General features: G+C 40.8%; 48 protein-coding genes and 1 tRNA gene. 28 read left to right on the top strand and 21 right to left on the bottom strand.

Translation table 11 applies throughout. From position 1 onward, the window contains the following. Positions 1-235: 235 nt before the first annotated feature. Entirely contained in the window at positions 236-931 is a 696-nt protein-coding gene (locus L8106_RS06730; RefSeq protein ID WP_009783489.1) for a Uma2 family endonuclease, read from the top strand. 179 nt (positions 932-1,110) lie between these two features. Continuing rightward, positions 1,111-1,356 carry a type II toxin-antitoxin system HicB family antitoxin gene (locus L8106_RS06735; RefSeq protein ID WP_039895655.1) on the top strand — a complete coding sequence of 82 codons (246 nt, stop codon included), beginning with the start codon at positions 1,111-1,113 and terminating at the stop codon, positions 1,354-1,356. 241 nt (positions 1,357-1,597) lie between these two features. Here the strand turns inward: L8106_RS06735 and L8106_RS06740 are convergent, their stop codons facing one another. Next, positions 1,598-2,041, bottom strand: a complete 444-nt coding sequence (locus L8106_RS06740; RefSeq protein WP_009783491.1) for a DUF1036 domain-containing protein — start codon at positions 2,039-2,041, stop codon at positions 1,598-1,600. Between the two features lie 278 nt (positions 2,042-2,319). On the opposite strand from L8106_RS06740, the gene L8106_RS06745 reads away from it, so the two are divergent. Beyond that, positions 2,320-3,882, top strand: a complete 1,563-nt coding sequence (locus L8106_RS06745) for an NB-ARC domain-containing protein (protein ID WP_009783492.1) — start codon at positions 2,320-2,322, stop codon at positions 3,880-3,882. 175 nt (positions 3,883-4,057) lie between these two features. Next, positions 4,058-6,481: a zinc metalloprotease HtpX gene (locus L8106_RS06750; protein WP_009783493.1), complete on the top strand. Its 2,424-nt coding sequence runs from the start codon at positions 4,058-4,060 to the stop codon at positions 6,479-6,481. 528 nt (positions 6,482-7,009) lie between these two features. Here L8106_RS06750 and L8106_RS32005 read toward each other — a convergent pair. Continuing rightward, positions 7,010-7,210 carry a hypothetical protein gene (locus L8106_RS32005; protein WP_156803605.1) on the bottom strand — a complete coding sequence of 67 codons (201 nt, stop codon included), beginning with the start codon at positions 7,208-7,210 and terminating at the stop codon, positions 7,010-7,012. Between the two features lie 55 nt (positions 7,211-7,265). Here L8106_RS32005 and L8106_RS06755 point away from each other — a divergent pair, with 55 nt between their 5' ends. Beyond that, positions 7,266-7,739: an RNA-binding protein gene (locus tag L8106_RS06755; RefSeq protein ID WP_009783494.1), complete on the top strand. Its 474-nt coding sequence runs from the start codon at positions 7,266-7,268 to the stop codon at positions 7,737-7,739. A 98-nt stretch (positions 7,740-7,837) separates the two neighbouring features. On the opposite strand, the gene crtB is transcribed toward L8106_RS06755, so the two are convergent. Both crtB and pds read right to left on the bottom strand, forming a co-directional pair. Continuing rightward, a complete protein-coding gene (crtB, locus tag L8106_RS06760; RefSeq protein ID WP_039895632.1) occupies positions 7,838-8,767 on the bottom strand; it encodes a 15-cis-phytoene synthase CrtB in 930 nt (309 codons plus the stop codon). Between the two features lie 44 nt (positions 8,768-8,811). Beyond that, a complete protein-coding gene (pds, locus tag L8106_RS06765; RefSeq protein ID WP_009783496.1) occupies positions 8,812-10,266 on the bottom strand; it encodes a 15-cis-phytoene desaturase in 1,455 nt (484 codons plus the stop codon). A gap of 117 nt (positions 10,267-10,383) precedes the next feature. On the opposite strand from pds, the gene L8106_RS32010 reads away from it, so the two are divergent. The 3 genes from L8106_RS32010 (at position 10,384) to L8106_RS06790 (ending at position 14,076) form a co-directional block, all read left to right on the top strand. Next, complete coding sequence (locus tag L8106_RS32010; RefSeq protein WP_009783497.1) at positions 10,384-10,956, top strand: hypothetical protein; 573 nt, start codon at positions 10,384-10,386, stop codon at positions 10,954-10,956. A 50-nt stretch (positions 10,957-11,006) separates the two neighbouring features. After that, entirely contained in the window at positions 11,007-13,007 is a 2,001-nt protein-coding gene (gene dnaK, locus L8106_RS06785; RefSeq protein WP_009783498.1) for a molecular chaperone DnaK, read from the top strand. Between the two features lie 67 nt (positions 13,008-13,074). Further along, positions 13,075-14,076, top strand: a complete 1,002-nt coding sequence (locus L8106_RS06790; RefSeq protein ID WP_039895664.1) for a DnaJ C-terminal domain-containing protein — start codon at positions 13,075-13,077, stop codon at positions 14,074-14,076. Positions 14,077-14,154: 78 nt separating this feature from the next. Here L8106_RS06790 and tal read toward each other — a convergent pair whose 3' ends face one another. After that, positions 14,155-15,306: a transaldolase gene (tal, locus tag L8106_RS06795; RefSeq protein WP_009783500.1), complete on the bottom strand. Its 1,152-nt coding sequence runs from the start codon at positions 15,304-15,306 to the stop codon at positions 14,155-14,157. Positions 15,307-15,376: 70 nt separating this feature from the next. Then, on the bottom strand, positions 15,377-15,895 hold the full coding sequence (locus L8106_RS06800; protein WP_009783501.1) for a universal stress protein: 519 nt from the start codon (positions 15,893-15,895) through the stop codon (positions 15,377-15,379). Between the two features lie 468 nt (positions 15,896-16,363). On the opposite strand from L8106_RS06800, the gene L8106_RS06805 reads away from it, so the two are divergent. From L8106_RS06805 to L8106_RS32015, 3 genes are read left to right on the top strand one after another with little or no spacing between them, the layout of a single operon-like run. Further along, a complete protein-coding gene (locus L8106_RS06805; RefSeq protein WP_039895633.1) occupies positions 16,364-16,588 on the top strand; it encodes a hypothetical protein in 225 nt (74 codons plus the stop codon). Between the two features lie 46 nt (positions 16,589-16,634). Then, complete coding sequence (locus L8106_RS06810) at positions 16,635-19,358, top strand: cation-transporting P-type ATPase (RefSeq protein ID WP_009783502.1); 2,724 nt, start codon at positions 16,635-16,637, stop codon at positions 19,356-19,358. A gap of 51 nt (positions 19,359-19,409) precedes the next feature. Continuing rightward, entirely contained in the window at positions 19,410-19,571 is a 162-nt protein-coding gene (locus tag L8106_RS32015; RefSeq protein ID WP_009783503.1) for a hypothetical protein, read from the top strand. Between the two features lie 35 nt (positions 19,572-19,606). On the opposite strand, the gene L8106_RS06815 is transcribed toward L8106_RS32015, so the two are convergent. Then, a complete protein-coding gene (locus L8106_RS06815; protein WP_009783504.1) occupies positions 19,607-19,822 on the bottom strand; it encodes a hypothetical protein in 216 nt (71 codons plus the stop codon). 229 nt (positions 19,823-20,051) lie between these two features. Between L8106_RS06815 and L8106_RS31310 the strand changes: the two genes are divergently transcribed. The 7 genes from L8106_RS31310 (at position 20,052) to L8106_RS06845 (ending at position 26,544) form a co-directional block, all read left to right on the top strand. Then, positions 20,052-20,255 carry a glyceraldehyde 3-phosphate dehydrogenase NAD-binding domain-containing protein gene (locus tag L8106_RS31310; protein WP_009783505.1) on the top strand — a complete coding sequence of 68 codons (204 nt, stop codon included), beginning with the start codon at positions 20,052-20,054 and terminating at the stop codon, positions 20,253-20,255. A gap of 237 nt (positions 20,256-20,492) precedes the next feature. After that, the gene (locus tag L8106_RS06825) at positions 20,493-20,990 is read left to right on the top strand and encodes a BON domain-containing protein (protein WP_009783506.1); all 498 of its coding nucleotides are present in this window, start codon (positions 20,493-20,495) and stop codon (positions 20,988-20,990) included. A gap of 138 nt (positions 20,991-21,128) precedes the next feature. Further along, positions 21,129-21,476, top strand: a complete 348-nt coding sequence (locus L8106_RS06830; protein WP_009783507.1) for a 4a-hydroxytetrahydrobiopterin dehydratase — start codon at positions 21,129-21,131, stop codon at positions 21,474-21,476. A 559-nt stretch (positions 21,477-22,035) separates the two neighbouring features. Then, complete coding sequence (locus L8106_RS06835; RefSeq protein ID WP_009783508.1) at positions 22,036-22,740, top strand: ImmA/IrrE family metallo-endopeptidase; 705 nt, start codon at positions 22,036-22,038, stop codon at positions 22,738-22,740. A gap of 198 nt (positions 22,741-22,938) precedes the next feature. Then, positions 22,939-23,331, top strand: a complete 393-nt coding sequence (locus L8106_RS06840; RefSeq protein ID WP_009783509.1) for a hypothetical protein — start codon at positions 22,939-22,941, stop codon at positions 23,329-23,331. A 141-nt stretch (positions 23,332-23,472) separates the two neighbouring features. Next, positions 23,473-24,186 carry a hypothetical protein gene (locus L8106_RS33485; RefSeq protein WP_009783510.1) on the top strand — a complete coding sequence of 238 codons (714 nt, stop codon included), beginning with the start codon at positions 23,473-23,475 and terminating at the stop codon, positions 24,184-24,186. Positions 24,187-24,264: 78 nt separating this feature from the next. Further along, a complete protein-coding gene (locus L8106_RS06845; RefSeq protein ID WP_009783511.1) occupies positions 24,265-26,544 on the top strand; it encodes a type ISP restriction/modification enzyme in 2,280 nt (759 codons plus the stop codon). 29 nt (positions 26,545-26,573) lie between these two features. Here the strand turns inward: L8106_RS06845 and L8106_RS06850 are convergent, their stop codons facing one another. From L8106_RS06850 to L8106_RS06860, 3 genes are all read right to left on the bottom strand, one after another. After that, a complete protein-coding gene (locus L8106_RS06850) occupies positions 26,574-27,830 on the bottom strand; it encodes a lipid-A-disaccharide synthase (protein ID WP_009783512.1) in 1,257 nt (418 codons plus the stop codon). A 33-nt stretch (positions 27,831-27,863) separates the two neighbouring features. Beyond that, positions 27,864-28,457 (bottom strand): DJ-1/PfpI family protein, encoded by a 594-nt coding sequence (locus L8106_RS06855; protein WP_009783513.1) that lies wholly within the window; start codon positions 28,455-28,457, stop codon positions 27,864-27,866. A gap of 147 nt (positions 28,458-28,604) precedes the next feature. Further along, a complete protein-coding gene (locus L8106_RS06860; RefSeq protein WP_083798376.1) occupies positions 28,605-29,120 on the bottom strand; it encodes an extracellular solute-binding protein in 516 nt (171 codons plus the stop codon). A gap of 216 nt (positions 29,121-29,336) precedes the next feature. On the opposite strand from L8106_RS06860, the gene L8106_RS06865 reads away from it, so the two are divergent. Further along, on the top strand, positions 29,337-29,945 hold the full coding sequence (locus L8106_RS06865; protein WP_009783515.1) for a bifunctional 2-polyprenyl-6-hydroxyphenol methylase/3-demethylubiquinol 3-O-methyltransferase UbiG: 609 nt from the start codon (positions 29,337-29,339) through the stop codon (positions 29,943-29,945). A gap of 39 nt (positions 29,946-29,984) precedes the next feature. Here L8106_RS06865 and L8106_RS06870 read toward each other — a convergent pair whose 3' ends face one another. Continuing rightward, positions 29,985-30,596 carry a cupin gene (locus L8106_RS06870; protein WP_009783516.1) on the bottom strand — a complete coding sequence of 204 codons (612 nt, stop codon included), beginning with the start codon at positions 30,594-30,596 and terminating at the stop codon, positions 29,985-29,987. A 292-nt stretch (positions 30,597-30,888) separates the two neighbouring features. Here L8106_RS06870 and L8106_RS06875 point away from each other — a divergent pair, with 292 nt between their 5' ends. The 3 genes from L8106_RS06875 to L8106_RS06885 all read left to right on the top strand — a co-directional run bounded on the left by L8106_RS06875 (position 30,889) and on the right by L8106_RS06885 (position 33,111). Beyond that, positions 30,889-31,428: a thioredoxin domain-containing protein gene (locus tag L8106_RS06875; RefSeq protein WP_009783517.1), complete on the top strand. Its 540-nt coding sequence runs from the start codon at positions 30,889-30,891 to the stop codon at positions 31,426-31,428. Positions 31,429-31,477: 49 nt separating this feature from the next. Then, positions 31,478-32,329 (top strand): cytochrome c biogenesis protein CcdA, encoded by an 852-nt coding sequence (locus tag L8106_RS06880; RefSeq protein WP_009783518.1) that lies wholly within the window; start codon positions 31,478-31,480, stop codon positions 32,327-32,329. Positions 32,330-32,403: 74 nt separating this feature from the next. After that, positions 32,404-33,111 (top strand): calcium-binding protein, encoded by a 708-nt coding sequence (locus L8106_RS06885; RefSeq protein ID WP_009783519.1) that lies wholly within the window; start codon positions 32,404-32,406, stop codon positions 33,109-33,111. A 282-nt stretch (positions 33,112-33,393) separates the two neighbouring features. Here L8106_RS06885 and L8106_RS06890 read toward each other — a convergent pair whose 3' ends face one another. The 9 genes from L8106_RS06890 to L8106_RS06930 form a co-directional block, all read right to left on the bottom strand. Continuing rightward, a complete protein-coding gene (locus L8106_RS06890; RefSeq protein ID WP_009783520.1) occupies positions 33,394-34,284 on the bottom strand; it encodes an all3515 family Zur-repressed PEP-CTERM protein in 891 nt (296 codons plus the stop codon). 197 nt (positions 34,285-34,481) lie between these two features. Beyond that, a complete protein-coding gene (locus L8106_RS06895) occupies positions 34,482-35,258 on the bottom strand; it encodes an HAD family hydrolase (protein WP_009783521.1) in 777 nt (258 codons plus the stop codon). A 32-nt stretch (positions 35,259-35,290) separates the two neighbouring features. After that, positions 35,291-37,123: an ATP-binding protein gene (locus L8106_RS06900; protein WP_009783522.1), complete on the bottom strand. Its 1,833-nt coding sequence runs from the start codon at positions 37,121-37,123 to the stop codon at positions 35,291-35,293. A gap of 141 nt (positions 37,124-37,264) precedes the next feature. Beyond that, positions 37,265-37,355 (bottom strand) — tRNA-Ser (locus tag L8106_RS06905). A 49-nt stretch (positions 37,356-37,404) separates the two neighbouring features. Further along, the gene (locus L8106_RS06910; protein ID WP_009783524.1) at positions 37,405-39,903 is read right to left on the bottom strand and encodes a ComEC/Rec2 family competence protein; all 2,499 of its coding nucleotides are present in this window, start codon (positions 39,901-39,903) and stop codon (positions 37,405-37,407) included. A gap of 25 nt (positions 39,904-39,928) precedes the next feature. Continuing rightward, positions 39,929-40,405, bottom strand: coding sequence for a DUF4079 domain-containing protein (locus L8106_RS06915; RefSeq protein ID WP_009783525.1), 477 nt, complete (start codon positions 40,403-40,405; stop codon positions 39,929-39,931). Positions 40,406-40,543: 138 nt separating this feature from the next. Next, positions 40,544-41,422 (bottom strand): YihY/virulence factor BrkB family protein, encoded by an 879-nt coding sequence (locus L8106_RS06920; protein ID WP_009783526.1) that lies wholly within the window; start codon positions 41,420-41,422, stop codon positions 40,544-40,546. 53 nt (positions 41,423-41,475) lie between these two features. Then, positions 41,476-42,798 (bottom strand): response regulator, encoded by a 1,323-nt coding sequence (locus L8106_RS06925; protein WP_009783527.1) that lies wholly within the window; start codon positions 42,796-42,798, stop codon positions 41,476-41,478. A gap of 58 nt (positions 42,799-42,856) precedes the next feature. Next, on the bottom strand, positions 42,857-44,662 hold the full coding sequence (locus L8106_RS06930) for a GGDEF domain-containing response regulator (RefSeq protein ID WP_009783528.1): 1,806 nt from the start codon (positions 44,660-44,662) through the stop codon (positions 42,857-42,859). 645 nt (positions 44,663-45,307) lie between these two features. Here L8106_RS06930 and L8106_RS06935 point away from each other — a divergent pair. From L8106_RS06935 to L8106_RS06960, 6 genes are all read left to right on the top strand, one after another. Then, positions 45,308-46,468: a response regulator gene (locus L8106_RS06935; RefSeq protein WP_009783529.1), complete on the top strand. Its 1,161-nt coding sequence runs from the start codon at positions 45,308-45,310 to the stop codon at positions 46,466-46,468. Positions 46,469-46,554: 86 nt separating this feature from the next. Further along, positions 46,555-46,941 (top strand): response regulator transcription factor, encoded by a 387-nt coding sequence (locus L8106_RS06940; protein ID WP_009783530.1) that lies wholly within the window; start codon positions 46,555-46,557, stop codon positions 46,939-46,941. 518 nt (positions 46,942-47,459) lie between these two features. Continuing rightward, the gene (locus L8106_RS06945; protein ID WP_009783531.1) at positions 47,460-48,701 is read left to right on the top strand and encodes a two-component system response regulator; all 1,242 of its coding nucleotides are present in this window, start codon (positions 47,460-47,462) and stop codon (positions 48,699-48,701) included. Positions 48,702-48,898: 197 nt separating this feature from the next. Next, positions 48,899-49,429, top strand: coding sequence for a chemotaxis protein CheW (locus L8106_RS06950; RefSeq protein ID WP_009783532.1), 531 nt, complete (start codon positions 48,899-48,901; stop codon positions 49,427-49,429). Between the two features lie 82 nt (positions 49,430-49,511). Then, entirely contained in the window at positions 49,512-53,447 is a 3,936-nt protein-coding gene (locus L8106_RS06955; protein WP_009783533.1) for a GAF domain-containing protein, read from the top strand. A 105-nt stretch (positions 53,448-53,552) separates the two neighbouring features. After that, on the top strand, positions 53,553-56,480 hold the full coding sequence (locus tag L8106_RS06960; RefSeq protein ID WP_009783534.1) for a hybrid sensor histidine kinase/response regulator: 2,928 nt from the start codon (positions 53,553-53,555) through the stop codon (positions 56,478-56,480). A 478-nt stretch (positions 56,481-56,958) separates the two neighbouring features. On the opposite strand, the gene L8106_RS06965 is transcribed toward L8106_RS06960, so the two are convergent. Further along, positions 56,959-57,426: a DUF2141 domain-containing protein gene (locus tag L8106_RS06965; protein ID WP_009783535.1), complete on the bottom strand. Its 468-nt coding sequence runs from the start codon at positions 57,424-57,426 to the stop codon at positions 56,959-56,961. Between the last annotated feature and the right edge of the window lie 245 nt (positions 57,427-57,671).

Here is a 57,671-nt window from a genome sequence, read left to right on the forward strand (position 1 = left end):
TTATAGGATTTAGGTTAATTTTGCCTAAAAAATTTTGGTTCTCAAAAATTATCTCTTGCTTAACCCCTTCTCCACCCAAATTTTAATCCTTTGGCGATCGCACTCAATAACCCGAAAGAATTGTAACACTATCAGTTCAAGCTAAAAATGGGTTATACTATTTTTAATTGACCACTTTTTAAAACAATAAAATAGAAAGAAAAAACATCAATAAATTCAGCAAATAGGAACTATCATGGTACAACAATTTACGCCGGAAACTGAAACTCCAATTCTCTATCCAGAAAGTGACGGTCAACTGATGGCAGACAATACCCAACAATTTCGCTGGATTGTTACGATTAAAGAAAATCTAGAAATCCTATTTGCATCGGTTGCAGATGTCTTTGTTGCGGGTGATTTGCTTTGGTATCCAGTTGAAGGAAATAACAAAATTCGTCAAGCCCCCGATGTAATGGTTGTTTTTGGTCGCCCGAAAGGGGACAGAGGTTCCTATCAACAATGGCAAGAAAACAATATTGCACCCCAGGTTGTGTTTGAGATTATTTCTCCCGGAAATCGGGCTAAACAAATGGCAGAAAAATTATTATTTTATCAACGATATGGCGTTGAGGAATATTATCTTTACGATCCAAATCTACAAGAATTAACCGGGTTGCAGCGCCGAGATAATTGGTTAGAACCCATCGAACAGATGAACGGTTGGGTGAGTCCTCGCCTAGAAATTCGGTTTGAATTAACAGAAACCGGACTGGAAATTTATCGACCGGATGGAGAGAAGTTTTTGACTCCCGTAGAACTCGATCAATTGCGACAACAAGAACGCCAACGTGCAGAACAAGCCGAACAGGAGTTAGAACAAGAACGACAACGTGCAGAAAGATTCGCAGAACGGTTGCGGGAATTGGGAGTAAATCCCGACGAATTGTAAAGAGATTAGTTTAAGGATAAGATGGGTTATATAGCAATTCTTTAATCATTTGAAAATTGTTTAGCCCCCAAACCCCCAATAATGGGGGCTGTAAATGGGTAGAATTTTTCCGAATTATTTCACACTGCTATATTATCGTTAACCCATCAATTGTTCAACCAAGAAATGAAACTCGAAAAATGATTCAAGAATATCTTCAAAATGCAATGCAGACAGCGCAGTATGAAATACTCGAAGATAATGAAGGTTTTTATGGTTCAATTCCGGGCGCTACAGGAGTCTGGGCAACTGGAAACACTTTAGAAGAATGCCGTAATGAACTATTAGAAGTTCTAGAAGAATGGATATTAATTGGTGTTGCTCAGGGTCACAAATTGCCAGACAACAATAAGTTTAAGCTCTATCCGTCAGCTTTGCAAGGGTAAGCTTTTAAACGAACACAATCGCGATCGCATTTTTAACTCTATAAAATTAAAGATTGAGTTGGACTTCGGTTCAATTCCACCGACTTTGAACAACAAAAAAGGATAGAGAATACTCTACCCTTTGCTTTTATATTTTAGGTTTTGTGCGGTTGCAAATTATAATGTTAACTGGTATGAGTTGAGTAGCCAGCTCTAAGTTTCATAGGATTCAACCTAATCTACTACTCATATACTCTATTACCTACCTCAAATTCATAACATAATCCTTTGTTTTATGAGTATCAACTTCCTGCATCCGAATTATTTTTTGCCCTCTGCTACATTGACTAGCATTTATTGGAGTACTAACTGTTGTTTTCTTGCCGTAATCGCTATTTACACAAAAGCTCATGTCACCTGTCCAATAATATCCACCACTAAGAGCTTCTGCATAAAAGTAGTAGTAACGGTTCCATAACTCGGGATGGTAGACAACCTGACAAGTGCCATCATTAATGTAGAACCACGATCTATTTCTCCAAATACCTTGCTCTCCATAGGCAAAAGCCGCCCGAACTGTACTTCCAGTTCGATTACACACTTTCATGTAAGCTTGGGCTGGTTCTGAATGGAAAGCTACAGATCCTACAAGACTTAATACCGCTATTATTCCAAATTTAAAAATGTTCTGCATATTTTTTTCCATCAATTCAGTTCTTAAATTAAGAATAAACTAACTCTCATTTTGATGTCACCTAACAACTATTAGGAGTTTTCGATAAATTTTGTTAGGTAAACTAGACAAGGTGTTAGGTAACGTGTTAGGTTTGTTAGGTACGGTAAAAACTATCCGGTGAAGCTTAAGTATTTTTACGGAGTATTTAGGGGTGGTTACATTAGCTTCTCCGTAATTTCACGCTCGTTCTGAGAAGAATAGAAATAAGCTTTACAGGGTGATCAAAACCCTTTATCCTATAAAATGTAATGGCAACTTCAACCAGTCAATCGAACCGTTCACTGGGCCAGAAGTTTCTCGAAGCGGAGGACAACTGGAACCTTGAACAACTCTACTCAGACCTCACCACCGCCAAACAATTCCATAAAAATAGTGAGAAACAAAAACTCACCAAAACAGAAAAAACTGTCCTGCGGGGGTTGCTGTGTGGTTCGAGTCCCTCGGAAATTGCCACTGCACTTCATCGAAATTGTTCGGGTTTAAGGGTGGATTTATCAAGGGGATTGTATCGTTATGTGGAAGTCATAACCAAGAAATCTCTACGACATTGGAAAGATGTTTCTGTATTTCTCGAAGCGGCAGGATATCAACTTGAAATCTATCTGAATAACGAAGAAATTCCGACTGATCAAGCCGTAAAGATTGCCCAAAAAATAGCCGAAGATTCTTCACAACAACCCCTGACAACCTCGACTCCCCTCACAACCCCTTCACCTGTTAAACCCCAAAAAATTGACTCGATAGAAGCGATTGATGTTTCTACATTTTACGGACGGGAGACTGAACTGACAACACTCAAACAATGGATAATCGATGATCGCTGTCGGGTTATAGCAATTTCAGGAATACAAGGGGTTGGAAAAACTTCGCTGGCTTCTAAATTGGCGGGACAAATACAAGAAGATTTTGAATATATTATTTGGCGAAATCTCGATCATGCTCCGCCTTTTACTCATCTTCTCACAGATTTGATTCAATTTTTCAGTGAATCTCAAACTTCAGAACACCCAGAGGAATATTTAATCAGTCAATTATTTCAGAAATTAGTTCAATCTAGAGTCTCGACCTCAAACTTTAACCAATCTGTTATTATTGCTGACGGAATACGAACCCTCATTAAGTTTCTCGAAAAACATCGCTGCTTAATAATTTTAGATAATTGGGAATCCCTATTTCAACCCAATACGTTAGTGGGTCAGTATAAAGAAGGATATCAACCCTACGGAGAATTTCTCAACAAAATGGGTCAACTTCTCCATCAAAGCTGTTTGCTACTAACCAGCAGTGAAACCCCGAGAACAATTAGTAGATTAACGGGAAAAAATCAAGCCGTTTGTTGCTTAAAAGTTAAGGGTTTAAAACCTGAAAATGCACAACAACTCCTCAAACATGAAGGAATAGTCGAAGAAGAAAATCTGGAACAGCTAGTCAGTGAATATCACGGAAATCCCCTCGCTTTACAAACCGTTGGAAAAACAATTCAAACCGTATTTGCTGGTAATACAACCGAGTTTCTAAAATATCCGCCTTTCTTTGGGGAGTTTGGCGATCGCCTCACTCATCAGTTCCAGCGACTCTCTAAAACTGAAAAAAAGCTTCTCTATAAGATAGCAGGTTCAACAGATTGTATAACTTTAACTCAACTCTGCGACCCTTCTCAATCCTGCGATTGTTCAGAACTGATCAAAATATTGGATTCATTAGAAAAGCGATCAATGATTTCAATGAAAATTGAAGCAGGTCAATATTACTACTCGATTAATCCTCTAATTAACTTCTATTTGCAAGAGGTTTTATCCTCGGCTTCATAACGAATTAACTCAATTGAATTAATTAAACTTAAGCTAACTTCTATCTCTACAAACTGATTTAAAAATCTCCACAAAGCCGCCAAAAGTTAGAAAAATCTTGTAATAATCTGATAAAATACTCTAAACACCCCCACACTAAGCTATCTTAAAAAGAAGTCCAAGTGGAGGAAACATCATGTCATCTACTCCTCGTCCTCCTGCGTCGGGTTCAGAAAACTCACCAGAAGAAAATCCTTCTCTCGAAACGGGGTTAGCAGCGCTGAAACAGAAACAGTATCAAAAAGCGATCACCCATCTCGAAGCGATCGCCGAGTCTCAACCGCACAGAAGCGCCGGAATGCGGGCGAAAATGGCGTTAGTTGTCGCCTATGAACGCACTCGCAACCTTCAAAAAGCGATCGCCCTTTGTCAAAACTTAACACAACATCCCAAAGCAAAAGTTAAAAGTTGGGCGGAAAAAACCTTAAAAGAATTAACAAACCGTTATTCGTTAGAAACCGAAGCACAAGCTAATCATAAAAATACCACTCCCTCATCAAAAGATGCGGGTTTTGTTCCCTTTGAACCTCCTCAAAAACAGCCTTCTGTTGACGTAGAACTTAATCAGTTTCGTTCCGAAGTCCCAAAAAATCATCAAACTTCTATCAACTCATCTAATTCTAATTTACCTAAACTTCCAGAAGAAAATCCTGATTATTCCCAACCCCAAAAAACAATAATCAAAACCGAAGAAATCATCGAAGAAGAACCCCCCTCAACAGAAGTTCATCAATTCACGTGGAAACAAGCTGAACGCGCGACTCAATGGCGACGTTTAAAACCTTTAAAATTAAACCGATTTTATATAGAACAAGCTTTAACGGTTTTTGCGTTTATTTGGTTTGTACCCAAGTTAATCGAATTTTTGATGGATACGGCAAATAATTTGTTATTGTGGTTGCCGTTTGTTAACCCGATACAACTGTTTTATCGCGATCCAACTCAATTTGTTTATATTAGTTTTGCGGTATTATTTGTGTTGTCGCCTTGGCTATTAGATGGGTTGTTAAAACTGGCTTATGGGATGAAACCTTTACCGATGACGACGTTATTTAAGCACAGCCAAGAAGCCAATCGGATTTTAAGAAGTTATTGTCAACAACGCAATTGGAAAGTGCCGACACTCAGAGTATTACCCACCGATGCACCCATCGCCATGAGTTACGGGTGTTGGCCGAGATTTGCGAGAATTGTGGTCAGTCAGGGATTACTTAATCAACTTTCAGAAGATGAAATTGCCGTCATTTATGCCCGAGAAATCGCTTCAATAGGTCAGTGGGATTTTCTCGTGATGACTTTAGTAACAATGATTATTCAAGTTCCCTATCAGCTTTATTGGCAGTCTGCAAACTGGGTTGAAAACTCATTTGATTTAGTCAATAGACTTCCCCAGTTTATCCCAAATTTTGTGAAATCAAGCTTATCATTTCTGAGCAAGATTATCAACCCAGTTTTTACCATTGTTTCACCTTTGAGTTATGGGTTATATCGAATTTTGCGTTTACCTACATTCTGGATTTCTCGCCGACGAGTCTATTATAGTGATCGGATCGCTTGCAACCTGACTGGAAATCCCAATGGACTGACTCGTGCTATTGTGAAGATAGCGATGGGAATGGCAACCGAGATACAGCAGCAAGGTACAAGCAGCTTATTAGAAGGATTTGATCTATTGATGCCCGTTAGCTACAAACAAGCAATGATCTTCAGCAATGTAGCAGCCTATGGTAAGATTGAGTCTCTGCTCAGTTGGGATTTAACAAATCCTGATCGCAAATGGTTGTCCGTCAATAACACGCATCCAGTAATTGGCGATCGCTTGTTGATACTCTCTCACTATGCAAGTTTTTGGAAATTGAACACCGAGTTTGATTTATCTGCGGAAAATTCTGCTTCTCTCTCCCCTCTGTCGAAGCAACACAGTCGTTTGCTGCTGCAAGGGGCGCCTTATTTTGGAATTCCGGCGGGTTTGATGCTAGGAAGTCTATTGTGGTTATTGGGCGGAATTTTTTCAACTGTGGGGGTATGGCAGTTAGAATGGCTACTTGGGGATTTTTGGATTTTGGCAGGTTGCATTCCCCTCGCTTGCAGTTTAGGGATTTTCATTCGCATCAATTCATTCTTTCCAGACATTAAACCCGCAACACTATTGCCCAATCCCAATTTGGTGAATCTATTGACTAATCCTAATGCCTTGCCGATTGATAGTCAACCGCTGCGTCTGGAGGGGAAACTCTTAGGGAGAAAGGGGTTGAGTAATTTAATGGGACAGGATTTGATTTTACAAACCTCGACAGGGGCGATCAAGCTGCATTACATTCCAGTGTTGACTCCTTTAGCAAACTTTGGCAAGTCAACTCATCCGGTTGATCTAATTGGCAAGTCGATGAATGTAACCGGATGGTGGCGACGAGGGGCGACTGCTTGGATAGATGTTGAGACAATCGAAACTCAAGATCGTCAAGTAATCTTGACAGCAGGGCATCCCATTTGGTCTACAATCTTAGCTTGCGCTCTCACTTTTTGGGGAGCTTATATGATTTCTCAGGGAGGATTCTAAGTTTTTGTAAGTTTTAAGAATGTTAGATTTGCATTTTGCTCAACTCAGTGTTACATTTGTTTACAAACCTTTAATAGTGGATTCACCTGTTGGGTATGTCAAAGGAAGGCTTCAATCAATTGGAAGAAAGATCCGTGAAGACATTCCTGTTACAATCAGAAAAATTTGAACAACTTACTAGAAATATGCTCGCAGCTATGATATCTTAGAAAATGGCTTGAAATTATCCGGTTAGGAATAATAGAGAGCAGAGTTTTATAACTGTGTTGCTGTTTTTTAGTGAACAGGTATCTGATCAAACGACTTTTTCTCCAAATGTTCTATTTTGTACCATTGGGTGTACTAAACTTGAATAGGCGTTACATCAACAGGAAGCTGAAATCCATTGATATTAGTTTTATAGTCTGGGTTCCAAGTGTTTTCATCGACACCCAAAGGAATAGAAAGTGTATACGGTAGTAAGTTATTGAGAAATGACCGGAAGTTTACAAAGCAGCCTAACAAATTATAGTTTTCTGCATCAGCAAATCAAGGTGGAGAAGAAGTTACAAAGTCACCCGGTGAGTTGGCGTAGACAAAGAAAAAGTTGTCAATTTTTTTGCGACTCAGAGCAAAAAGACTCTCCCCTTCGAGAGTATTGTTCAATACCAGATGTTTTTTATTTAGAAAAGAGCAGTCGTAGATTTCTCCGGCGTCAATTGACGGAGGCGGTACACGACCGTTTTTCATGCAATGCTAAGTTTTCTAGCTAGCTCATTTTAGTTAATAATTGGAGGCTTTACTCATGCCAGTTCGTCTTTATGTCGGAAATCTTCCCAAAGAACTCGAGCGCAAAGAATTGCAGGACGTTTTTGTCGAGGAAGGAGATAGTGTCTCAGCCAAAGTCATTACAGATCGTAAGACTGGAAAATGTCGAGGCTTTGGTTTTGTGACAGTACAAACCGATGAAATAGCCGATCAAATTGTTGAAAAATACAACGGCTTCATGTTCAAGGAAAATCCCCTCAAAATCGAAAAAGCCTTACCCCGTAAAAAAGGCAAAAGTGACAAACCCGAAGGTGCATCCGAAGAAGAATCTCGTCCTGCGGCTAAAACTTCCGGTGCTGGGAAGAAGAAAAAATCAAATCGAGGAGGGAATACATCTTCGAGTTCTTCAAGCAGTTCATCAGGTTCTAGCGACTCTGTTCAACCCGATCCGCGTTGGGCCGATCAGCTAGAGAAACTCAAAGAAATGCTCAACGCTCAAACCACCAATTAAAATCCCGAGTTTTTATTTTCTGATAAGACAAAACCCGCCAGAATTAATTTTCGGCGGGTTATTTAATTCAATTCGGAGTGGGATCAACCGGTTCAAAATTACAAGACCTTCGATCTCAAAAGCGCAACAGGTAAACAAAGCAACTTACGCCGAGTCGGAACATAGGCTCGTTTGCTAAAAACATCGTACTGGTTGCGCTCAATTTCATTCAGAATCTTGCTGTAGAGAAGCAATGCTGACCAAACCGGCCAGCGAATATCAGGACTCAAGGCACGAATTCCGCACTCGGCTAGAGTGTAATATTTACGCGCTCGCTGAATTTGAAAGCGCATTAGTTCTCGCCAGCGATCATCGACAACTCCGTTCAATAAATCGTCTTGGGTGTAGTTGAACAAGGCTAACTCTTCTAGAGGAAGATAAATACGACCTCGGCGAGCATCCTCACCCACATCTCGGAGAATGTTCGTCAGTTGATTTGCAATTCCAAGAGCGATCGCTTTATCTGTCGGGATATCAAAACCTTGTTCTTGATCCCAGGGAGCCTTTTGGCCAGATTGGGCAACACCCATCACAGCCATAGACATCAACCCAACTGTACCCGCCACCCGATAGCAGTACAGTTTCAACTCTTCAAAGGTTTCATATCGACTGCGGTACAGATCCATACGTTGACCCGCAATCATATCTCGAAACGGCTGAATATCTAGAGGAAACTGGCTGAGAGTATCCACTAGAGCCACGTCTTCATCATCAATGGGATCTCCTGCAAAAATAGATTCGAGGTGTTTTTCCCAATGATCCAAAGTTTCAGCCGTTGTTGAACTCGCTAATGGCCCATCAACCCATTCATCGGTACGGCGACACCAGACATAAATTGCCCAGATCGCCCGACGTTTGGCGAATGGCATAAGCTGAGTTCCCATATAGAAAGTTTTGGAATACTCCGCAGTAATCTGACGACAGAGTTCGTAGGAGTCTTCCAAGGAAGCCAGAGTTCTCATCCGGAGGGACTTAGACAGTTGTAGCATTCGTCGTTTTTCTGCTCTGTCGCTATCAGCCGTAAATCGGTTGGTTATTGCGTAACAGGGGTGCGGGGTTGGGAATTGACAGTGGGTGAACTTCCATCAAGAGTAGAATCAACCACAGCAGCCTGGGCTTGCTTATCAATTAAGGCTGAGTCCTGACTAATAGCTTGCGCTGTTAGTTTACCAGAAAGTACAGCACCTTCCATACTACCCAGATATCGTTGCATCGTATAATCCCCAGTTAAAAAGAAATTGGGAATCGGTGTGACTTGAGACGGACGACAAGCCTGAGCGCCTGGAATGGCTTTATACACCGAACGAGGCGTTTTCACCACATGAGACTTCAACAACTTCGCCTGATGAGGAATTTGTTCCGGAAATAATTTTTCCAATTCGGCCATCGTTATTGCGACAATCTCCTCATCGGACTTGGCGATCCAGTCTTTAGCAGGAGCTAAAACCAACTCTAACATTGAACGATCAGGGTCAGAATAAGCCTTGCAAGTATTACTCATATCTGCATACACACTCAGAAGTGGCGATCGCGAAAACAGCAGATGATCAATATCAGTCAGCTTGCGATCAAACCACAGATGCACGTTAATCACCGGAACGCCCTCTAAACCCTCTAGCTTTTGAAAATAATCCAATTGCTGCCAAGGTTCAGGTAACATCAACTTCAGCGGATCAACTGGCATCGCCGAAACATAAGCATCGGCTGTCAGTATCTCGTCTGATCCGCCCACCTGAAAGCCACTGATGCTAGTATCGGCATTCAATAAAAACTTTCTAATCGGTGAGTTGAGTCGGACTTCTCCCCCTCGTTCCGTAATATAATCTACAATCGGCTGACAAAGGCGCTCTGTGGGTGAACCATCCAAAAACGCCATCTTTGAGCCATTTTTCTCTTGTAGAAAGCGGTTGAGAGCCGTCAGAATAATGGTTGCTGAAATCTCATCCGGGTTAATAAAGTTAAGAGCTTTTGACATAGCGATAAACACTTCCTTCTCAACCCGAGGCGGAACATTTTGCTGTTCTAGCCACTGGGAAAAGGAATATTTATCCATCTGCTCAACATAGTTTTGCCCCTGAATCATCGCCGGAATCAATCCCAAACCAAACCGGATCTTCTCCGGCCAAGTGAGCATATCATTATTACGCAGGATCGCTATAACTCCATTAATCGGAGCAGGCAGATCGGGAAAATCGAACCGAGAATAGGTGCCTGGCTTTTCCGGCTGATTAAAAATCATTGTGTGTTCTTTCCATTGCAGCCGATCCTCGATCCCGAGTTCTTTAAAAAGCTGCAACATATTTGGATAGGCACCGAAAAAAATGTGCAAACCCGTTTCGTACCAGTCCCCGTCTTCGTCTTTCCATGCAGCCACCTTGCCACCCAATACATCTCGTCGTTCTAAAAGAATGGGCGTATGACCCAAATCCGTGAGATATTTGGCACAAGATAAGCCTGCTAAACCTGCTCCGGCGATCGCAACTCGCATTGATAACCTTATAGTCTATGTGCTTGTGTTTTGTTCTCATTATACTTTACATCTTGTTACATTCAAGGTGTAGATTTATTTGAAGTTCAGAAGTTGGGAAAATAGGAAGGTGGAGAGATGGGGAGATGGGGAGATGGGGAGATGGGGAGATGGGGAGGTGGAGAGATGGGGAGATGGGGAGATGGGGAGATGGGGAGATGGGGAGATGGGGAGGTGGCGAGATGGGGAGATGGGGAGATGGGGAGATGGGGAGTTGGGGAGATGGGGAGATGGGGAGGTGGAGAGATGGGGAGATGGGGAGATGGGGAGATGGAGAGATGGGGAGATGGGGAGATGGGGAGATGGGGAGATGGGGAGATGGGGAGGTGGAGAGATGGGGAGATGGGGAGATGGGGAGTTGGGGAGTTGGGGAGATGGGGAGATGGGGAGGTGGGGAGGTGGAGAGATGGGGAGATGGGGAGATGGAGAGATGGGGAGATGGGGAGATGGGGAGATGGGGAGATGGGGAGATGGGGAGGTGGAGAGATGGGGAGATGGGGAGATGGGGAGGTGGGGAGTTGGGGAGATGGGGAGATGGGGAGGTGGGGAGGTGGAGAGATGGGGAGATGGGGAGATGGGGAGAAAGAAGTCGTGATGTCAGTCGTCAGAAGTTTAGAATTGCCTTTTGCCTTACTTGACACGATAAAATAGATGATCGGACAACCAAGCCAAATCGAAGCACATAAGGAGAAAACCAACGCATGGGTAGAGTAGTCGGCATTGACCTGGGGACAACCAACTCTGTGGTCGCTGTCATGGAGGCCGGAAAACCTATCGTGATCGCTAATTCTGAAGGAATGCGGACAACCCCATCCGTCGTTGGTTTTACCCGAGAAGGGGAACGTATCGTTGGACAAATGGCCAGACGACAAGCCATTTTAGATCCACAAAACACCTATTTTGGGGTGAAGCGACTCATGGGGAATAAATACACTGATCTCAACCCCGCCTCCAAACGAGTTCCTTATACCGTTCGTCGTGATGAAGTCGGCAATGTCAGAATTCGTTGTCCTCGCTTGAAAAAAGACTTTGCACCCGAAGAAATCTCAGCAATGGTCTTGCGAAAGTTAGCCGAAGAGGCCACCCGTTATCTCGGCGAAGAAGTCACCGGGGCTGTGATTACCGTTCCCGCCTACTTTAACGACTCCCAACGCCAAGCCACCCGTGATGCTGGACGAATTGCTGGACTCGATGTTAAACGCATCCTCAACGAACCGACTGCCGCCTCTCTTGCCTATGGCATGGAAAAACGCGAATATGAAACCATACTCGTCTTTGACTTAGGTGGAGGCACCTTTGACGTTTCCATCCTCGAAGTTGGCGATGGCGTCTTTGAAGTCAAAGCAACCAGTGGCGACACTCAACTCGGAGGAAATGACTTTGACCAAAAAATCGTCGATTGGTTAGCCGATCAATTTCTCGAACAAGAAGGAGTCGATCTCAGACGCAACCGCCAATCCCTACAACGGTTGACTGAGGCTGCCGAAAAAGCCAAAATTGAACTTTCAGGGGTCGGTGTCACCGAAATCAACCTACCGTTTATTACCGCCACTGAAGAAGGGCCGAAACATCTCGACTATCGACTCAGTAGAGGCGAATTTGAAGGATTATGTGCTGACTTGGTTCAACGCCTACGTCGTCCGATCAAACGCGCTTTAGCTGATGCCAATCTCAGTCCAGATCGGATTGATGAAGTCGTATTAGTCGGCGGATCAACCCGAATGCCGATGGTGCAACAAGTGGTTTACAGTCTCATTGATCGCGAACCCAATCAAGGCGTTAACCCCGATGAAGTCGTAGCAGTCGGCGCTGCCATTCAAGCCGGAATTTTAGCCGGAGAAGTGCGAGATATCTTGTTATTAGATGTCACCCCTCTATCTATTGGGTTAGAAACTATTGGCGGGGTGATGAAAAAACTCATCCCTCGTAATACCACTATTCCTGTGCGACGTTCAGATATTTTCTCCACCTCGGAAAATAACCAAACTTTAGTCGAAATCCATATCTTACAAGGAGAACGAGAATTAGCCAGCGATAACAAATCCTTGGGTAAATTTAAACTCACCGGAATTCCGCCCGCCCCAAGAGGTGTTCCTCAAGTACAGGTATCTTTTGATATCGATGCGAATGGAATCTTACTCGTGACAGCCCTCGATAAAACCACTGGACGAGAACAAAGTGTCACCATTCAAGGCGCATCCACTCTCTCTCAAGAAGAAGTCAACCGCATGATCCAAGAAGCGGAACAATTTGCCGATCAAGACCGACTCCAACGGGAACGAGTCGAAAAACGCAACCGCGCCCAAGCCTTGACTTATCAAGCAGAACGACAACTACGAGAAGTCGCCTTAGACTACGGAATGCAATTTGCCCAACGTCAGCGAGGACGCATTGAAACCTTAATTCGGGCTTTGCGTGATAGCCTGGAACGAGATGATGATCGCGGCATTGATCAAGTTGGGGCGGACTTACAAGATGCCCTGTATGAAATCAATCGAGAAGTGTCTGCAATGGGTGCTGAGGACGAAGATGATTTGTTTGGTTCGATCCGACGAACATTTTCAGGGAGCGATCGCCGTCGGGAAGAACGATATGACTACCGCGACTATCCGCCTCGTTCAGAACCTTTAGAACCAGGTCGAACCCCCAAACGTTACTACCAAAGTGATGACTGGGATGAAGAAGAGGATGATTGGCTCTAAAATTTTTCAGAGGAATAAATTCGGTCGATACTCTCAACTTAAAACGCAAAACTCAATCAACCCAATCATGCAAAACTTTCGTAACTATTATCAAATTTTAGGCGTTCCCAAAGACGCAACCTTAGAAGAAATTAAAAGAGTCTATCGCCGACTCGCCAGACAATATCACCCCGATCTCAATCCTGGTGATAAAGAAGCTGAGGAAAAATTTAAAGATATTGGGGAAGCTTATCACATTCTTTCTGACCTCGAAAAACGGGCGCAATACGACGAATATAGTCAATTCTGGAAACAAAAAGGATTTCAAGGTCGCACCCGTTCTCCTTTTTCGGGTTTGAAAACTTGGGCAAATCAATCAACCAATGGTCGCACTCAAACTCAAGAGGTTGATTTCGGAGACTATGCTGATTTTAATACCTTTATTGATCAATTATTAGGACGACGACGAGAAGTCAGAACGGTTAACGCAGACGCGCCTCGGGTGGCTTCTTCTGATCCTTATCGTTCCCCTCGCACAAAAGCTGTTTATAAGGCAGATTCTCGCGAAGCAAAACGGGATATTGAAGCCCGACTGACTTTACCGTTAGAAAAAGCTTATACAGGCGGAACTGAACGCATTCGTTTAGAAGATGGGCGCAGTTTAGAGGTGAATATGCCTGCTGCAATGATCACAGGTCAACGGATTCGTTTGAGAAATCAAGGCATTGGAGGCGGGGATTTATATCTGAAAATTAATGTTGTCCCTCATCCCTATTTTAAACTCGAACGCTCCGATATTTTTTGTGAAGTTCCGATTACTCCCAGTGAAGCCGTGTTAGGAAGTGAAATCGAAGTTCCGACTTTAGATGGTTGGGTAAAAATGAAAATTCCTCCGGGTGTAACATCCGGTAAACGATTACGTTTAGCCAATAAAGGTTATCCGACCGGCACCGGAAAACGAGGCGATCAATTAGTCGAACTGAAAATCGTTTTTCCTCCAGATCCCAGTCCTCAAGAACGAGAATTATATGAAAAATTACGTCAAGTTGAAGCGTTTAAACCCCGCCAAGATTTACCTGTTGATCTTTAATTCGGGCGGGCTGAAAAAATAAGGAGGCTATTAATAACCTCCCTATCTTAAGATCGTTTGATCACTTGAAATTTGTTTCTAGACCGTTGCGAGTTGTTGCGTTTTCTCTTTGAGAGATTTCATTAACTCATCATAAGGCTGAACAAACTTATCAATTCCTTCTTCTAGGAGTTCAGACATGACTCGATCTAAATTGATATCAATATCAGGCTCTTGCAAACTTTCCATCAATTGATAAGCTTGATCTACATCCGTTTCTATTTGATCACCAGAAGGATGACAATGATCGGCGCAAGCTTTTAGGGTTTCGAGAGGGACTGTATTGACTGTATTTTTTCCCACCAATTCATCGATATACATGACATCGCTGTATTCAGGGTTTTTTGTACTGGTACTCGCCCACAGTAAGCGTTGAGCATTTGCACCTTTTTCTTCTAATGCTTTCCAGCGTTCACTCCCGAAAATTTCTAGGAATTTTTGATAGGCAATTTTAGCATTAGCAATCGCAACTTTACCTTTTATCTGACTCAAACGGGCTTCTTCGTTTAAGTTTTCAGTCCCAATCTTTTTAATTCTTTCATCTATTAACTGATCAACTTTCACATCGATTCGACTGAGAAAGAAACTTGCGACTGAAGCAATTGAGTCAATGGGTTGATTATTCTTAACTCGTGTCTCTAATCCGCGAATATACGCTTGGGCAGCTTCTAAATAGCTATCTACGGAAAATAACAGCGTCACATTAACATTAATGCCTTCAGAAATAACCTGTTCTACCGCTGGAATTCCCTCGGGAGTTCCCGGAATTTTAATCATTACATTCGGACGATTAATTTCGTTAAAATACCGTCGAGCTTCTGAAATTGTTTTTTGAGTATCTCGTGCTAGGTTGGGTGGGATTTCGATGCTAACATAACCATCTAATCCCTGAGTTTCATCATATATCGGACGAAAGGAATCACAAGCGTTGCGAATATCGTCAAAAATTAAGTGAGTACAAATTTCTTCCACAGACTGATTATTCTCAATCCCTGCTTTGATATCAGCATCATAACTTTCATTTCCGATGATAGATGACTTGAAAATAGCCGGATTGGAAGTGATTCCTCGGATGTTGAGATGTTTGATTAAATCTTCGAGTTCTCCTGATTTAATTAAACTGCGATTTAGATAATCCATCCAAATGCTTTGATTGTACTGGCGAATTTCTGCAATATGATTCGTAGCCATAGTTAATTTTCTCCTATTTTGTCAATTTTTAAACAAACTTTTCACTTCTTACAAAAAAGCGATCATCAAGTTAGTTTTTGTTCTGTACCACTAACACCGAACAAGGCGCATGGTGAACGACATGATTACTCACACTTCCGAGAAAAGCTTCTTCTAAACCTGTGCGACCTGTACGACCTACCACAGTTAAATCTGCATTCCATTCTTGAGCTGTTTTACAGATGAGTTCGCCGGGATTTCCCCGAGATGGAATACATCTATATTGAGCGTAAACTCCTTGTTTCTCCGCGACTGTTTGATAGTGATGTAGCCAGCTTTCTGCTTCTGCTTTCGATTTTTTTATCTCTTGTTCAGTCGCTTGTAATACCTCTGTTTCCGTCATAGAAGGATACATTCTCATCATAGGATGTAAACTGGTTCCTGTTGGTGCTGCTACGGGCGGTACAGTTGGCATTTGTGTCCACCTTTGTGTACAAAAAATTAGCAGTAATTCCGCTTTTTGAGTGTGAGCAATATTTAAAGCTTCTTCAAATACATTTTCTCCCTGAGAAGATCGATCTAATGCAGCTAATACTTTGTTGTAACTCATAATATTAGACCTTTTTTCTAACGTGTATAACTTCAGCGCATTGACTTGCTAAAACTTTTAAAAATCTATTACTATCAAGTATAACATCGAAAACCAGTAACATCTTCTGTCACAAGATGGATATCTATCTCTATCTCTCAAATGATGGTCAATTTTTAAAAAGTATTCCTATTTTAAGATGTAAATTTAAAAGTAAAATGATAAAAAATGTTACAATTTGAAAAGTATATTTATTATTATTGATTTCTAGTCTAAAAAATCTCCCAAAAGTATTAGATAAATCTCTATCTGGAGGTATAAAAATCTAATGCCTAATAAGTTTATACTGAAAATTAGCTCTAAAAGCTACAAATACAAACTACTATACAAAGACTCAGAGATGAATCAAAAATCTGATTAATACGTTCTCAATAGAGTTATTTTAGCTCTCCAGTTCACTTAAACCTTTTCATTCAACCCTTTTTTAAAATGATTATCTGTCCTCTCTGTTCAGGAGAATTAACTCGTCATGTTTGTCAGCATACAATCTGTTGGTTGTGCTTAAACTGTCGGCAAACTTTATCAGACTTTCTAGTAGAACGATACAACGATCAACCTGCAAATTTAGGTGGAGTTGCGATCGCAAACGTTAGTCAAAATTCCATCACTCCCACAACCCACTTTGGTCATTCTTCCTCTAAAAACTTAGCTTAATAAAGTTTCAACTTTTTAGATTATCTCTCTACTCGGTTAACACCCCATGACCTCAACTAAAGAACCACAAGAACAGTTAGATATTCGGTGGACAAGCTCCCATTCAGCAGAAGAAAATCTGAATAAACTTTCTGTTGAAACTAACCAGGGACTCTCCGCTTCTAATATCAAAAAAAGACGAGAAAAGTACGGCCATAATCGCTTACAAAAACTCAAACATCGTAGTTCCTGGCAAATCTTCATTGATCAATTTAAAAGTCCAATTATTGGGCTATTAGCGATCGCCGCCATTCTCTCCTTTTCATTTCAAGACTGGGTAGAAGGAATTGCTATTATTATTGCTATTCTTTTAAACACAGTGATTGGCTTTTTTACCGAACTAAAAGCCGTTAATTCGATGGAGTCTCTACAAGAACTCAGTCGTACAAAAGCCAACGTTAGACGCGAGGGAAAAGTTCAAGAAATTTCTGCTGAAGAACTGGTTCCTGGTGATATTGTTGTCCTTGAAAGTGGTGATTTAGTTCCGGCAGATGTGCGGATTTTGCAAGCATCTAAACTGCAAGCTGATGAGTCTGCTTTAACCGGAGAATCCCTTCCTGTTAGTAAAACAATAGAAGCTTTAGAAGGCGATCTTTCCCTGGCTGAACGTACAAATATGCTGTTTAAAGGAACAGCAATTACACGGGGTTCGGGTGAAGGAGTCGTAGTCGCAACCGGAATGAAAACGGAACTCGGTCATATTTCCTCAATGACAGCCGAAGCGAAACAAGAATCGACCCCTTTAGAACAGCGACTCGATAAACTCGGTCAAAATTTAATTTGGGTAACATTAGTCATTGCTGTATTAGTAGCGGGAGCGGGAATTATTGGGGGGAAAGAATTATTTTTGATGATACAAACCGCCATTGCTTTAGCTGTGGCTGCGGTTCCCGAAGGACTTCCCATTGTGGCGACAGTCGCCTTGGCGCGAGGAATGTGGCGCATGGCAAAACGTAATGCTTTAATCAACCGTTTATCGGCTGTAGAAACTCTCGGAGCCACCAATATTATCTGTACCGATAAAACCGGAACTTTAACCGAAAATCGCATGACTGTAGCGCAAATTGCGTTAGATTCTGGGATCGTAAAAGTGAGCGGAGAAGCGTTAGAAATTGAAGGAGAATTTACCCAAGACGAAGAATCAATCAATCCCCAAGAAAACGACCGTTTGCGCTCCCTCTTAGAAGTGGGAGTTTTGTGTAATAAAGCCAGCTTACCCCAATTTAACGAACACAAAGATAAACCCACTGGCGATCCGATGGAAGTCGCCTTATTAGTGGTCGGGGCAAAAGGAGAGCTTCGCCGCGAAAAAATATTACAAACCTATCCAGAAGTTCGAGATGTGCCATTTGATTCCGATACTAAAATGATGGCAACCATTCACGAAGATGAACAAGGTTATCGTTTTGCAGTTAAAGGCGCTCCCGAGTATATTCTAGACGTTTGTAATCAACAATTAACCTTAGAAGGTGTTCAAGAGTTAAGCGAAGATGACAAAAAAACTTGGCGGGAACGCTGTGATCAATTAGCAAAAGAAGGATTAAGAATTCTTGCCTTTGCCTCTAAAAATACAGATGATTCGGAAGCAGAACCCTATGAAAACCTGACCCTTTTAGGGGTAGTGGGATTACTCGATCCTCCCCGAGAACAAGTAAAGTATTCACTAAAAGCGTGCCATGATGCAGGAATTAGAGTGATCATGGTGACAGGAGATCAACCCGTTACCGCTCGTAATATTGGCTTGGCTGTGGGTTTAACCACCGAACAAGAAGCCGAAGCCAGACGAGGTGAGGAACTTCAATCTCTCGATAATTTATCTAAACAACAAAAGCAAGAATTACAACAAGTTCCCATTTTTGCTCGCGTTAGTCCAGAACAAAAATTAAATTTAGTTACCCTACATCAACAGCATAATGCGATTGTTGCGATGACCGGAGATGGTGTTAACGATGCACCCGCATTAAAGAAAGCAGATATTGGCATTGCGATGGGAAAACGGGGAACACAAGTCGCCCAAGAAGCGGCAGATATGGTATTACAAGATGATGCCTTTTCCAGTATTGTTGCTGCGGTCGAACAGGGACGGGCAATCTTTGGGAATATTCGCAAGTTTACCATCTATTTGCTCTCGGGAAATATGGGTGAAATTATTGCGGTAGCTGCAACTTCGTTAGTGGGCGCACCCTTACCTTTATTACCCTTGCAAATTTTATTTTTGAATGCCGTTAACGATGTGTTTCCGGCGTTAGCTTTAGGCGTGGGAGAAGGAAGTCCTAACCTGATGAAACAGAAGCCACGCGATCGCAGTGAAGCGATTTTACCCCGGCGTCATTGGATGGCAATTGTGCTGTATGGAGTGATTATTGCGATAACCGTTTTGGGGATCTTTTGGCTGTGTTTAAGTCGTTTGGGAATGAAAGAAGATAAAGCCGTGACTATCTCATTTTTAACCTTAGCTTTTGGTCGCCTATGGCACGTTTTTAATATGCGGGATTCAAACTCTGGATTGTTTAAAAATGAAGTCACAACTAACCGTTATGTGTGGTTAGCGTTATTAATTTGTACAGGTTTACTATTGATGGCGGTTTATCTTTCTCCCTTAGCAAATGTGTTAAAAATAGTTAATCCGGGTTTGCAAGGATGGGGATTTATTTTAGGGGGAAGTTTAATTCCATTAGTCATCGGACAGATACTCAAAGTGATCATTCCTTCTAAATGGTTTGCATTGTAAATCAATCTATCCGCAGTCAGTTTTCTCAAAAGCATATTTCCTTTAAGCTAGATGGAAGAACAGGAATCAATTCATCAAGATGAACGGGGTGCGAATTTTGCAGGAGAAGAAGCCCATCATCAAGCTGTTACCGATCAGGAAAAAATTCTCTCTAAACAACAGCAGCAGGAGGAAGCAGACGATGCGCGTAATCGAACTACAACCTCCAATTAAACGTATTCTCTACGTCATATCTATTAAAAAAAGCTCTAGTTAGGATGACGATAATCAGCATCTAGCCAACAACGAGGTAAACTTTCACCAGAAGGAAAAATAAGCTTTTCTTTCTCCATAAACTCAGGAGACTGTTCTTCTTCTCCTGCTTGAACTCGGCCGGAAATCTGACTTTTATTCGGATCAGCTAATGCTGTCAAATCCAGAACTTTAACTAAGTTTCCCGTTTGTTTATTTTCTAAAAAAATCATAGCTTTATCAAGTTTGACTCTACTTTAAAGAGTATCTACGATTTGTTAAAAGATGTCATCTATCTTAAGTTCTATAAACTTTAAATCGCTCGGTATACTCTCTCTTTCCTTCTCTTTATCCTCTTAAACTATTCATTATTACCATGGATTTAAGGATCGTGACTGGGGAGTTTTTTGATTTGAAACTATTAGCAAAATCTCGAATTAAAAGTTAATAGGACAATAAATTATGGCTAGAGTTGCAATTAATGGATTAGGTCGGATTGGTCGAGCAGTTTTCAAAATTTTACTGGATACTCCCGAGCTAGAAGTTGTTGGTACTAACGATATTATTTATGCCGATCAACAAATCTGTTCCTCTAGGAAGATCCTGATTGGTACATTGAGGATCTATCCTAGAAATCGATGGGTTACTGATGAAGTTAAAGTTTAAGCTTTGGAAGTGGGGAAGGTTAGGAGATGTAGAGAGAAGAAAGTAACCCTAGAGATTAAATTTGTGAAGTTCTGATTTTGGATGACAGAATTTAAACTGTTAAATGGTTTATTTCTGGAATTGTCATTGGTCTGTCACAAATAAAAGTAAACGATTCACTCGCTCTTTTCTCATTAATTGGAATTGACGGCTGAATAATTTACTTGTTGATTGTTTGTAATAGGAGGATATATTCTCATGGATTTTTATTTACTGTTAGGCATTGTTGCCGTTGGATTTTCAGCGTATCTGTTGATGCAACGTCATCGTTTATTTTACTCTGCTGTCACTGTCTTCGGTATTTTATTAATTACCTTGACTCAGAGTTCGTCTGCTCTCGCAACACCGCTTTTAGGTGCTTTAGGAACGCCTGATAGTGCGCTTCAAACGCCTCAACAAAAACAGCTTGATGAACGCTTAAAACTAAATCCGGGTGGTGGTCAATATAGCGGTGTTGAATACGTTAAAAAAGACTGGAAACGTACAAAAGCACTTAGCGATCGCGAAATCAAAAAGACTATTAAATCTGAGATTCAAAAGGATTTGGTGGCAATGGTAACGAATGGTTCTGTCATTCTCTCGGGTACGGTGAAAGATAAAAATACAGCCCAGAAAATTGTTAAGGACGTTAAAGCAATTCCCGGTGTTCACGAAATTACCTTTGAGCTAGGATTAAAGGAAAAAAGTAATCTGTAGAGTTTTAAATAAACAGAGTAATTAACTTTTTCTCATTCATTTTTTTGACTTTAAAGACAACAAAGAGAATCAAAACTCTCGTCTTTCAAAGTTTTTTGAACAAAACGAAGAATACAATTAATAGCTGAGGAAATCATCATGGCACAACTTAACCAACAAAAATGTGAAGCCTGTAGCGCAAATTCTCAACCCATTACTCAAGAACAAATTCAACAACTTAAACCCGAAATTCCCGAATGGGACTTAATTGACAGTCAAGGCGAGGCTCATTTACAGCGAACTTATCAATTTCCAGATTTTAAAACAGCTTTAGACTTTACCAATAAAGTTGGAAACGCAGCCGAAGCAGAAGGACATCACCCCGCAATTACCACCGAATACGGAAAAGCAACCGTGAATTGGTGGACTCATGCGATTTCTGGGTTACATCGTAATGATTTTATTATGGCGGCTAAAACCGATGAGCTTGCTCAAAGTTTCTCATAAACTCTGACCGCAGCACGCGGTCATCGGCAAGCCCCGCCTTTTCAAGGCGGGGAACCGATGACTCTCAAATAATTTAGATTAATTAAATGTTCGCCGACAGCAGGCGAATATTTTTTTTCACGGGTTAAACTCTGTTGACTCAAAAATAAATTGGTATTCAACTTTTTGAAATTCAATTTCGATTCTAAGTAGACTATTTTTATCAATTTTTGGAAATCTGTAATAAAAATGTAGTATATTATGCTTTGGGCCAAAGCCTTGACCAACAAGCCATCATGCCAAGGGTACAAGTCAAGGTGCTTGACAGCATTGCTTAAATATGTTACAAACTATATATTCATTTAATTACAGTGATTGACCAATTTTACACTGTAAACAGGGGTTAAACTGTGCTAAAACTCTTTAGAGCTTTTGTCAATAAATAGAAACAAAATTTTAAGAGTTAAAACTTTATATATCTATAGATAGAAAGTGAGAAAATTTTCTCATTTTATCCGGTTGAACCTGGTAAGTTTTTGAAGCCGGATAGATGTTTTGTGCAGGGGAGGAAAAATAAGAGGTGAACCTACTAAAACCGTATCGTTTTCACACGAAGGCGTTTATTGAACGTCAAGCCAACCACATCCTAGAACAGATGCAAACGACAACAAATTTTGTTCCAAGTTGGCCGTTTGATGGCTCCTTAGTGGCTGACTTTCTTGATTTAGGTATCGTTTGGGATGTTATCAAACCCGACGAACAAGGGGCAATTGCTGCTCGTATTTTACCCCGAGAACGACTGATTGAGATTAACGAAGACATTCTTGACAAACAAAGAGGGTTCATCGAATCTACCCTCGCCCATGAAATTGGCCATTGGGTACTACACGTTAATCATCAAGCGACTCTCCAAGCCACAACAGCCCCCGAAGAACCTTTTGTGTGTCGCTCCGAGACGACCATCACTCAAATCGCCTCAATTGAATGGCAAGCCCAATATTTCGCCAGTTGCCTACTCATGCCTCGTTACATTATGGAGCAGAAAAGGCTCGGTCGAAACTTGATGAAATGGTCACATCTCTATGAACTGCGTCAAGAATTGGGGGTCAGCATCTCCAATTTAGTGGGTCGTCTGCAAGACTTGGGTTGGATATACCTTCGTCCCGGAGAACGCACCATTTATCCTGGCCCGGAAATGCTCAAACAACACCAACACTTTCTCAATCAACACGCTCAAGGCCAATCTCATCGTGGATGGATGGTGCTAGAAGAAGCCAAAAGTTGATTTTTTCTGGCCCCAACTCTGGACTTCATGGGTAGAAAAATCCGGTTTATGCTTACAGAACCCCCAATCTGACGATATTCTGGGGAAATCTCCGATTGCAGCGTTTAATTTTACATTCACAACCGCTCTAACACGCTATATTTAGAGTCTGAGCAAAGTGAATTTGTCAATAACCCTATCTATGGTGTAGAAATAGCTATGGCTGCCCTTCCCCTTTCTCGCTGGGAACTTCAAAACCCACAACAACTCGCCGAACTCCTGACAACCGCCCAAACCTGGAAAGAAATTGAGGCGCTCGGAAAAGCATACCCCGACTGGAAACGGGAAGCTTGGGAGTTGTTGTCCCCGGAGAAACGGGAATATATTCAACAACTCAAACAGTGGAAAGATTGTCCCACCGCTCAAAAATTTCCCCTCGGTTGTACCGTTGAGCGAGTTAACAGCGCCCAAGGACTTACAGGACAAGTGATTAGTTATTGGAGTGCCTACGATATTGATTATGTCATGTTTAGAGTTGGCGAGGATATTGATTGGTGTCGGGCTGCTTTTTTAAAGAGAGTTAAAGCGGAGAGTCAATCCTCAGAAAATTAATACTCAATCTCAACTCATGTAAATGTAGGGTATTTTGAAAGAAAAAGGTAAGAATAGTAGCCCGAGTGCGTTAAAATAAGCTGGAATAACTGAGCATCAGCCCTTAATTAGCCCAGGCTTCATAATTTCGGGAGTCGCTTTATGTCCAGATTGCTCGTAACCCAATATCAGGGAGAAGTTGAACAAATCATTCGCTATGGGGGTTCTCGCAAGGAAACCAGCATTCGCAATGCTTTTGAGCGTCTGCTGAATGAATATTGCAAACCCCGCAACTATCTGCTCATTCCCGAACTGGATTTCAAAACCAAGTTCAACACCACCGTTTTTCCCGATGGTACGGTCAAAGATGCTATCCGCTTGGAGCATGGTTGGTGGGAGAGCAAAGACCAGTATGATCACCTCGACCAAGAGATTGAGAAAAAACTAGAGAAGGGCTATCCCGACGAAAATATTCTCTTTGAAGACTCCCAAACCGCCATTCTGATTCAACACAGTCGGGAACAGTTGCGGGTTTCGATGCGGGATTCCCAAGCACTCGATGGGCTGATCTCAACCTTTGTAGACTACGAACGCCCGGAAGTTCGGGACTTTCGCTCCGCGATCGCCAAATTCAAAGAAGACATTCCCCACATTATAGAAGCCTTACGACAGATTATAACACAGCAGGAAGCCAGTAATACAAAATTTCGGGAACGCCGCAACAGTTTTTTAGCGGTTTGTCGCCAGTCAGTTAACCCGGAAATTGAGATTTTTGACATCCATGAAATGTTGATTCAACACATTCTCACGGAGGATATTTTTACCAATATTTTCCACGAGTCGCAGTTTCATCGGGAAAATAATATTGGCCGATAAATCTCGGAGATTGTTAACACTTTTTTCACTGGAGCTACCCGCAGAAACACGCTCAAAAGCATCGAACATTACTATGCGGTGATTCGTCGCAAGTCGGAAAATATCGCCAACCACCACGAAAAGCAGAAGTTTCTTAAGGCGGTTTACGAGAATTTTTACAAGGCTTATAATCCGAAAGCGGCGGATCGGTTGGGGATTGTTTATACGCCCAATGAAATTGTCCGCTTGATGATTGAAAGTGCGGATTATTTGGTACACAAGCACTTTGGGAAGTTGTTGAGCGATCCGGGGGTGGAGATTCTCGATCCTTGTACGGGTACGGGTACTTATGTGACGGAATTGATTGAATATTTACCCGCCGATAAGTTGGAGCATAAGTATAAGCATGAAATTCACTGTAATGAGGTGGCGATTTTACCTTATTATATTGCCAATTTGAATATTGAGTTTACCTACCAGCAAAAGATGGGGAAATATGAGGAGTTTCAAAATATTTGTTTGGTGGATACTTTAGATCATTGCGGGTTTGCGGGGAAGCAGCTTAATCTGTTTGCCATGAGTGTGCAGAATACAGCCAGAATTAAAGAACAAAATAGTCGGACAATTTCTGTGATTATTGGTAATCCGCCCTACAACGCTTGGCAAGCAGATTTCAGACAGGATAATCCAAATCGCCAATACAAGGATGTAGATAGACGAATCAAAGCGACTTACATAAAAAAAGGTACCGCTCAGAATCAAAATGCTGTATACGATATGTACACACGTTTTTATCGATGGGCATCCGACAGACTCAGCGAACAATTAAATGATGGAATCGTTGTATTTGTCAGCAATAACTCCTTCATTTCATCTAATTCTTTCGGCGGATTTAGAAAATGTATTGAAAATGAATTTGATTATGTCTACCTTGTTGATCTGGGCGGAGACGTGCGGCAAAATCAAAAGCTTTCGGGTACTAAAAATAATGTTTTTGGTATTCAAGTCGGCGTTTCTATTGCTTTTCTAGTTAGAAATGTCAAGCTTGCCAATAAAACAGATAGAAATTGCCAAATCTTCTACGTGCGTCGTCCAGAAATGGATACAGCCGAAGATAAGCTAAACTTTCTTTCACAAAACAAGATTCAAAACTTACTTTTCCAAAAGGTCAAAAGCAGTGCAACAGGCAAGTGGCTTGTTGGCGAAAATGACGACTTTGAAAGCTTTCTATGTTTGGTTGATTCAGAAGTAAAGTCAGGGGAAAAGCAAGAGGCGATTTTCAATCTCTTTTCAAGAGGAGTGGAAACCAATAGAGATGAATGGGTCTTTGACTTTAAAGAAGATGTGCTGTCAGACAAGATCAAGTTTTTCATCTCTAAATATAATGAAAGCCTTGATACACAGAAAAAAAGTCCGGACATTAAGTGGAATTCATCTCTAGTAGCGCATTGGAAAGATGGGGTGAAGCTGAGTTTTCAAAAAGCTTCTATTGTCTCGTCAATTTATAGACCCTACACTCGGCAGTATCTTTATGCAAGTCGCATTCTTTGCCACAGGCTAACCCAAAATCATTACGATATTTTCGGTGAAAACCTTGAGCAAGAAAATTTAATTATTGCTGTTACCAACCACACACAAGTTGCTTTTTCTGTTCAGGCTTTGAATTGTATTTCAGAAGTGGCTGTCGGAGGTAGGACTGGTCAATGCCTCCCTCTCTACCGCTATAACGAAAATGGCACCCGTATCGACAACATCACCGACTGGGGTTTAACTCAATTCCAAACCCACTACAAATCCCCCAGTCCTGCGGACACCCCCCTTGACAAGGGGGGCAGGGGGGATCAGATCAGCAAACTCGACATCTTCCACTACACCTACGCTGTCCTTCACCATCCCGCCTACCGTAGCAAATACGAACTCAACCTCAAACGCGAATTTCCCCGCCTCCCCTTCTATCCCAACTTCCATCAATGGGTAAACTGGGGTAAAGCATTAATGAATTTACACCTCAACTATGAAACCATCGAACCCTACGGCTTAACCCGCAGCGAACTCAAGAGCATTGCCACCCCCAAACCCAAACTCAAAGCCGACAAAACAAAAGGCGTAATTATCCTTGACGACAATACCCAACTCGCCGGCGTTCCCGCGATCGCTTGGGAGTACAAACTTGGCAACCGTTCCGCCTTGGAATGGATACTCGATCAATACAAAGAAAAAAAACCCCGCGACCCCACCATCCGCGAAAAATTCAACACCTACAAATTTGCCGACTACAAAGAACAAGTGATCGATCTATTGCAAAGAGTCTGCACTGTTAGCGTCAAAACAATGGAAATAATTCAACAAATGCCTCATACTGTAGAACATCAGGGTTAGTCTACGAGAGAATTTAAATAGAGTAGTATTCAAAACACTTGTTCTAACACCATTTTCGCTAACTTTTCCGCCGCTCCCGGTTCTCCTCGAACTTCAACTAACCGATCGCGAATTTGTTGTAATTTCTCGGGATTTTGTAAATAATCTAACGCTAACTCCGCCACTGTTTTCGCTTCTAACTTTCCAACTAACTCCGGGACAATTTCGCTTTTCGCCCAAATATTCGGCCAAGCAAACCGTTTCCCCTGTTTTAATACGATCCAATTGATCGCTTTCGCAAACAACGAACCGACTAACGGTAAATTCGCTAACAGCCCCGGTATGCCATCCCAAGCCCGCATCGCATCTAATTGTTGGGTGGGAAGCAATACAATCATCGGCACTCCTAAAGACCCTAATTCTGCTGTATTAGCGCCAATTGTTGTTAAACATAACCGACATTGAGACAACAATCCATAAGCAGGAGTTTCCGTACACAAGTAAATTTTTAAACCCGATTCTAACTGAAAATAAGGCGGATTATCATCCTGTAAAGTTGCCTTAAAATCGCCGATTTGTGATAAAATTGGATTGAACTGCGGATCGGCAAATTGCGCTAAAGTTGATAACTCTAACGTGGGGGCGACAGGAATAATAAAACGGGTTTGGGGTCGTTGATGATGTAGATATTGGGCGATCGCTAAGGTTAACGGCACACCTTGCGCGAGTTTAGCAGGTTTTGAACCCGGTAACAACCCAATTAATTCAACATTTTGATCGCTTAAAAACTCTAACCCCTTTTGTTTATTTTGTCGCAACTGTACATCCGCCATCAAATCCCCAACAATCTTAAATTTAGCCGAATATTCACTCGGAATTGCTGCAATCACTTGAGAATTCATCGCAGCAAAACGATCTATCCATCGCCACCACCGTGCATCCCATTCTGCATAAATAATACTGCGATAACCTAAACGTTTTGCTGTGATTACGGTAAAAAATTGATCGCCTCCTAAAAAAACAACCACACCTTGAGGATACCAATCCCAATTTTCGGCGGTTTTTCCAGATAATAAAAATTGCCAAAAATAGTCTGAACTTTGAACCCGATCAATTTCCGGATAAGAATTGGCGATCGCGACTTCTTTTCCCGTCGCATGAGGACAAGGCGAAAGAATCAGGGAAATTCTAACTTTTTCGGTTTGATCTCCTAACTGTTTTCGCAATGCTTCTACAACGGGACTCACCCAAGTTGTTAATTCTCCAGGGCCGTTAGAAAGGATTAAAATATCGATAGACTGCACCATTTTTTCCGAAAAAAACCATAATTCTGTTAAATTTTAAAGGGGATGTGACCAGTGATATTCCATATGTCGTGCGGTTTTGATCGCGGTTTCTTGACCTAATAATTTGGCGACAACATAAAGCGACAAATCAATTCCGGCGGAAATTCCTCCCGAGGTGAGAATTTTATCTTGTTCAACAAACCGTTGATTTTCAACCACTTCAGTATGAGGTGCAATTTCTCGCAGTAAGTCAAAGGCTTGGTGATGAGTAGTTGCCCTTAACCCCTCAAGTAAACCTGCTTTTGCTAAAATCAAAGAACCTGTACAAACCGACAACACTAACTCAGCATCTTGAGAACAGGTTTTAATCCAATCTAAAATCGTTGATTGCTTCATTACCTCTCGACTACCCATTCCGCCAGGAATAATTAATAGATTAGGAGAAGGACAATCTGTCAGTGTATATTTAGGATTGACACTCAGCCCATTTTTCGCCAGAATAGAGCCGTTTGTTTCCGCAACGGTATACACTTCAAAGGGTTGATCTTCATTCAACTCTGAGGTCACAGAAAAAACCTCAAATGGGCCTGTAAAGTCTAGAACTTCGACATCATTAAAAAGCAAGATAGCAACATTTCTTTGAGTCATTGTCTTTATCCTCTACTATAGACACGAGAAGTTTCCTATACCCTAACTTTCCGTACATTAAACTGCCTACCCCCTTAAGATAGTTAAATGATACCTGACGACTTGGAGAGAGAGAAAAACTTTAGAATCAGAGAAGACACACAAGTTTTAGAGGATCAGTTTCAGACGATTTTCTGCTTGTTTTAACATATCTTGGGGATTTTCTCCGAGTAAAGACGCTTCAATCGCCCGACCTAAATTTTCCGACAGACGACGATATCCGGCAATAATTGGCCGCGTTCGCGCCCAGGCCATCTGTTTGAGAAAGACTTGTAAACTCGGGTGTTGAGATAAAAAATCTTGATACTTTTGACTTGGACGAGTTTTCAAATTCACGGGTAAATAACCCGTTCCCAGACTCCACTCGGTTTGAAAATCCTCACTCAACACATAGTCTAAAAACGTCAGGGCGGCTTTTTGCGGTTGGGGAGTCGTTTTCATCACAAACAGATGTTCACCTCCGACAACGGTGGCTTGTTGGTCTTTGGCGGGAATGGGAAACACCCCATAATCAATTCCCACAGACTGCAAAAATCCTAACGTCCAAGGCCCTGTAATTTGCATGGCGACTTTACCGGAAATAAAGTTATCCTGTTCATAGCCTCGTTCTGGTGGTGAGAGAATCGCTGAACCGTCTGTGAGAAGATTAGCATGGTAAGATTGTAGTCTGAGAACTACCTGAGTCTTTTCTAGCTAATATTATCATCTTCAAAGTCTATTATTTTACAGAGTTATGAGCAGGATGCTTTTGATCTAAAACAGCACTTACAAGATTATTTAAACTTGGATCAATCTACGCTTGAAGTATAACTAGAGTCTAGTCTGCAATTACTCGCTGAATTGGGTCATCGGGATTTTGACTGGGAAAATGCTTCTCTATTTTACAGTGAAAAAGTCGGTGAAATTTATTTATTTGAGTTGGGAGCTTGGCATCTCACCAGTCAAGACTATATTGGGAATACCTTACGAATGGTTAGTGATCATGCTCGGGGTAAGGTGTTAGACTTTGGGGGAGGAATTGGAACTCATACGATCGCCGCTGCTTTGTGTCCCCAAGTCGAACGGGTGATTTATTGCGATATTAACCCGATTAATCAGGCGTTTGTTCGATATCGGGTTGAACAATTGGGACTGAGTGATAAAGTTAAGATTCAGTCTGAGATTTCATTAGAAAATCAGTTTGATACGATTATTTGTTTTGATGTTCTTGAACATTTACCCGATCCCTCTCAACAGTTACTCACGTTTCATAAGTTGATGCGTGATGAAGCTAAAATTATTCTCAATTGGTATTTTTTTAAAGGGGAAAATCAAGAATATCCTTTTCATTTAGACGACCCGGAAAAAATCGAGCTATTTTTGAGAACCATTCAACGTCATTTTCTGGAAGTTTTTCATCCCTATTTAATTACCACTCGCTGTTATCAGAAGTTAATTCTTCCCAACTAATCTCAATTTTAATCAACTTTTTCAAGCCGGGGAGAAAATTTAAAAGACGTTGGCGGTATGGCGATCGCGATTAAACTCGAACCTCTGGTTAAAGTTAGTTTCACCGTACAGGTTAAAGCTAATTGTGGGTTCATTCCCGATGACTTCGACTTGATGAATGGCATCGGGCATTAAACACAGAATATCACCAGAAGTCAAAACTTGTTCGCCGACAGGTTTAATTTTATCCCGATGATCCAAAGTTGGCGATCGCTGCCAAAAGGTGTTTTTTTCCTGTCCACTCAGCATCGCCACAATTCCCCATGTACCATGATTATGAATCGGCGAAACACTCCCCGAAGACCAAACAACCGTTTGAATTGTAATCGGAAAATCCGGTTCATTATAAAGCATTAAAACAGACCAACCCGTTACCGGATCGGGGGGTAAAAAGTTAAACTGCAACCACTCAGAACTGTTTATAAGCCGACGAACGAGAGGACAAATGAGGTGGAGTCGCTTTTGGTCGTCTTCAACTTGTTCGAGAATATTTTCTAAATCGGTAAGAAAGCGATAAAGCCGATAGGGACGGGACAATTCCTGATCGCGCACGTTCGGCTCTATTCTAACACATTGTCCCAGATTGTTCGCCAACCAATCTGGTTTTGTCATAACTTTTTACGCCTATTTATGCAGGAGACTAGACAGATATACTGCTAGCAATCATGCGGGTTAAAAGTGATTTCTCGCTAAAGCAAAGATGAGTTTTTGCTGAGAAATCCTCGAATTGATTGCGAAAGGTTTCACGAGAAAATCATCAGAGTTTCATCGACCATCAAGCTTGCTTTCATCTTCTACTCATTTTCTAAGCGGTTAATAGAGTCAGCTTAAAACAACGACACCGAGAAGAACACTTCTTAACCGTCTAAAGCCATTTCATTAGAGGTCAAATAAAAAGAATTCCATGAAAGTTCAATATCTTGCTACTCTTGCATCCATTTCACTCTTGAGTTTTGGGGCGATCGCCGCTTGTGTCAATCCTTGTGCTGCTAAAACCTCATCAAACACCGGAACAGAAGTTAGTACAAATCCATCAAACACCGGAACAGAAGTTAGTACAAATCCTGGTACATCCAAATCTCAGGTTAACTCAGTCGGCGCACCTTTAGCCGAGGAACTTCAGGGAAAACCTGTGGTTGTTGATATGTTTGCGACTTGGTGTTCGGCTTGTAAAAACATCGCCCCAACTTTAACACAACTCAAACAAAATTATGAAGGCAAAGCCAATTTTATTGTATTAGATGTCAGCGATCAATCAACCACTGCTGAAGCCGAAGCCAAAGCCAAACAGTTAGGACTCAGCCAATTTTTTGCAGCTAACAAAAGCAAAACTGGGACGGTGACGATTATTGATCCCGCTACAGGTAACATCCTCGCCCAACACAAAAATAACCCGAATATCGCTGATTATACCCAAGTTCTTGATAGTGCGATTCAGCAATAAATTAGAGAAACTATCAGTCTGAATTTTGGGCTAATCTCGGGAGAATATTATGAAATCAAGACCTCAGTTATCCACTGAGAAAACGGTTAACAAAGGGTTTAAACTCTCAAAAAAATGGCTAATTTATGGTGGATTGGGACTGCTTGCTTTAACTCTCGTTCTCACTTTTGGAACGGTAATTAGCGCCCCAATTGAGCGGGCAATTTCCCTCATTGAAAACCAATATCAGCAGTGGTTTATTCAACAAAATACAGCCAATCCCTTTGTATTGCTACCCCTGGCGTTTTTGGGCGGAGTCCTGGCTAGCGTATCTCCCTGTATTTTGGCACTGTTACCCGTCAACCTCAGCTACATCGGCACATTAAAGATTAAATCTCAGTGGGATGCCTTGACAAAAGCGGGTTTGTTTGTATTGGGTGCTGTCACCATTTTGAGTTTATTTGGCTTGGTTTCCTCCTTTGCGGGGGCGCTAATGGTCGAATACCGGGGCTATATCAATATTATCGTTGGACTGCTGATGGCCGTCATGGGTTTGTGGTTAGTGGGGGTGGTTCAACTCCCTCTACCCCAAACGAATGTAAATCTACCTGGGGCTGGCCCCTACGGAGTCGGATTAACTTTTGCTTTGGTGAGTTCCCCCTGTGCGAGTCCGGTGTTATTTGCGGTGTTGGCTTCTGCTGCGGCGACGGGATCTCAAATTTTAGGCACACTGACAATGGTGAGTTATGCGCTTGGATACACGCTATTGATTTTCCTAGCGAGTTTGTTTACGGGATTAATCAAACAAAGCAGACAATTATTGCAACATTCTGAGGGGATTATTCGCTTCGGAAGTGTGGCTTTGATTTTAACTGGAATTTACTACCTTTTTACAGGTCTGCAATGGTTTTCTTGGGGATAAGAAAAGCCGTTAATTGGGGTGCCAAATTTTCAAAATCTCTGATTGTGTTAATAATATTGAAGGACAGGTAACTTATGACTTCTTTGCTTGGAACAAACGGCGACGATAATCTTCTCGGAAGTGACTTTGAAGACTCCATCTTTGGTTTAGATGGAAATGATGTTATCCGAGGAGGCGGGGGAAATGATACCCTGTTTGGTGGCCCAGGTAATGATTCGTTAACGGGAAATAATGCTAACTCTGTAACGGGTTTTCCGGGTGATGACTATCTTTTTGCGGGTAAAGGAAGCGATCGCCTTGATGGTTTGGGAGGTAATGATACTCTTTTTGGTGATATCGACAGCGATCAAGTTTTTGGTGGCGACGGGTTGGATTTAGTTTTTGGGAATCAGTCTGAGGATACTCTCGATGGGGGGAATGATAATGATACTCTATTTGGCGGTCAGGGAAATGATAGTATAGCGGGAAGTTTGGGTGATGATTGGTTGTTTGGAGATGGTGGGAACGACACCTTGTTTGGGGGAAATGGTAATGATAAATTTGTTTTCAAGCCGGGAGATGGAACGGATACTATTATTAATTACAGTGCAGGTGATAGTATTGTTTTTGATGCGAGCGATGGAATTACTGCGGGTAGTGTAACGCTTGTGGATGGAACGGGTGCTAATAATGGCAGTTTGTTAATTAATTTGATTTCAACGGGTGAAACTCTGGCGATATTACAAACGACTTCGGTTGCAGAATTTAATAGTATTGGTTTAATTGAAGTTGTGGAAATCTAATTTCTGTCTTAAAAACCCGGTTTCTTTGAGAAACTGGGTTTTTTGAGTCTAACCTAAGTAGATGGTCATAATTAAAGTTTAACTGCTAAATACTGTAAGTCCTTCAGGATAAGGGTTTTAGCTTTCGATTTGTTGACGTTATTTATGCCCGCCTACTTATCCTACAGTTTAAGTGTTATACAGGTTACATCACTTATTCCTCCCCTCAATTTTTTACTACACCAGCGCGAAGCACTATAAATGTAGGATGTGTTACACTTCGCTAACGCATCTTTAGTTCAACTAATTTGATGTAATTTTCCGTTTACAGGCGAACATCATCAAGCTTAATGTTCCGAAACCGAGTAAAATTGAAGGTTCAGGAACCGGCTGAAAACTTAGCGTAAAACTTCCTGAAGAGAGAAAAGGAGTAGAACTGCTATCTGTAGTCACATCTAATAAACGAAATGTTGCTGAGTAAACAGTTTTCGCCGCATCTTCTTCAATATAAAACGTCGGTGTAAAGGAAAAATAATCTCCAGTTCCAATGGTATAGTTATCTCCCACAGCATCAAATAAATCTTCACCTTCTGAGTTGGCAACTCCCAAACCCGGTGTAATATCAACTAATTCTAAAGCAATAGTTGTATTTTCTCCGAGTAAGCCTTGCCAGCGACCATTTCCGGTATTATAGATAGCATCGACATAAGGATCTCCGAGATCTTCTGTTAGATGAGTAACAGGTTTAGTTTTGAGATCAGAATACATATGCTCATCTGTTTTCATCGAGATATACTGACCTGAAAAAGCTCCTGAACCCGGAAAAAGAGGAAGTGGGGGTAGATTATATCGGGCTTCTGGAACCTGATTATTACTACTGGTTGGAATAACCGTTAGATCTTCTGGACTGGTATAACTATAAACACCAATTGCATGAAAATGACTAACTTCTATGGGGTCATGTTGATGAGGAAATAACAGGGAAAGACGGTTATAATTAGGGTTAGGTAAACCAATAAACGGATCTCTATCTAAAGTTTCTAAGCCGTCAACTCCTACCATTAAATGATGATGATCCGCGTGTCCTCCTGACGTTTGTGCTTGGCTGATTTGACCCGAACTCATAATTGTAAAGACAGCTATAGAAGACCCGAAAATGAGACGAGTCGCCAAGTTAGATTTACCAAGAAACATAAACAATTCCTTTGATGAATGATGGCTAACTCTAACATAGGAAAAACTATTTGTAAAAAGACAAGTTGTCAAACTTTTACAAATATTTGCATCAGCAAATTCGCCAAAAATCCGATAAAATTCTTACATCTAAATACTGGATAAAAGAGAAGACGGCTAAAACTATACTAAATCAAAGAAACCAAGTTTTTGGAGTCCTACAGTTTTAGCGTGAGTAATTTTGCGAGTTCACAAAATCCATTCACTTCTTCTGCTGTCGTCACATAAGTAGGTTGATAATTGAGGTATTTGGTATAGTGTAAAATATTAGCAACACCGACGGAATGGGGAAATTTTTCGGGGTTAAATAAGCTTTCATCGTTGGGACTATCACCCACTGTTAAAATGTGTTCGGTTGACAGTTTGGGGAAATATCTTGATAAAACCTTTAACAGTCCCGTTGCTTTATCTTGGTTTTGAGGTTTAATATGACATTGAACGGTACTATAAGTAAAACCCCAATCTTTTTCGTGACAAATCTCTGCTAAAGTTTGCAGTTGCGATGGACTTAATCCCTCGACATCAAACGTCCAATCTGTTAGACGAAAACGATTATCTGTTGATTCTTTGAGATTGGGAAATTGAGATTTTAAGCACTTAAAAACTTCTGCTAAATGTTGACGATGTTCGCTGAGATCAGAAACCGAAACTAATAATTCAGGAGAATCATTTTTACTCGCATAAAAAAGTCCGCCATTTTCAGCGATCGCCCCGGTAACGGGAAGATAATTATTTAAGGCTTGTACCCATCCGGCTGATCGCCCTGTAATTAAGATTACCTCAATTCCGGCTTGAGTTAAACTCTCAATAGCGGTGATTAATTTCGGGGTGAATTTTCCCTGTTGAGTCAGGGTTCCATCTACATCACTAGCGATGAGACGAAGATTTGAGGTGAAAGTGTTTGCGATCGCAGTGGAGAGAGGTTTGAGGGTCATACCGTTAGGCGGCTAATTCTATTCAGATTCATTCAGTTTACTATATCAGTATACTCAACAATTTGCCTTTGATCTCGATTGGAAAAATTTTGATTATTTTCAATAGGTGAAGGGGTTTCTAGATGTAAATATTTGATCGGGAGAATAATCATAAATTTGGTTCCGACTCCTAGAGAAGACTGACATTTAATTTGTCCTCCATGTTTGTTTTCAATAATGTCTTGACTGATGGATAAACCTAAACCTGTCCCCATGTCAGCAGGTTTCGTTGTAAAAAATGACTCAAATATTTTTTGTTGATTTTCCACAGAAATACCTGGCCCATTATCTTGAATATGAACAGCGACTTGTTCAGAATTGAGGGGTTCAGTGGTGATTTTTATTTCTTTGGTGGGTTGAGAAACTTCGGATAAAGCATCTATGGCGTTTCCAATAATATTGATAAAGACTTGAGAAAGAGAACTCGTATAGCCTTCAATTAAAGGAATCGTTTGATAGTGTTTAGTTACAATAATTCCTTTTTTGATTCGATGATTTAGAATGAGTAGAGAACTATCTAAGCATTCAGATAAGTTTAATAGTTTGGCTTGTTCTTGATCTTCGAGGCGAGAAAAGTTTTTTAAACTCAGTACAATTTCCTTCGTTCGTTCGACGCCAATTTTCATAGATTGTAACAATTTTGGAAAATCTTCTTGAATAAACTCTCGCTCGATTTCTTCCGCTTTTATTAAAATTTTATCAGGAGGATGATCAATTTCTGCTTCGTAAGTTTGCAGTAAATCAAATAAATGATCTGTATATTCTATTGCATGAGTTAAGTTTCCAGAAATAAAGTTAATCGGATTATTTATTTCGTGGGCGACTTCCGCCAGCAAACGACCGAGTGTTGACATTTTTTCTTGCTGAAGAAGTTGATTTTTTGTCGCTTGATTTTGAGACTCTAGAAGTTGTTTAACTTGCAAAATTAAATGATTAAAAGCTTGTGTTAAATCTCCGATTTCATCTTCTGTTATTTGAGAGACTTGTAAATCAAAATCGTTTTCTTCTTGAATACGATTAGCTGTTTGAGTTAATATTTGAATCGGATAGGTAATTGCTTGACTGGTATAAATCGCTAATAAAATTGCAATCAAGACTGAAATGATTATGCTGAGTGTAATAGTTTGAATTCGCAGTTTTTCTGAAGTTTTCATTGCGTTTTCGGCTTGGATTGCTTCTTGTTCGACCAACTCAACCATCCCTTCTAATTCATTGATAAATTCTTCAATATTGTCAACGGATTTGCTTTTTCTAAAGTCTAGAAGTAATTGTTTTGCTATTTCTAAATTTTCGGAGTTTAATTCATTGAGATTAAGTTGTTTGACCTGTTGATCGAGTTCATTAAAATAATTAAGAATGGTAGAGTTATAACCTTGACTAATGCTAGCTAGAGTATTGAGTTCTTCTGAAGTTTCATTCACTTCTGATGTTTCATAGGACAATTTTAATGCTTTCCACGTCTCTTTTAGTATCCGTTCATGTTTTTTTAGAGCCATATATTCTTGCTGAAATTCATCCAAATTCTCTAATAAATAAATTAGTTTATTTTGGTGAATAATGGCTAAAGTGAGATGAGTTTGTAAGCGATGAATCAGTTGGTTTTCTTCTGAAGAATCTTCTTGCAGTTTTAAAGCTTTGTGGTGATAGTGATCACCCATCTTAATTCCCAAACTAATACCACTAACTGTAATGCTTAAAATAATTGCATATCCAATCGCAATTTTATGACGGACTTTCAACCGACTAAGCCATTGTGTTGCGGGTATCTTTTTTGATAAAGAGGCTAAATTTTGACTTGATGGTGACAAACCCATTTTTGACATCATTTTAAGTCCTTATCAAGGAAAACAAATTATTTAAAAATTATAAATTTTTGCCAATCAAAATTAAGATGACACACCCAGATATCCGAAACAAACATATAAGTTCTTGTTTCAGATCAATCAGCTTTAGTTGGCGATCCGCAACGGAGAGGGTGGGATTCGAACCCACGAGGAGCAATTCAACCCCTAACAGATTTCGAGTCTGTCGCATTCAACCAGGCTCTGCCACCTCTCCAATCAACCTCAAAAATGGGCTAACCTCTAGCCTCTGACTATCCATTCTATCATAAGAAAGAACCATCAGTCTGATCAGAATGGAGACTCGTTTCAAATCCTGTCGTGGGTGTCCATTGCAGAGCGCCATCACGCCCCGTCCAAAAGACTTGAGTTTGTCGCTGACGCAAGAGTTCAAAGGTTTCGGGGTCAATCGTATTAGAAGAAGCAATTGCGATTTTAGGTTGAAGGACTCTGAGCATCTTGGGGTCAAGACGATTTCCTGACCACCATAATACTTGAGTCGGGGTAATAATTTCAGCTTGTAAGAGTTTAATTTGGTTGTCAAGATTAGCATCACCCAACAACATCCATTTGAGATCCCCAATAAAGAATTCTACGATTGGAGTTTCCGCATCAATCAGTTCAATTTGAGTCGAACCCAACTCCAAAGATTCTTCAAGCGTCAGCGGTATATAAACACCCTGGCGAGATTCAATCGCTTCTTTAATCGCTAAAGAACTGACATAATAAGCTTGTTTAGAAGCTGGATTATCATAGAAAACTTTAACAGGGAGTTTTTCTAAAATAATCGGCCAGCCAATGCTTAACCCTAAGCGAGAATGAGTTGAAACAGAATAATCAATCTGATTTATCCCTTGCTTTTGCAAAAAAGGCAACACCGTGTAACGAGCGCTATCTTGACCCCCACTATTAACTAAAGTAATATTTCCTCGATCTTGAATCACTAAAATAGGTTCTCCAGATGTCGCCAAGACTGTCGCTTGAAATTGAGAAGCTTTACTGTGCCAAATTGGAACCACAGCGATCGCAATGGCAGCAATAAAAGCAATCACAACCGGATGAAACAACAGCAATAACCCGGATTGTTGCGATGTTTGACGTTCAAGGTTTCTAGCTTCTCGTTGGCTACCGATCAGCCAAACTAAACCGATGAGACTGTAGAGAGCGATCAGTTGAAATTGAGAGAGCGAACCGAGAGCCATCGAATTTCCGGGCTGTTGACTGAAAAACCGCACCAACGCCAGTAAACCGCCCACCGGATACTCTAATAACGCTGAAATCGCACTTCCCGCAGTCGGCCAAAACAGAGCCACAACTCCCGCAAATAAGCCCCCCAAAGTAATCACCGCCACAAAAGGAACCGTAATCACATTCACCAAAATACTATAGGGGGAAACCACATTAAAAACATAAAGTTGTAGAGGTACCGTCCAAATAGAAGCCGCCAGAGGAACAGCCAACAGAGAAGCGATCGTCGGAGGTATCCAGTCTAAACGATTGATAATCGGGGGAACACTCACCAATAATCCCAGAGTTGCTAAAAAGCTAAACTGAAATCCCAAGTCCCAAATCCATAAGGGATTCCACAGCAGCAAGACCACCGCTACGGCGACTAATACACTTAGGGGTCTGACTTTACGGTTTGTGGCAAATCCAATTAAAGCAGCGAGTCCCATCAATGCGGCTCGTAAGACCGACGGTGATGCCCCAGTCAAGCCCACATAAGCCAGCAAAGCAATCATACCAATCGTTAAGCGTTGGCGGGGAGAGGCGGCTCGGCTTAAAGCCAGGACAACACCTAACACCAGAGAAACATGAAATCCTGAAGCCGCTAAGATGTGAGCTAATCCGACTTGTACAAACTGATCGCGAACATCGTAGGGTAAATCTACCGCTCGTCGCCCTAAGACCATCGCACTGACAACAGAGCCTTTGGGAATGCCTAAGCCTTGCACTTGAGCGCGAACAATCCGTTGTCGAACCGCCCACCATCCCCAAGTTTGACCGGAAGTTGAGGTTAGAGAGGTTAAATAACGGCCTTTGAGTCCGGCAAAAGCCCCCTGACGAGCTAGATAAGCGCGAAAATCAAAGGCACCCGGGTTAGACGGGGGTTGGGGTTTGTAGAGGCTTCCAGTGACAGCGATCGTGGCTCCCGGATGCAGACCTGTTGCTTGGAGGAGGGGTACGGTGATGTAAAGTCTACCGCTAACCTCCCGACTGACTTCAATAGGTTTATCATTGCCCATGATTTCGTTAACTTGAGCAACCTTTAACCAAAATTGCGCTCGTCCTGAACGGGTGAGACGAGGAGGGGTTTGGACTTCACCGCGAACCGTGATAATCAATTCGGGTGCATCTGAGGCTGTAACCAGTTGACTAATATTATTAGGAGCGGGTTGAGGGGTGCGAACTTGCAGATAGAGACTGGCGGCGACGGCAATTAATCCAGCAAATAACCAAACGGTTTCGGGTATTGGAGGAGTGGGGAGTCTAGAGTCAGAAACAGAGGTTGGGGAATCTCTGAGCATCAAGGCTGTTTCTTCCCCAACCCCTGTCTTTTCAACGGTATGGGCTGTTTTTCGGGAGTTTAGCCCTCGCTTCATCTGGATCTGACGCTGTTTGCGTTTGACAAACTCTCGCCCCATTGTGGCAATTGCCAACCCCAGAGCAAGGGCTAATACTCCAGATTTTCCCCAAGCAACACCGCTACAGAGCAACCCCAGAATATAAGCCAAACCGAAAATAATAACTACCGTTTGATTCATTGCTGCGACCGAAGGCAGACCCTCGTTAGATGGACAAGCCCAATTTCAGACCCAGTATGCCATGGATTAACATCATACCGACGGCTAAGGTTCCCAGGTAGGCATGGGTAATTCGCAGGGAATCTTTATTGCCACCAAAGCCTGTAAAAGCAATCAAACCGTTGAGCGCCAACACACCGAGCAATGCCGTACCTGTCCAAAAGTGAGGACTTTCGAGAATGGGTTGTTTTTGCATCACCAGTGAGAGGAGTCCGCCTGTATAGCCTAATGCCATGAAGATAAACATCCAAGGTGCTATTTGACGATGGGATGAACGGTTTTTCAGCGAGACTTCTTTATCACTGGCAATTCGCCCTTGCCATCCAGTGTAAGCGACAGCACTACCCATCGCTAAAACCACGATTCCCATCATCACGGGATGTCCCCAATGGGTGATGGGTTCTGGAATCCCTAAACTTCGGAACTGACTGGCAATGGGTTCCAAGAGTTCACTTAGATTCATCTTCTGCCCTCAAAAATTAATTGATTCTGATCTTTTTGATCATACAGTTTAATGGCTTTTGATGATACCGTTGAGTTGCCCGCTCTGGATCTTGTGAGTGAGCCTTTTTTTGACGGGTTAATACTCTGTCCTGAGTGTCTATTCCCGAGTTAAGGTTGCATTTTTGTTGGGTCTAATTTGTGACCCATATCGCCGTGACCAGACTTGTGTAAACTCCGCACCAAATAGAAAAATTTGAGTCGAATAGAAGATCCACACTAATACAATCACAAATGATCCGGCAGCACCATAGGCTGATCCGATGCTACTGTTGCCGAGATAAAGGCTGATTAAGGATTTTCCAATGGTAAATAAAACGGCTGTTATTCCGGCTCCGACAGCAACATCTTTCCAGGCAATTCGCACATCGGGTAACACTCGATAGATTTGACCAAATAGTAGAGTGGTGAGACTTAAAGAGATGACTAAATCGACTAATGACCAGACAAAACTTGGAATAAATAAATGTTGTTCTAGCCAGGCGGATGCTCCCGACAAAACTGAACTAATAATCAGGGAGAGGAGTAAGATGAATCCAATCCCTAAGACCATTAAAATTGATAAAATTCGGGTTTGAATAAAGCCTTTAACGCCTCGTCCGGGTTTGGGTTCGACTCCCCAAATTAGGTTTAGGGCTTGTTTGAGTTGAGCAAAAACTGTCGTCGCACCAAAGATAATTGTGACAACGGCAATTATAGTTGCGGTAATATTGGAGCTAGGATTAAATTGATTTTGTAGAATGGTACGAAGAGAAGCGGCATTCTCTGAGCCAAAAAAAGATTCTAACTGAGCAAAAACTTCTTCTTGAGCGATTTGTTCCCCGACAATAAAACCAACAACTGCAATCACCAAAATTAAAATCGGTGCAATTGAAAAGATCATATAATAAGAAAGGGCAGCAGCCAGGATAGGAACTTTATCTTGTTGCCATTCGTTAAAGGTTTCTTTGAGCAGACTCCAAATGGTATTTAGATTCACGACTTTTCAGCAAACAGGGTCAACATCATAGCTGAGTTTAACAGCAAGTCAAATTAAAATCTACTCTGTGCTTCGGACTTGATGAGATTTTGATGAATGGGGATTTCAATCACAAACTCTGCTCCCTCTCCAAATACTGAATTAAAATTAATTTTACCCTGATGTTTTTCGACGATGATTTGATAGCTTGTTAATAAGCCTAATCCACTTCCTTTGCCGACGGGTTTGGTGGTAAAAAAAGGATCAAATAAACGAGTCTTGACTTCAGGTGAAATACCGATTCCATTGTCTTTTATCTTGATTTTTACTGTATTTTTATCTTGTAATTCAGTGGTAATCCAAATTGTAGGATTCTGAAACTTGACCGTCTGTTGAGCTAATTTAGATTCTATTGCATCAATAGCATTACTTAATAGATTTAAAAACACTTGGTTGAGTTGACTGGCATAACAAGTAATTTTGGGGAGTTGATCATAATTTTTAATAATTTTAATCTCAGAGTGATGATTGGGAAGTTTGAGTTTATGATCTAAAAGAAGTAATGTGCTATTAATTCCTTCATGGAGATTAATTAATTTAATATCAGATTCATCTAAGCGAGAAAAAATCCGTAAAGCGAGAATAATGGTGCAGATTCGATTCACTCCATTTTTCATCGAAGAAATAATATTATGCACATCGGAAATCAGAAAATCAAAATCGATTTCTTCTGTCGTTTGCTGAATAACTTGCGAAGGTTGAGGATATTCGTATTGATAAAGTTTGATTAATTTAATTAAGTCTTGAATATATTGATTGGCGGGTTCGATATTTCCCGAGATAAAGCTAATGGGATTATTTATTTCATGGGCAATTCCAGCAACCAGTTGCATTAAACCCACCATTTTTTCCTGTTGAACCAGTTGGGCTTGAGTGACTTGTAATTCACTTAAGGCTGTTTTGAGTTGCTGATTTTGATGTTGCAGTTGATTGTGTAACTGTTGAATAGTGAGTTGATTTTGAATTCTGACAAGAATTTCTTCGAGTTGAAAGGGTTTAGTTACATAGTCTACTCCTCCGACTTGAAAGGCTTTTACTTTGTCTAAGGCATCGTCTAACGCACTTAAAAATATGATCGGAATTGAGCAAGTTTCTTCATTTTTTTTAAGGGTTTCACAAACTGTATAGCCATTCATTTCAGGCATATTAATATCGAGTAAAATCAGATCAGGCTTAACGGCTTTAACAGCAGTGAGTGCCATTTTTCCATTGATAGCCTGTCGCACATTGTAGCCATGCTCGGTCATCATTTTGGACAGCAAACGTAAGTTTGCAGGTGTATCATCAACGACGAGAATATCCGGTTTATTAGAAGTATCTTCCAGTTGATTCATCATATTTATCGAGCATATTTTTTGATGTAACCTTTAAAAAAACCGAATTTCAATATTCTTTTTAGGGAATTAAGTTTTGCCATTGATTAGATGAAACGAGACGAATTGCCTCCTCTGCATTAACCGGACGAGAAAATAAGTACCCCTGACCTAATTTACAATTTAAACTCAGGAGTTGTCTTAACTGAGTTGGAGTTTCTATCCCTTCTGCAATCACGTTCATCTCTAAAATTTTAGCGATATTAATGATAATCGGAACCAGCCCCAAATGTTTTGAGTTTTCATCTATCTGTTTGACGAAAGATTGGTCGATTTTGAGGGTATCTAAGGGAAAATAATGTAAATAACTGAGTGAGGAATAACCCGTCCCAAAGTCATCAATGCCTAACTGAATTCCTCGTTGTTTGAATTTTTTAAGAATTTCAATCGCAATTTGAGGATTTTCCATTAAGGAACTTTCAGTAATTTCTAGTTTTAAACATTGGGGATTAATTTGAGTATCGTGGATAATTTGATCAACCTGTTCGTTGAGATTAAGTTGAGTCAGTTGTCGCGCCGAAAGATTGACACTAACAAAGAAAGAATCGTCAACTAGATTTTGCTTTTTCCAGGTTTGGAGTTGCTGACAAGATTGATGTAAAACCCACTGACCAAGCGGAATAATTAATCCAATTTCTTCGGCGATGGGAATAAAAGAATGGGGAGAAATCAAACCTCGGGTGGGATGCTGCCAACGAACGAGAGCCTCAAAGCCAACGATTTGACCCGTATTTAAAACGACTATGGGTTGATAGTAAACGACTAATTCTTGTTCTTTAATCGCTTTATGGAGTTCTGTTTCTAGCTCTAAAGTATTAATTGCAGCAACGTGCATAGTTGAGTCAAAAATATGATATCGACCTCGACCTAATGCCTTGGCTTTGTACACTGCGTTATCTGCATCTCTTAGTAAATGTTCGGGATTTTCATAGTTTGGATGCCAAAGAGCAATTCCAATACTTGTATTAATAAAAACTTCATATCCTTCGAGTTGAAAGGGTTGGGAAAGAGCCTCTAAAATAGAATTGGCAATTTGAGTGACTTGCTGAGAGTGATGAATCGACTTGAGAAGAATAATAAATTCATCTCCTCCCAATCGTGCTAAGATATCATCGGGATTGAGTAAAGTTTCTAAACGACGGCTCAGAGCAATTAGTAGCTCATCTCCGACTAAATGACCGAGTGAATCATTGACGACTTTGAAGCGATCGCAATCTAAAAATAAAACGGCAAATTGAGACTGTGAATCTTGTTTAGCTCGGTTGAGTGATTGTTCTAATTGCTCCATTAAAAATCGACGATTTGGTAATCCCGTTAACGGATCATGCAGTGCCATTTCTAGGAGTTTAGCATTGGCAACTTCAAGCTGCTTTTTACGCTGTTCGACTCGTTTTTCAAGTTGACTATTGAGGGTACTGAGTTTTGATTTAGCATCTTTTAAGGCGAGTTGATTTTTGACTCTCGCTAAAATTTCTTCAAATTCAAACGGTTTGGTAATATAGTCTACCCCTCCCACTTTAAAAGCTTTAACTTTATCTAAAACATCGTCTAAAGCACTTAAAAAAATGATCGGAATATCAGCCGTTTGAGGATCATTTTTGAGAAAAGAGCAGACTTCATACCCATCGATGTCAGGCATCATTATATCCAGTAATATTAAACTCGGTGGACAAGTTTGTACTGCTGTCAATGCCATTTTTCCGTTAATTGCTTGACGCACTTCATAGCCCTGATCACTCAACATCGTTGAGAGGAGGCGTAAATTCATGGGTGTATCATCAACAATCAGGATATCGGCTTTTATAAAGTTCAGGTGGCTTTGATTCATTGCAGGTTGGGAGTAACTAACATAACAGACTAAATTAGATTCAGTCTATCCATAAATTTTAAAGAGTGGGGAGCGATAAAGTCGATTTTGATAATTTTTTTAGATTAGAATTTGAGAATTGATGAAATATTGATTAAAAACAATCAATATTGGACATTACATCGAGAAGAACCTGCTTTAACTCAGGGTGACTGTTTGAGAAGATTCGGGTCAGGGTGTACAGGTTCAGTCTTCCTTGACAAGATAAACCCAGTAGATTAGATTATACCCCAAGCATAAACCGAGCCGCAAACAGAGAGAAGTTGGGTTGATGCTCTAGGAAAGGAGAATCGCGAATGAAGAATAAACTTTTTTGTAAATTGACTGAAATGTGTAGATAATTGTTAATGTTCTCTTGTCAGTAAAACTCAATGAACGTAACATTACGGAATGTGTAGATCAAGATGATACAGAGTTTCTCTATCTACAAGTAGATTTTACAGAAAACCTTGATCTAATATTTTTTTGATCAACTTCAGACAATGAGTGTCATTTGATCATTTTTTAGCCTATACGTGTAATAATATAAAATTGAGGATCAGCTAAGTTCCCCAATGATTGGTAAGTTTCCTTTATAGGAAAACATTCTGAGAAAACGAGGATTGGATGAAAACTGACGAATCTACTCCCTATCAACGATTGGTACAAGAACTTGATCGCCAATGTCAAAAAATGGCAACTGGTGACTTGTGCTTCTCTACCTATAACCAAGAAGGAAAGTTTCACCTATTTTATGGTCGGCTACTCTATATTACAACTGAATATCATCAGGTACGACGTTGGAAAAGAGCAGTTCTCAAGTATTGCTCTGACTGGAAACCTTCATCAACATTGACTTCATTTGACCATAATAAACCCTGGGAATATGAGATACTTTATGAGGGAGTCGCCCAAGAAAAAATTAGTCTGACTCAGGCTAAAATTGTGATTCGTCAAGTCAGTTTAGAAGTGCTATTTTCTTTAGCTCGATATACTGATATCAGTCTTGAATGGAAACCTTCTTCTGAAAAGAAGACTCATCTTTCACTCGGTTTAGCCCTGTCTTTTTCTGAAATCGAGCCAATTTTCACACGAGCCGCTCAAATGCAACAGGAGTGGCAAACAGGAGGTTTAAGCAGCATTCATCCGAATTTATCTCCGGTTTCTAAAAAGAAACTCAATCCTCAAAGTCTTTCGGGTTTAGCTCAATATCTCAATGGAAAGTTTACCCTTTGGGATATTTCTTTAAGGATGGGAAAATCAGTCGTCAGCATTGCTCGTGCTTTGGTTCCTTTGATCAAAAAAGGGATTTTACAACTGCGGCAAATTCCAGATTTTTCCACACCTCTACCAACCCCAACAGGAGCGACTTCGGCTTCAGTTCGTTCATCTCAAACAACTCGTCACACCCCGTTTCTGATTGCTTGTATTGATGATAGTCCGGTTGTCGTTCAAAGTTTACGCAAAATTCTTGAACCTGCTGGCTATCAGGTTGTCGGAATTCAAGACCCGATAAAAGCCTTGGCTCAAATTGCCGAACAAAAACCTGATTTAATCTTTCTAGATTTAATCATGCCTAATGCTAATGGTTATACGGTTTGTCAATTTTTACGAAATGCACCTTTATTTGAAAAGACACCTGTGATTATTCTGACCAGTCGGGATAATGTAATTGATCGGAGTCGTGCTAAACTTGTGGGTGCTTCAGACTTTCTGGTTAAGCCTCCTCAGCAACAGGAAACTCTGGAAATGGTTCGCAAATATCTGGCTCAATCCTCCAAGGTTTAAACCTAAGTGATCATATAGGATTGAATAGAGTGTAAACTTTGAGTAAAGCTTGAGTCCACATTTTAAATTTTTGATGAGGTTATTCGATGACGAGTATATTAGTGATAGAAGACAACTCGACTGAAGCTAATCTGATGATTGGTTGCTTGCGTCAATCGGGTTTTGATGTCCATAATGTTAGCACTGCTGAAGCCGCAAAAGTTTTGCTGGAACATAAAATTTTTGATGCTATTGTTACGGATGTAGTCTTACCCGGTCAAAGTGGTTTTGGATTGTGTCGTCAGCTAAAAAATCAAAACACAACTGCTCATATTCCGATTATTATTTGTTCGAGTAAATCCGCCAAAATTGATAAGAATTGGGGATTAAAACAAGGAGCGTCTGCTTATGTAACAAAACCAATTGATCGCGAAGAATTAATCGATACGGTTAGACGGGTGACTTTGCCTTCAGGACAAGCGGGACTCGCTTAACATCATATTTTTTTGAGAATTATTTGGTTTTGTTGAGCAGGAAAACATCCAGAAAATCGCTCAATTTTTGACCGATCACCTCAACCCCCAAAAATCATCATTTTAAAAAAAGTAATGACTATTACTTTGAGCATAAACGGTGTCACAAACAAGATTTGTTAGACTGTTCAACAAAAATTAATATTAATATCATAAAAACAATTTAAAATCAGAGTAGAAGCCCGTTACATCTAATAGATCTGGGGAAGGATGTAAATTCTCTGAGACTCATTGAGATCAGAACCCGATGAGTTCGACAAAACTAAAAAGAGAAATTAGAGTGTATTTCTAGTTTGGAGATGCAATTGTAGCCTGATCACAATTCAGGTGTAGTTTTAGATCTGCCCTAATGATACAGTTGAAGTACCAACTTCCGGCCAAGATGTCAATCCATCTTAAGGAGTAGAGTTGGTATTTGTGATCGCTTCTATCTAGCCGATTTATCTAACGTTACTCATTCGGTGCCTACCCAACTAACCATGACCCTAATAGAATCTGTACATCTCAAGCGGCTCGCTGAAGAACTCGATAGGTTGAGTCAACAGACCGAAAGTGGTATCCTCATTCTCAGTAGCCATACTGAAGAAGGAAGTCTTTACTTCAGCCAGGGTCAACTGTTGTATGCAACCTCTCACATTCATCGTGTGCGTCGCTGGTCAAGGAGTGTTGACAAATACTGTCCGAAAATAACGGTTAAACTCCCCTCTTCTGTCAATTCTTCACTTTGGGAATATAAACTTTTATACCAAGGAATTCGTCGTCAAGAACTCAACCTGACTCAAGCCAAAGCAGTCATCCGACGAGTCATCAGTGAAGTGTTGTTTTCCATGAGTCGCTATGTAGACTTCAAGTTTCATTGGGAAGCTCAAACCGCTCTCCAGTCTGGCTTTTCCAAACACCTTTCTTTTTGTGACTCAGAAGTGAAAAAAATTTTACTTCAAGTCACCCAGATGCAAACGCAATGGCAAACGGCTCATTTAAGCAATCTTGACCCCAATCTTGCTCCGATTTTCACAAAACCCGTTAATCCCAAAGCCCTCTCCGGTTTAGTAAAATATCTTAATGGAGAGTTGACCTTATGGGATATTTCCCTGAAAATTCAAAAGCCGATTGTAACGATTGCTCGTGCTTTAATTCCTTTAGTTCAGAAAGGACTTTTAAAGTTTAGAATGTTGCCCGATTTAGCGGCACAGACTGATTCAGTTGCCGAACAAACGAATAATTTAACCGTTCAAAACGAAAAATCATCAACTCGTAAACAACCTTTAATCGCCTGTATTGATGATAGTCTAGTTGCGATAGAAAGTCTCAAGCAAATTCTTGAACCTGTCGGATGTCAAATTTTAAGTATTCAAAATCCCGTCAAAGGACTGGCTAAAATTGCGGAACATAAACCTGATTTAATCTTTCTGGATTTAGTCATGCCGAATGCAAATGGATATATTGTTTGTAAGTTTTTACGCAATGCTCCTATTTTTCAGAATACCCCAGTGATTATTCTCACCAGTCGAGATACAGTCGTCGATAGAAACTATGCCAAAATCGCAGGTGCAACGGATTTTTTGAGTAAGCCGCCCAATCCTCGCGAGACTTTGCAAGTAGTTCGCCAACACCTCGCCGAAAAATTCCCCCTACTAAAAACTTACAATTTCAGAGAAGGAGCTAAAAAAGACCCCCCTCCGACTTCTGATTATGCGGTAAAACCGATGATAAATTCCTAACAAATAGAATAAGCTTTAATAAGATTGAGAGATCAAAATTATCCCCAATACAGGATTGACAATCCGAAAAAACTCTGAAACGTTTTTTTAAGATTAAGCAAATTTCAAGAACAGTTCAGTTAAAATAAAGAAAGTTAACCAAAAGTCGAATTAAACTGTTCGATTTGGGTTATTGATTCTATCATATTAGATCGAAAATGAAGGGGAAATCTGCCAGTTCGACTCCCACTGAACAATTTTTTAGTTTTTCGCTCAACCCCACTCTGCAAGCCCTCTTGTCCGCTCACCAACTAGCAGAGATTATTCGACTCGATCCCACCCAAATTGTACCGATCTCAGAAATGCCTTTAGCGGTGATCGGAGTCTATCCCTGGCAAGGGGAAGTCCTGTGGTTGGTCGATCTTGCCTGTCTGTTTGGTTTTGAACCGCTGAGAAAACCCACAAATATTCAGTCTAATTGTAGCATTATCAAAGCCCGAGTTCACCGAGGAAATATTGGTTTATGGGTCGCTCAAGTGGGGGAATTAATAAGCTGTGAACCCTCCAGTCTTCAAGCCCCTGAACTCTGTTATCCTCAACTTCAAACCCTCAAGAAATCTCCTCATCAAAAAGAGTCAATTGATCCGATTCAACCTGATTGGATTCAAGGAAGTTGGGTCAGTTCTCAGGAGACAATCTTACCCATTCTTGATCTCGAAGCAATCCTCCGAGATTTAGTTCAGGAATAAACATTTAGTTTTATCCCTTTGTTTCAATCAATAAACCCCTTTTTGCCCGAAAATATCCACCTAAAATTTGACATTAAAACCAATGACTAAAACACCGTATCGTCCTTCTAACTCCCCCGAAAATCGCCAGTCTAATCCCAATCGTCGCGCAGCACTTTCTCCCCAAAAAGCCACAGAAAACACCAAATCCAATGCTTCTGAATCAACCGCAGATCTAGAAACAATCTCTCCTACTGTTGTCGAATCCTCGGCGACTCCCCCAATCGGATTGAAAGCCAAAACAACAATCTTAGCCAAAGAATTAAATGTATTACGCTCCAATATTGATCGCCGAGTTAACCAACTGCAAGCCTTAATTGAAAAAGAAGGGGCAGCCGCCGAACGCGCCGAACTGATTAACCAAATTACCTCCCGAATGCGGGAATCTCTAACCTTAGAAGATATCTTCAAAACCATCGTTGAAGACGCCCGGGCTGCCCTGCAAAGCGATCGCGTGATTATTTATCAGTTTGATGAAAATTGGAAAGGCACCGTTGTCGCAGAGTCGGTAGACCTCAATTGGCCGATCGCCTTTGGTGCGGAAATCACCGATCCCTGCTTTGCTGATCGCTATGTGGAATATTACCAAAAAGGCCGAGTCAAAGCCACCGCCAATATTTACGAAGCCGGGTTAACAGACTGTCATCTTGGTCAACTCGAACCCTTTGCAGTCATGGCAAACCTTGTCGCCCCGATCCTCGCCAAAACCAGCGAGAACCCCGCCGGCCATTTGTATGGTTTGCTGATCGCCCATCAATGTAGCGAACCTCGTCAGTGGGTTGATGCGGAAGTTGAATTTATGCGACAACTCGCCATTCAACTCGGGTATGCGATCGATCAAGCCTTATTATTACAACAACAACGAGAAGCCACCCGCATCGCCCAACGCCTCAACCAGATCAACACCGGACTGCGAAAATCCCTTAACGTTGAAGATATTCTGACTGCGGCGGTCGAAGAAACCCGAGAGGCAATCAATAGCGATCGCGTGGTGGTTTATGAATTTGATCCCCATTGGAAAGGTACCGTCATTGCCGAGTCTGTCGATAACCAATGGCCGATGGCGTTAGGGGCTGAAATTGCTGATCCCTGTTTTGCCGATCGCTATGTACAGCCCTACCTACGCGGACGAGTTAAAGCCACGACCAACATCTATGAAGCGGGTTTAACTGAATGCTATCTGGGTCAACTCGAACGCTTCGCCGTTAAAGCGAATTTAGTTGCTCCGATTTTAGTTGATAATAAACTGATGGGGTTATTGATCGCTCATCAATGTTCAGGGCCGAGAGTGTGGACAGACTTAGAAATCGATCTGATTCGTAACGTTGCTATTCAAGTCGGTTATGCCCTCGATCAAGCCTCTGCCCTCGAAGAACAACAAGCGGCCGCCAAAAAAGCCCGTCTTCTCAATGATATTATTACCCAACTGCGAAACTCTCGGAGTGCAGATGAAGTTTTTGATATGATTGTGGAAGAAGCCCGCAGCGCTTTAAAAGCAGATCGGGCAATTATTTATCAATTTGATGAAGATTGGATCGGTACTGTTGTTGCAGAATCGGTAGATAAACGTTGGCCGACAACGATGGGTAAAAAAATCGCTGATCCTTGCTTTGCGGGTCAGTATGTGAAACCCTACTTTCGGGGTCGGATTAGTTCGATGGAAAATATCTACGAATCCGGCTTAAGCGAATGTTATATTAAACTCCTCGAACCCTTTGCGGTGAAAGCCAATATTGTCGCGCCTATCATCGCTGAAACCCGTTTACACGGACTGTTAATTGTTCATCAATGTTCAGAACCGAGGGCGTGGAAAGAGTCTGATATTAGCTTTGTCAAACAACTCGCCACCCAACTGAGTTTAGCGCTCGATCAGGTGATTTTGCTTGAACAACAACAACAAGCAGCCGAACAAGCCCATCGTCTCAATCAGATTAGTTCTCATATTCGCGAATCGCTTAACTCCAAAGATATTTTTAATACAACGGTTGAAGATGTTCAAGAAGCAATAAATAGCGATCGCGTTATTGTTTATCAGTTTGATGCCAATTGGCAAGGAAAAGTGGTTGCAGAGTCGGTTGCGGTTGGTTTTCCCGAAGCGTTAGGGGCAGAAATTCATGATCCTTGTTTTGCTCAAAACTATGTTAAACCTTATCTTAAGGGGCGAGTTAAAGCAACAGAAAATATCTATGAAGCCGGGTTAACAGACTGTCATATTGGTCAGCTTGAACCCTTTGAAGTCAAGGCAAATTTAGTCGCGCCGATTGTGGTGAATAAAAAACTACATGGGTTATTAATTGCTCATCAATGTTCGAGTTCTCGTAAGTGGAAATCGACTGAAATTGACTTTATTCGACAAATTGCGATTCAAGTGGGTTATGCCGTCGATCAGGCGTTTCTACTGGAACAACAACGGGCGGCAACTCAACAAGCGCGTCAACTTAGTGAGATTAGTTCTCGCATTCGTCAGTCTCTTAATTATGAACAAATTTTTAATACTGCGGTAGAAGAATCGTTATCTTTGATGCAAGCGGATCGAGTCGTGGTGTATCGGTTTGATGAAAATTGGCACGGGGAAATTGCCTATGAGTCGGTTAAACCGGGTTGGTTAAAAATCATCGAAATGGAAACCGAAGTTCCTTGTTTTCCGGCTGAATATGTTGAACCCTACCGCAAAGGTAGAATACAAGTCACTGAAGATATTATGACTGCCGAATTGAGTCCTTGTCACAAAGAACAACTGCAAAAATGGCAAGTTAAAGCCAATATTGTGGTGCCGATTTTAGTGAATCAAAAACTTTATGGGTTGTTGGGGGCGCATCAATGTTCGAGTAAGCGACAATGGGCAGCATCAGAAGTCGAAGTGTTTAAACAAGTGGCGTTGCAAGTGGGTTATGCCCTCGAACAAGCTCAATTGCTCGAACAAGTTCAACAAGCCCGTCAAGCCGCAGAAAAAGCATCCGATGAACAGCAGCAACAAAATGAAATGCTGCAACAACAAATTGAAGACTTTTTAGAAGATATTGAAGACTCATTTAGTGGAGATTTAACAGTACGGGCGCGAGTTTCGGAAGGGGTAATGGGAACAGTAGCGGACTTTTTTAATGCTACCATTGAGAACTTACAACGATTAGTTTTGCAAGTGCAATCAGCAGCGACTGTGGTGACTCAAACCGCACAAGGAAGTGAACAGGAGATTAAACAATTATCGAATGAAGCCCTGCGACAAGCTGAAACAATTTCAGATGCCTTGACTCAAATTCAAGTGATGGCAAATTCGATTCAAGCTGTTGCTCAAAATGCCCAAGCCGCAGAAATGAAAGTACAACAAGCTAGTCAGGTTTTGCAAACTTCTGATCAGGCGATGAACCGCACCGTTGAGGGAATTGTGGTGATTCAAAAAACGGTTCATGCTACCGCCCGCAAGGTGAGAAATTTGGGCGAAGCGTCGAAGAAAATTTCTCGGGTTGTGAGTTTAATTGGGGAATTTGCTAACCAAACCAATGTGTTGGCGTTGAATGCTTCAGTTGAAGCAACTCGCGCCAGTCAGGACGATCAAGGGTTTGCAACGGTGGCGACAGAAGTGCGAACTTTAGCCGAACAGTCTGCGAGTGCATCAGCAGAAATTGAACAAATTGTAGAAGAAATTCAAGCAGAAACAAAAGAAGTGATTCGGGCGATGCAAATTGGAATGAAACGGGTATTATTAGGGACAAAATTGGTGAAAGATACTCGTCAAACGTTAACTGATTTAGTAGAGGTGAGTCGTTCAATTCGGGAGTTAGTCGAAGAAATTGCTGATTCTGCAACCACTCAAGCCCAAACTTCCAGTCAATTGTCCGGTACAATGCAAGAAGTCGCTGCAATTGCTCATTCTACCTCGGAACAATCTCTCACTGTTGCTGACTCTTTTACACAGTTGTTGGGTGTGGCGGGTGAACTTCAAAAGGGTGTTGCTCAATTTACGATCAATAATGACTGATATAGGGCGGTAAATTTTAATTGTTTTTCTGATGTAGAGGCGTTGTCTGTCATGTCTCTACAGAACATTATCTTCTAGATTTTTAACTCTATCTTCTCTCAAAAAATGATTGATACTAATGACCAAGCTTATGAATTTTTTGTTCAAGAATCTTTAGAACTCTTGCAAATTTTAGAACAAGGGTTAATGACGCTGACGCAAGAACATGAAATGCCTAAACTTCACGGACTAATGCGGGCGGCGCATTCAATCAAAGGAGGGGCGGCTTGTGTGGGGTTGATGGGGATTCAAGATATTGCTCATAACTTAGAAAATGCGATTCGGGCATTATACGCTAAGGATACGGTTTTTAGCTTAGAATTAGAGGAGTTATTGTTACAAGCGTTTGACTGTTTGCGATCGCCGATTCTTGAACAAATTGAAAAGGGTCAATGTCAGCAAGAAGCAGTCGCTAAACGTTCACAGTTGATTTTTCCAAAAATTGAAGCCTTACTCGGACATTCCTTAGATGAAGCTTCTGAACTTCCTGAAGTTCCGATGGAAACAGATATGACTATATTTCTGTTTAAGGAAGAAGTCCCGTCTGGGTTACGACGTTGGAAACAGATGTTAATTCATCCTCAAAATTATCATCTTTCTGAGGAGTTAAAAAATCAAGCGGAAGTCTTTGCAACACTGGGAAAAATGCTCTGTTTGCCCGGGTTTACCATGATTTCGGAGGTGACAATTAAAGCCATTCAAGTTAATCCTAAGTTAAGTTTAAAAATTGGTAAACTCGCCTTAGTTGACTTTTGGGCGGCTCAAAAAGCGGTCTTATCTGGCGATCGCATTCAAGGCGGAAAACCCAGTGAAACTCTTTTAAAGTTAACTCAATCTCAAACTCAATCAAGTTCTAAAACAAATTCTCCAACTGTTCATAAAACTTCGGCTCAAAGTTCATCTCAAAAATCATCTCAAACCTCACCAAAATCTCTCCAAAATAATCATAAAAGTGCGAATCAGTCTACTTCTAACTCAACCCTAACTCAAGATTCTCCTCAATCTCCAGAAAAATCCACCCAAAAAACAAATCCGGTTCAGCCAAAAGTAACAGAAACCTCTCCTGAAGAAACATCAAAACCACTATCAACTGCTATCGTTGCTGCTAATTCTGGAGATAACAATCAACTCACGTTAGGAGTGCGGGTTGATCTAAATCGTTTAGAATTGATTAATAATTTAGTCGGGGAGTTAGCGACTCAAGATAATAGCTTTTTACTCCAAAATCAGCAATTCAAATCTTCTTTAGAAACATTAAGTAAAAGTTGGAATCAGTTTCATAAATTTATCGGTAGACTCCAAGAAGCCACCGAATTTAATAGTTCTCCAAATAATCATCTCAACCTAGAAGACTGGGATCAAACAGGTTTGCTGAAAACTGATGTTCAAAAGACCTTAGATGAGATGGAGAAAGTCGAGCAGATTTTGTATGAAATGAAATTGCTTAGTTTTCAAAGTCAGCAAATTGTTAAAAAGCGACAACAAACCCTCCAACAAGTTCAAAAAAATCTCACAGAAACTCGGATGATTTCTATAGAATCTCTATTCAATAGATTTCCAAGAATGGTGCGAGATTTATCTATTCGGAAAGGTAAAAAAGTTAAATTAAACCTCATTGGTCAGAAGACCTTGGTTGATAAAGCAGTTTTAGAAAAACTTTATGATCCTCTCGTTCATCTCGTGAGAAATGCTTTTGATCATGGCATCGAACCCCCAGATATTCGTCAAAAGAAACAGAAATCTATCGAAGGAAAAATAGAAATAAAAGCCTATAATCAAGGAAACTATATTTATATTGAAGTTCAAGATGATGGTCGAGGGATTAATCTAGAAAGAATTCGCAAAAAAGCAGTTGAAAAGAGACTCATTTCTAAAACAGATGCTCAATATCTTACCAAAAATCAGTTATATGATTTACTCTTTTTACCGGACTTTTCAACAACAAATCGCGTCACCGACTTATCCGGGAGAGGGGTTGGACTTGAAGCAGTTTCTCATCAAGTCAAAGCTTTAAAAGGTAATATTACTATACTCTCTGAAGTCAATGAAGGGACAAAATTTATTCTCCGTTTACCTTGGTCACTGACGATTACCAAACTCTTAGTCTTTCAAATTGATGACCATTTATTTGCAATTGCCATGGATACTGTGGGGGCGATTGTTTCTGCTTCTCCTGAAGAAATTGAGTCTCACAAAGACGGTAAAATTTATAATTGGTTAGGACAAAAAGTTCCTTTGGTTCAGTCAATATTGTCAAATTATCAATATCGGGGAACTCCTACTCATCCCGAACAATCTCATCTTTCTGCTTTGGAAAAAAACCGAACCGCACAATTTTCAGGAAAAGTTATGGTATTGTTGTTATCAGAAGGATTAGAAACTATTGGCTTAAGAATTGATCAAATTTTAATGGAACAAAACTTAACCATTAAACCCTTTGGAAAAGTATTAAAAGCACCGCCCTATTTCTATGGTTGTACAATCTTAGGTGATGGTCGTTTAGTTCCAGTGATTGATAGTCCGGTATTGTTAGAAGAATGGCAACAAAAACAACAAGCAAAAACCGACAAAGTAATGCTGATTCCGAGTGAGATCAAGTCAACATCTCAAACCGAAAAACAGATGACCATTTTAGTGATAGATGATTCACTCACCACCCGTCAATCTTTGTGTGCAACATTGCAGCAAGAAGGATATACTGTAATTCCCGCTCAACACGGTAAAGACGGATTAGCTAAATTGCAACGATATCCTCAAGTAAAATTCGTAATTTGTGACTTGGAAATGCCGGAGATGAATGGGTTAGAATTTCTGAGTCATTGTCGTCGCCAATTCTCCCGAGAAAAGCTTCCTGTACTTATGTTAACTTCACGAAAGAGTGATCGCTATCGTCAATTAGCTAAACAGTTGGGGTCAAATGGTTATATGACAAAGCCGTGGGTGAAGCAAGAGTTAATTAAGATATTACAAGATCAGCTTTTGACTTCAGATTAACAGATTTGATGATCAGTGGCTATTTCTATTTAATAGAAGTTAACGAGGATTGATACTCGGATGAAAACTCAACTGTAAGTTTAACTGTTTTAGATAAAGCTTTAATGTCGGTTGAACGGTAAAATAGAGTTTCTATAGCACTACGCATAAAGGTTAGGACATTTCTAAATCCTAGAATCCTTTCATAGTCTGCTGTTCCCTGATCCGGTGTTCCCTGTTCCCGATTCAAGTAGCGCTATATTTGTGATATTTTTGATGTTTGACATAAATGGAATTTTATCGGTATTGATTTTTTTGTCAGCTAGTTTTTAACTCGAGTTCCTGGTGCTATTTTATTGTCTGCGTAAAAATTGAGTAAAGAGGGAACCGAACCTAGAGAGGCGTTGGTTTAAATCCCTCCTAGCCCGTCCCCAATCCGTAATAAGTGAATAGCATCGACAAAGCTAAAGGTCAAAGGAATAACCCCTAACTTTTTGGCTTATTTGTTAAAATTCCACAGATATTGTAACTTAATCTGAATATTATTTTGTACGTTAGCGACCACAACAGCAGTATCATTAAACTGGGGAGGGCCAGCAAGAATCGTGGGATTGCGAGAAAAACCAAAGCCTTCGGTGGGAATCCCTAAGCTGTTGAGGTTTAAAGTTTGATCACTATTCGCATCGTGGAAAACAGCAACTGCATAATTTCCCGGAATTAAGTTTTCAAACGTAATTTTTGGATTGTCTTTTCCAAGCTGAATACATTGAGTTTGCAAAGCATTCTCTTTGTTATCAGGAAATCCTTGACTACTTGAAAATAGACTGAGACAGACTTGACCTGTTTTATTTTTTAAACCATCCAGTTCTACAATTAAATGATTTGAGATCGCTTCTACACTCGGTACAATCCCCAAATTACCGAGAATAGAAAGTATCAAAATACTGGCTGAAAATCGTTTTTTCATTATACCCTTTTCCTTTAGTAAGATTCAAACACCATTCTCTTTCCCTAATCTCCTCACAAGTTGTAAGAACATTGGAAACTAATTCAACTGACAGGGGTTCAAATTTGACTCAAAATGAACCGAAAACCATATCCTCAAATACAGAGAAGCCTAAATAGAATCAGGGGATTTCGCTAGAAATATGAGTGATAGAGCAAGCCCTCTCTCCGGATTGAGGGTAGGTTCAGAGAATAATTTACATTCTG

The organism is Lyngbya sp. PCC 8106 (assembly GCF_000169095.1).
GTDB lineage: Bacteria > Cyanobacteriota > Cyanobacteriia > Cyanobacteriales > Microcoleaceae > Capilliphycus.

What these genes read in the sequence shown, in the direction of transcription:
- L8106_RS06955 (WP_009783533.1), top strand. Translation starts at nt 49,512, where the DNA reads ATGACTAAAACACCGTATCGTCCTTCTAACTCCCCCGAAAATCGCCAG.
- L8106_RS06880 (WP_009783518.1), top strand. Translation starts at nt 31,478, where the DNA reads ATGAAATCAAGACCTCAGTTATCCACTGAGAAAACGGTTAACAAAGGG.
- L8106_RS33485 (WP_009783510.1), top strand. Translation starts at nt 23,473, where the DNA reads ATGTCCAGATTGCTCGTAACCCAATATCAGGGAGAAGTTGAACAAATC.
- L8106_RS06815 (WP_009783504.1), bottom strand. Translation starts at nt 19,822, where the DNA reads ATGATTTTTTTAGAAAATAAACAAACGGGAAACTTAGTTAAAGTTCTG.
- L8106_RS06950 (WP_009783532.1), top strand. Translation starts at nt 48,899, where the DNA reads ATGAAGGGGAAATCTGCCAGTTCGACTCCCACTGAACAATTTTTTAGT.
- L8106_RS06840 (WP_009783509.1), top strand. Translation starts at nt 22,939, where the DNA reads ATGGCTGCCCTTCCCCTTTCTCGCTGGGAACTTCAAAACCCACAACAA.
- L8106_RS06925 (WP_009783527.1), bottom strand. Translation starts at nt 42,798, where the DNA reads ATGATGAATCAACTGGAAGATACTTCTAATAAACCGGATATTCTCGTC.
- L8106_RS06800 (WP_009783501.1), bottom strand. Translation starts at nt 15,895, where the DNA reads ATGAGTTACAACAAAGTATTAGCTGCATTAGATCGATCTTCTCAGGGA.
- L8106_RS06830 (WP_009783507.1), top strand. Translation starts at nt 21,129, where the DNA reads ATGGCACAACTTAACCAACAAAAATGTGAAGCCTGTAGCGCAAATTCT.
- L8106_RS06965 (WP_009783535.1), bottom strand. Translation starts at nt 57,426, where the DNA reads ATGAAAAAACGATTTTCAGCCAGTATTTTGATACTTTCTATTCTCGGT.
- L8106_RS06805 (WP_039895633.1), top strand. Translation starts at nt 16,364, where the DNA reads ATGATTATCTGTCCTCTCTGTTCAGGAGAATTAACTCGTCATGTTTGT.
- L8106_RS06895 (WP_009783521.1), bottom strand. Translation starts at nt 35,258, where the DNA reads ATGACCCTCAAACCTCTCTCCACTGCGATCGCAAACACTTTCACCTCA.
- L8106_RS06915 (WP_009783525.1), bottom strand. Translation starts at nt 40,405, where the DNA reads ATGAATCTAAGTGAACTCTTGGAACCCATTGCCAGTCAGTTCCGAAGT.
- L8106_RS06850 (WP_009783512.1), bottom strand. Translation starts at nt 27,830, where the DNA reads ATGGTGCAGTCTATCGATATTTTAATCCTTTCTAACGGCCCTGGAGAA.
- L8106_RS06885 (WP_009783519.1), top strand. Translation starts at nt 32,404, where the DNA reads ATGACTTCTTTGCTTGGAACAAACGGCGACGATAATCTTCTCGGAAGT.
- L8106_RS06810 (WP_009783502.1), top strand. Translation starts at nt 16,635, where the DNA reads ATGACCTCAACTAAAGAACCACAAGAACAGTTAGATATTCGGTGGACA.
- crtB (WP_039895632.1), bottom strand. Translation starts at nt 8,767, where the DNA reads ATGCTACAACTGTCTAAGTCCCTCCGGATGAGAACTCTGGCTTCCTTG.
- L8106_RS06900 (WP_009783522.1), bottom strand. Translation starts at nt 37,123, where the DNA reads ATGATGTCAAAAATGGGTTTGTCACCATCAAGTCAAAATTTAGCCTCT.
- L8106_RS06960 (WP_009783534.1), top strand. Translation starts at nt 53,553, where the DNA reads ATGATTGATACTAATGACCAAGCTTATGAATTTTTTGTTCAAGAATCT.
- dnaK (WP_009783498.1), top strand. Translation starts at nt 11,007, where the DNA reads ATGGGTAGAGTAGTCGGCATTGACCTGGGGACAACCAACTCTGTGGTC.
- L8106_RS06940 (WP_009783530.1), top strand. Translation starts at nt 46,555, where the DNA reads ATGACGAGTATATTAGTGATAGAAGACAACTCGACTGAAGCTAATCTG.
- L8106_RS06935 (WP_009783529.1), top strand. Translation starts at nt 45,308, where the DNA reads ATGAAAACTGACGAATCTACTCCCTATCAACGATTGGTACAAGAACTT.
- L8106_RS06945 (WP_009783531.1), top strand. Translation starts at nt 47,460, where the DNA reads ATGACCCTAATAGAATCTGTACATCTCAAGCGGCTCGCTGAAGAACTC.
- L8106_RS06750 (WP_009783493.1), top strand. Translation starts at nt 4,058, where the DNA reads ATGTCATCTACTCCTCGTCCTCCTGCGTCGGGTTCAGAAAACTCACCA.
- L8106_RS06890 (WP_009783520.1), bottom strand. Translation starts at nt 34,284, where the DNA reads ATGTTTCTTGGTAAATCTAACTTGGCGACTCGTCTCATTTTCGGGTCT.
- L8106_RS06790 (WP_039895664.1), top strand. Translation starts at nt 13,075, where the DNA reads ATGCAAAACTTTCGTAACTATTATCAAATTTTAGGCGTTCCCAAAGAC.
- L8106_RS06755 (WP_009783494.1), top strand. Translation starts at nt 7,266, where the DNA reads ATGCCAGTTCGTCTTTATGTCGGAAATCTTCCCAAAGAACTCGAGCGC.
- L8106_RS06875 (WP_009783517.1), top strand. Translation starts at nt 30,889, where the DNA reads ATGAAAGTTCAATATCTTGCTACTCTTGCATCCATTTCACTCTTGAGT.
- L8106_RS06855 (WP_009783513.1), bottom strand. Translation starts at nt 28,457, where the DNA reads ATGACTCAAAGAAATGTTGCTATCTTGCTTTTTAATGATGTCGAAGTT.
- L8106_RS06745 (WP_009783492.1), top strand. Translation starts at nt 2,320, where the DNA reads ATGGCAACTTCAACCAGTCAATCGAACCGTTCACTGGGCCAGAAGTTT.
- L8106_RS06930 (WP_009783528.1), bottom strand. Translation starts at nt 44,662, where the DNA reads ATGAATCAAAGCCACCTGAACTTTATAAAAGCCGATATCCTGATTGTT.
- L8106_RS32010 (WP_009783497.1), top strand. Translation starts at nt 10,384, where the DNA reads ATGGGGAGATGGGGAGATGGGGAGATGGGGAGATGGGGAGGTGGAGAG.
- L8106_RS06735 (WP_039895655.1), top strand. Translation starts at nt 1,111, where the DNA reads ATGATTCAAGAATATCTTCAAAATGCAATGCAGACAGCGCAGTATGAA.
- L8106_RS06740 (WP_009783491.1), bottom strand. Translation starts at nt 2,041, where the DNA reads ATGGAAAAAAATATGCAGAACATTTTTAAATTTGGAATAATAGCGGTA.
- tal (WP_009783500.1), bottom strand. Translation starts at nt 15,306, where the DNA reads ATGGCTACGAATCATATTGCAGAAATTCGCCAGTACAATCAAAGCATT.
- L8106_RS06910 (WP_009783524.1), bottom strand. Translation starts at nt 39,903, where the DNA reads ATGAATCAAACGGTAGTTATTATTTTCGGTTTGGCTTATATTCTGGGG.
- pds (WP_009783496.1), bottom strand. Translation starts at nt 10,266, where the DNA reads ATGCGAGTTGCGATCGCCGGAGCAGGTTTAGCAGGCTTATCTTGTGCC.
- L8106_RS31310 (WP_009783505.1), top strand. Translation starts at nt 20,052, where the DNA reads ATGGCTAGAGTTGCAATTAATGGATTAGGTCGGATTGGTCGAGCAGTT.
- L8106_RS06870 (WP_009783516.1), bottom strand. Translation starts at nt 30,596, where the DNA reads ATGACAAAACCAGATTGGTTGGCGAACAATCTGGGACAATGTGTTAGA.
- L8106_RS32005 (WP_156803605.1), bottom strand. Translation starts at nt 7,210, where the DNA reads ATGAAAAACGGTCGTGTACCGCCTCCGTCAATTGACGCCGGAGAAATC.
- L8106_RS32015 (WP_009783503.1), top strand. Translation starts at nt 19,410, where the DNA reads ATGGAAGAACAGGAATCAATTCATCAAGATGAACGGGGTGCGAATTTT.
- L8106_RS06825 (WP_009783506.1), top strand. Translation starts at nt 20,493, where the DNA reads ATGGATTTTTATTTACTGTTAGGCATTGTTGCCGTTGGATTTTCAGCG.
- L8106_RS06730 (WP_009783489.1), top strand. Translation starts at nt 236, where the DNA reads ATGGTACAACAATTTACGCCGGAAACTGAAACTCCAATTCTCTATCCA.